This is a genomic window from Methylibium sp. Root1272 (assembly GCF_001425905.1).
In the GTDB taxonomy this organism is placed as follows: Bacteria; Pseudomonadota; Gammaproteobacteria; order Burkholderiales; family Burkholderiaceae_C; genus Methylibium.
On record NZ_LMDY01000014.1, the window covers coordinates 165,742 to 221,523 of the forward strand.

Below are 55,782 nucleotides of genomic sequence, written 5' to 3' on the forward strand. Positions count from 1 at the left end.
CCGCGCCCAGTTGGCAATCCAGGCGGGCAACTGGTCGAACGGCGTGCCGACGACGTTGTTGAACACCTCGAATTTCACCAGCACGGCCAAGGCCGGCGCGGTGAAATACAGCAGGAAGATGAAGAACAGCGACCAGGTCACCGACTCGCGCGCCTCCTTGACCGAGGGCGTGGTGTAGTAGCGCATCAGGATGTGCGGCAGCGCCGCCGTACCGACCATCAGACAGAACACCAGCGCCAGGAAGTTGCGCCGCGACTCGTTGAAGGTCTTCTGCGCCTTCTCGTCGCCGTTCGGGTCGCCAGCGTACTGTTGCGCATGGGGCGGCATGCCGGCCAGCGGCTTGGCACGTGCCTCGTTCGCACTCTTCGCGGCCGCATAAGCCTTCTTGGCGTCGGCTTCCGTCGCCGGCAAGGCGGCCAGCGCCTTCTCGGCAGCCTGCACGTCGGCCAGCGGCGCATTCGCGCCCTTCAGGTCGGCGAGCTTCTGCTCGGCCGCCATCTTGTCGGCCGCCATCGCGGCCGGCACGTCCTTCAGCTTGGCATCGGCGCCTTCTGCGCGTTGCTTGAAGGCCGCGATGACCTCCAGCTCCTTCGGATCGGCCTTGAGCTGGGCTTCCTTGGCGGTGATCTTCTGCAGTTGGGCGCCGTAGATGGCCTGCGGCACCGGCACGCTCGTCTGCTTCACCGACAGCCACACCACCGGGACGAGGTAGGCAATGATCAGGATGATGTACTGCGCCACCTGCGTCCAGGTGACGGCGCGCATGCCGCCCAGGAACGAGCACACCAGGATGCCGCCGAGTCCGACGAACACGCCGATCTCGAACGCCAGCCCGCTCAGGCGCGCCGTGATCAACCCCACGCCGTAGATCTGCGCCACCACGTAGGTGAACGAGCACAGGATGGCGGCAAAGATGCCGATGAATCGGGCCAGATTGCCGCCATAGCGTTCACCCAGAAAATCTGGAATGGTGAACTGGCCGAACTTGCGCAGATAGGGTGCGAGGAACAGCGCCACCAGGCAGTAGCCGCCGGTCCAGCCCATGATGAAGGCGAGACCACCGTAGCCGGTGAGGTACAGCGTACCGGCCATGCCGATGAAGGACGCGGCCGACATCCAGTCGGCGCCGGTGGCCATGCCGTTGTAGATGGCTGGCACGCGACGGCCGGCCACGTAGTATTCGGCCGCATCGGTGGTGCGGCTCATGATGCCGATGCCGGCATACAGGGCCACGGTGGCCAGCAGGAAGATGAAGCCGATGTAGCTGCGCGGCAGCCCCATCTGCTCGAGCACAGCCAGCACGATCACGAAGGCAATGAAGCCGCCGGTGTACCAGGTGTAGACCTTGTTCAGTTGCGACTTGAAGGCCGCATTGGCGGCGCGACTGCTGCCCGCGGCAGTCGCATTCGGTGTGATTCCAGCCATGTCAGTCCTCCTCGGCGACGCCGTGTTCTTGATCGAGGCGATTCATCGTCCTGGCGTAGTACCAGATGATGATCACGTAGATGATCAGTGAGCCCTGGGCCGCCATGTAGAAGCTGAAGGGCCAGCCGAAGAACGAGAAGCTGAGCTCTCGCGCGAAATACGCCATCACGTAGGTCACTACGAACCAGATCGCCAGCAGGATCGCGGTGAGCCTGAGGTTCTTCTGCCAGTAGAGCCGCTGCTGTTCAGTCACCTGCATCGCTGTGCTCCTGTCCTTGTTGTCTCCGACCCCGTCGGGGGGTCACCGGTCTTGCTGATACCGCCGCTGCTCGCGTTCTTCGACGCGATGCCTGCTGCTCCTGGCCGGGATCGATCGGGCTTCAGTGCCCGCCGGCCGGCGAGCCGAGCAGTCCGGTTTCCCGCTCGAGCTGAGCGGCCACCTTGGGCTCGAATCCCTGGAGATGGCGAATGATCTTCACCGCCTCTTCGGGTTGCTGACGATCGACATGAACCCGCGCAAGCTGATACCAGCCGTGCGGACTCATGGGCTGCAGTTCGGTGTTGCGCTTCAACGCGGCGACGGCCTCGTCGTAGCGGTGTTGACGGATCAGCGTCAGCCCCAGGCCGTACCACGCTCGGTCGAGCTTGGGTTCCAGGTGGAGCGCATTGCGAAACGCGTGTTCTGCCTCGTCGAGCGAGCCCTGCTGCTCCAGCAGGAAGCCAAGGTTGAACCAGGCATGGGCATGCTCGGGCTGCACGTCGATCAGCCGGCGGAAATCGGCCATCGCCGCATCGGCCTGTCCGGATTGCGCCAGCACGTGAGCTCGACTGGCAAGCGCGTACGCGTCGTCGGGCCACAGCGCCAGCATCTCGTCGAACGTCTCGAGTGCCCGTCTCTGCCGACCTGCGACCAGCAGCGTCTGCGAGCGCCACTTCATCAGCAGATGTCGCCATCGCCCCGAGCGACTCGGTATCGTCGCGCTCACTGGCACAGCCCCTGACCCGGCACCGCCCGGCAGAGACTGACCTTCTCGATCACCATGAACACCCAGATCCAGCCGAGCGCGACGAAGGTCAGCAAGGGAATGTGGCGATCTATCACCACCTTCGGCGTGATGGTCCGGAATGCAGTCGTGAACGGGCGGGTCAGGCCGTTGAGGAGCTGATAGAAGAAATTCTGCTCACGCTTGGCACCCGCCAGGACGCCGAGCAGCCACCGCCCGGCCAATGCGCAGAGGGCGATCTCGGCAATGAGCTTGATCGAGGCGATGAGCAGCAGCATGGGATGTCGTAACGGTTGGTTTCATTGTGAAAATCCACCTTACGCTAGGCTGACATTTCCTGACGAACTACTGATATCCCCCGTCCGGGCTTACCCGGATCCTTGACGCCCGCAAAGACTAACGGCCCCGATCGGGGCCGTTTCGAGAGTCGGGGACGACCCCGCGGTTGCGAATGTCGAACTCAGCGCTTGGCTAGTCGCTGCCAGGTATCGACCACCGTGTCGGGGTTCAGCGAGATCGACACGATGCCCTCGGCCGCCAGCCAGTCGGCGAAGTCGGGGTGGTCGCTCGGCCCCTGGCCGCAGATGCCGATGTACTTGCCGGTGGCCCGGCAGGCCGCGATGGCGCGGGAGATCATCGCCTTGACCGCCGGATCGCGCTCGTCGAAGTCGGCGGCCAGCAGTTCGAGCCCCGAGTCGCGGTCCAGTCCCAACGTGAGCTGGGTCAGGTCGTTCGAGCCGATCGACATGCCGTCGAAGTGCTCGAGGAATTGCTCGGCCAGGATGGCGTTGCTCGGCACCTCGCACATCATGATGACCTTCAGGTCGTCGCTGCCGCCGGCCGCGGCGCGCTTGAGGCCCTGTTCAGCCAGCATGCCGACCACGCGTTCGGCCTGCTTCAGCGTGCGCACGAAGGGCACCATGATCTCGACGTTGGTCAGGCCCATGTCGTTGCGCACGCGCTTGAGCGCCTCGCATTCCATCGCGAAGGCCTCGCCGAACTCGGCGCTGATGTAGCGCGAGGCGCCACGGAAGCCCAGCATCGGGTTCTCTTCCTCGGGCTCGTAGCGCGAGCCGCCGATCAGCTTCTTGTACTCGTTGGACTTGAAGTCCGACAGCCGCACGATCACCGGCTTGGGCCAGAAGGCCGCGGCAATCGTCGCGATGCCCTCGGTCAGCTTGTCGACGTAGAAGGCGCGCGGCGAGGCATGGCCCCGCGCGACGCTCTCGACGGCCTTCTTCAGGTCGGCATCCACGTTGGGATAGTCGAGGATCGCCTTCGGGTGCACGCCGATGTTGTTGTTGATGATGAACTCGAGCCGCGCCAGACCGACGCCGGAGTTCGGCATCTGCGCGAAGTCGAACGCCAGCTGCGGGTTGCCGACGTTCATCATGATCTTGATCGGGCAGTACGGCAGTTCGCCGCGCTGCACGTCGGTGATCTCGGTCTCCAGCAGGCCGTCGTAAATGTAGCCGGTGTCGCCTTCGGAGCAGGCCACGGTGACCAGCGCGCCTTCCTTCAGCGTCTCGGTCGCGTCGCCGCAGCCCACCACGGCCGGGATGCCAAGCTCGCGCGCGATGATGGCCGCGTGACAGGTGCGCCCGCCGCGGTTGGTGACGATGGCGCTCGCACGCTTCATCACCGGCTCCCAGTTCGGGTCGGTCATGTCGGTGACGAGCACGTCGCCGGCCTGCACCTGGTCCATCTCGGACAGGCTGTGGACGATGCGCACCGGGCCGGTCCCGATCTTCTGGCCGATCGCGCGGCCCTCGGCCAGCACGGTGCCCGAGCCCTTGAGCTTGTAGCGCTGCTCGGCCTTGCCCTCGGCCTGGCTCTTCACCGTTTCCGGCCGGGCCTGCAGGATGTAGAGCTGGCCGTCGCCACCGTCCTTGCCCCACTCGATGTCCATCGCGCGGCCGTAGTGCTCCTCGATGATCAGCGCGTAGCGGGCGAGTTCGGTCACGTCGGCGTCGGTCAGCGAGAAGCGATTTCGCTGCTCGGTCGCGGTGTCCACCGTCCTGACGAGCTTGCCGGTCGCCGCCTTCTCCTGCGGCGTCGCGAACTCCATCTTGATCAGTTTGGAGCCGAGGTTGCGGCGGATGACCGCCAGCTTGCCGGCCTTCAGCGCCGGCTTGTGCACGTAGAACTCGTCCGGATTCACGGCGCCCTGCACCACCGTCTCGCCCAGGCCGTAGCTGGAAGTGATGAAGACCACGTCCTTGAAACCGGACTCGGTGTCGATCGTGAACACCACGCCAGCCGAGCCGAGGTCGGAGCGCACCATGCGCTGCACGCCGGCCGACAGCGCCACGTCTGCGTGCGCGAAGCCCTTGTGCACCCGGTAGCTGATGGCCCGGTCGTTGTAGAGGCTCGCGAACACCTCCTTCATCTTGTGCAGCACGTCCTCGATGCCGACGACGTTCAGGAAGGTCTCCTGCTGGCCGGCGAAGCTGGCATCGGGCAGGTCCTCGGCGGTGGCCGACGAGCGCACCGCGAACGATGCACCGGGATTGCCGGCGGTGAGCTGCGCGAACTCGGTCGCGATCGCGTCCTGCAGGTCGGCCGGAAACGGTTGGCCCTCGACCCAACCGCGGATCTCGGCACCGGCTTCGGCCAGTGCCCGCACATCGTCGGTGTCCAGCGCCGAAAGCCGCGCGTTGATCTTGTCGACCAGACCGCCGTGCTTGAGGAACTGCCGGAAGGCATGTGCGGTGGTCGCAAAGCCGCCGGGCACTCGCACGCCGGAGGCAGCGAGCTGGCTGATCATCTCGCCGAGGCTGGCGTTCTTGCCGCCAACCGCGTCGACGTCGGTCATTCTCAGTCGTTCGAACGGGACGACCAGGGCGGTCGCATCAAAGCTGGACATGGGAAAACTCCGTGATGTGATGAAACCGGGGCGCACGCATGCGGCCGCTGAGGCCTCCAGTCGGCCGCGCTCACGCCTGTTCGTCTTGTTCTCGGCGCGGGGCTCATGGCTGGGGTCAGGTGGGATGGGCCTGGTGCAAACTGGTTTAATTGTACGGCTCCAAGAGGACTCGAACCTCTCTTCCCTCACCCCCTAAAGCCGCGACGCGGCGCGGCCCAGACATGCCAAATCGCACAGTGTTCTTCGTTTCGGACGGCACCGGCATCACCGCCGAGACCTTCGGCAACTCCATCCTGGCGCAGTTCTCCGCCAAGCCCCGCCACGTGCGTCGGCCCTTCATCGACACGCCCGACAAGGCCTACCAGGTGGTGCGCGAGATCAACGACACCGCCGGGCGCGAGGGCAAGCGCCCGATCGTCTTCATCACACTGATCGACACCGAGGTGCGCAGCATCATCCGCAGCGCCCATTGCCTGGTGCTGGACATGCTGGGCACCTTCGTCGAGCCGCTGGAGGCCGAGTTCGGCATCAAGTCCAACCACCGCGTCGGCCGCTTCGACGACATCTCCAAGAGCCAGGAGTACACCGATCGCATCGAGGCGATCAACTTCTCGCTCGCCCACGACGACGGCCAGTCGTCGAAGAATCTCGACATCGCCGACGTGATCCTGGTCGGCGTCAGCCGGTCCGGCAAGACACCGACCTCGCTCTACCTGGCGATGCAGCACGGCATCAAGGCGGCCAACTACCCGCTGATCCCCGAGGACTTCGATCGCGGTGCCCTGCCCTCGGCCCTGCTGCCGCACAAGAAGAAGTGCTTCGGCCTGACCATCGCCCCCGAGCGACTGCGCGAGATCCGCCACGAGCGGCGCCCCAACAGCAAGTACGCCTCGCTCGAGAACTGCCGCCACGAGGTGTCGGCAGCCGAGTCGATGATGGGCCGCGAGGGCATCGCCTGGCTCAGCTCGACCCACAAGTCGATCGAGGAGATCGCCACCACCATCCTGCGCGACATCCGGCCGGACCGGCTGATCTACTGAGCCACACCGCCATGGCCTTCCTCGGGGTGCCATGAGCGATCTGGTCGTCGTGCGCAAGGAGGGGCTGTACTGCGCCGCCGGCGACTTCTACATCGATCCGTGGCGGCCGGTGGCACGCGCCGTGCTGACCCACGCGCACGCCGACCACGCCCGCCCGGGACACGGCCGCTACCTTGCAGCGCTGGCCGGAGCGACGCTGGTGCGCACGCGGCTGGGCGACGTGAGCCTCGACACGCTCGAGTACGGCGAGCGCGTCACGCACCACGGCGTGACGCTGTCGCTGCACCCGGCCGGCCACGTGCTCGGCTCGTCGCAGGTGCGCCTCGAGCACCGCGGCGAGGTGTGGGTGGTGTCGGGCGACTACAAGCTCGCGCCGGACGCCAGCTGCGCACCGTTCGAGCCGCTGCGCTGCGACACCTTCGTCACCGAGTCGACCTTCGGCCTGCCGATCTACCGCTGGGACCCGCCCGAGCAGGTGTTCGCCGGCGTCGACCGCTGGTGGCGGGACAACGCCGACGCGGGCCACGCGAGCGTGCTGTATTGCTATGCCCTCGGCAAGGCGCAGCGCGTGCTGCTCGGCGTCGACGCCTCGATCGGCCCCATCGTCTGCCACGGCGCGGTGCAGACACTCAACGAGGCCTACCGCGCCGCCGGCGTGGCGCTGCCGCCCACGATCACGGTCGATCAGATCGGCGACCCCGCCGACGTGCGGCGCGCGCTCGTGCTGGCCCCACCATCGGCAGCCGGCTCGCCGTGGCTGAAGCGCTTCGGCGACTACCGCGACGCCTTCGCGAGCGGCTGGATGCGCCTGCGCGGCACGCGGCGGCGGCGTGGCGTCGACCGAGGCTTCGTATTGTCCGACCACGCCGACTGGCCGGCCTTGCTGGAGGCGATCGGGGCGACCGGCGCCGGGCGCGTCGTGGTGACCCACGGCGAGACCGGCCCGCTGATCCGCTGGCTGTGCGAGCAGGGCCTCGACGCTGCCGCCTTCCAGACCGAGTACGGCGACGAAGACGAGACCGCCGCGCCGGCCCCGCCGCCCGAGGAAGCCGGCAGTGCGTGAGTTCGCCGGCCTGTATGCGGCCCTCGACGCAACGACCTCGACGCTCGGCAAGCTCGAGGCGCTGACGGCCTACTTCCGTGCCGCGCCGGCCCGCCATGCCGCCTGGGCCGCCTATTTCCTGGCCGGCGGCAAGCCGCGACAGGCGGTGCCGTCCGCACTGCTGCGCCAGCTCGCCGCCGAGCGCGCCGGCCTGCCGTCCTGGCTGTTCGACGCCTGCTACGAGGCGGTGGGCGACCTGGCCGAGACGATCTCGCTCGTGCTTCCGCCCCCGGTGCGCGACAGCTCACTGGGGCTCGACGAGTGGATGCGCGAGCGCATCGGCCCCTTGCGTGGCGCGCCGCCCGAGCAGGTGCGCACGGCCCTGTTCGACGCCTGGGACGAGCTCGACACCGCCGGGCGCTTCCTGCTCGGCAAGCTGATCGGCGGCGGCTTTCGCGTCGGCGTCTCGCGGCTCCTGCTCACGCGCGCGCTGGCCCAGGTCGCCGGCCTCGACGCCAAGCTCGTCGCCCAGCGGCTGATGGGCTGGACCGACAAGGGCGCGCAGCCGACGGCCGAGGCCTACGCCTCGCTGCTGGCGTCGGAGGCGGCGCCCGGCGGCGCCTCGCCCGGCGGCCAGCCCTACCCTTTCTTCCTGGCGCATCCGCTGCAGGCCGAGCCGCAGTCGCTCGGTGCACTCGACGACTGGCAGGCCGAGTGGAAGTACGACGGCATCCGTGCCCAGCTCGTGCGGCGCGGCGGCCAATCCTGGCTCTGGTCGCGCGGCGAAGAGCTGATCACCGACCGCTTCCCCGAGCTGTCGGCTCTGTCCCTGCCCGACGGCACGGTGCTCGACGGCGAGATCGTGGTCTGGCAGGACGGCCGCCCCGCCCCGTTCGCGGCCCTGCAGCGGCGCATCGGCCGCAAGACCCTCGGAGCGCACCTGCTGAAGGAGCTGCCGGCGGTGCTGATCGCCTACGACCTGCTGGAGCAGGAGGGTGCCGACCGGCGCAGCGAGCCCCAGCACCTGCGGCGCACGCGTCTCGAGCAACTGATCGCCGCGACCGCCGACCCCGGGTTGCAGCTCGCGCCGCAGGTGCAGGCCCCCGACTGGGCTGCTCTGGCCGTCCTGCGCGACACCGCCCGCGAGCGCGGCGTCGAGGGCCTGATGTTGAAGGCACGCGAGGCGCGTTACGGCGTCGGTCGCACCAAGGACGTCGGCGTGTGGTGGAAGTGGAAGGTCGACCCCTACGCCGTCGACGCGGTGCTCGTCTACGCCCAGGCCGGCCATGGGCGGCGCGCCTCGCTCTACACCGACTACACCTTCGCGGTGTGGGACGACGCGCCGGACGGCACCGCCGGCGAGCGCCGTCTCGTACCGTTCGCCAAGGCCTACTCCGGCCTCAGCGACGCCGAGATCGCCTGCGTCGACGCGGTGATCCGCAAGACGACGATCGAGAAGTTCGGGCCGGTGCGCAGCGTGCGGCCGACGCTGGTGTTCGAGATCGGCTTCGAGGGCATCGCTCGCTCGACGCGCCACAAGGCCGGCGTGGCGGTGCGCTTCCCACGCATCCTGCGGCCACGCCCCGACAAGCCGGTCGAGGAGGCCGACACACTCGCCACGCTGAAGGGCCTGCTCGCATGAGCCGGCGCGCGCCGCCGGCGGCGGCACTCGACGACTGGTTCACCGCACGCGGCTGGCAGCCGTTCGCGTTCCAGCGCCGGGTGTGGGCGGCCGCTGCGCACGGCCGCAGCGGCCTGCTGCATGCCACCACGGGCGCCGGCAAGACCTATGCGGTCTGGTTCGCCGCCCTCGGCCGCGCGCTGCGGCAGCGGGCCTCGGGCGCCGACGACGGCCGCGACCTGCGGGTGCTGTGGCTCACGCCGATGCGCGCGCTCGCCGCCGACACCCAGCGCGCGCTCGAGGCACCGCTCGCCGAACTGCTGCCGAGCTGGCGTGTGGGCCTGCGCACCGGCGACACGCCGAGCGCCGAACGGGCGCGCCAAGCGAAATCGCCGCCCGCGGCCCTGGTGACGACGCCAGAGAGTCTGTCGCTGATGTTGAGCCAGGCCGACGCGGCACAGCGGCTGCGGCACGTCGACATGGTGATCGTCGACGAATGGCACGAGCTGATGGGCAACAAGCGCGGCGTGCAGACGCAGCTCGCGCTGGCGCGGCTGCGGCACTGGCAGCCACGCCTCGTCGTGTGGGGCCTGTCCGCCACGCTCGGCAACCTGCCGCGCGCGCGGCAGGTGCTGCTCGGCGACGCCGACGCGCAGGGCGTGCTGGTGCAGGGCCGTCTGCCCAAGCGCGTGGTGGTCGACACCCTGGTGCCGTCGAACCCGTCGCGCTTCCCCTGGGGCGGCCACCTCGGCATCGAGATGCTGCAGCCGGTGATCGACGAGATCGACCGGCACGCGACCACGCTGGTCTTCACCAACACCCGCTCGCAGGCCGAGATCTGGTACCAGAAGCTGCTCGATGCGCGTCCCGACTGGGCCGGCGTGCTCGCGCTGCACCACGGCTCGCTCGATCCCGCACTGCGCGGCTGGGTCGAGGAGGGTCTGAAGTCGGGCCGGCTGAAGGCGGTCGTCAGCACCTCCAGCCTGGACCTGGGCGTCGACTTCCTGCCCGTCGAGCGCGTGCTGCAGATCGGCAGCCCGAAGGGCGTCGCACGGCTGCTGCAGCGCGCCGGCCGCAGCGGCCACGCGCCCGGCCGGGTCTCACGGCTCACGCTGGTGCCGACGCACAGCCTCGAGCTGCTCGAGGCGGCCGCGGCGATCCGCGCGGTCGCCGCGCGCCGCATCGAGTCGCGGCGCGCGCCGGACAAGCCGCTCGACGTGCTGGCGCAGCACCTCGTCACCGTCGCTCTCGGCGGCGGGTTTCGCGCGTCGGACCTGCTGGCGGAAGTGCGCCGCACCGATGCCTACCGCACGCTGACCGACGCCGAGTGGCAGTGGGCGCTCGACTTCGTCGCCCGCGGCGGCCAGAGCCTGGTCGTCTACCCCGAGTACCGGCGTGTGCTACCCGACGACGACGGTGTGTACCGCGTGCCCGATGCGTCGATCGGCCGCCGCCACCGGATGGGCATCGGCACCATCGTCTCCGACGCCGCGATGCAGGTGCGCTTCCTGAACGGCACGCGGCTCGGCAGCATCGAGGAGTCGTTCATCGCGCGGCTGCGTCGCGGCGATCACTTTCTGTTCGGTGGCCGCCGGCTCGAGTTCGTGCGCGGTCACGAAATGACCGCTTACGTGCGGCCCGCTACCGGCCGGCGCGGCGCGGTGCCGCGCTGGCAGGGCGGCCAGATGCCGCTGTCGTCCGAGCTGGCGCACGCGGCGCTGGAGCGGCTGCAGCAGGCCGCGCGCGGCCGCTTCCCCGGCCCCGAGATGCGGGCGCTGCGCCCGCTGCTCGAACTGCAGGCACGCTGGTCGGCGCTGCCGGCGGCCGACGTGCTGGTGGCCGAGTCGATGCGCAGCCGCGAGGGCCAGCACCTGTTCCTCTACCCTTTCGCCGGCCGCCTCGTGCACGTCGGACTCGCCGCGCTGCTGGCCTACCGCGTCGGCAGGCAGCAGCCGGCGAGCTTCTCGATCGCCGTCAACGACTACGGCTTCGAGCTGCTGTGCGCCACGCCTGTGGACTGGTCGGCTCTGCTCGCAACGCCCGAGGCCGCGCAGCGCCTGCTGACGACCGACACGCTGCTGGACGACGTGCTGGCCGGCCTGAACGCCACCGAGCTGTCGCGCCGGCGCTTCCGCGAGATCGCCCGCGTCGCCGGCCTGGTGTTCCAGGGCTACCCGGGCCAGGCGCGCAGCGCACGGCAGTTGCAGGCGTCGTCGAGCCTGTTCTTCGACGTGTTCCAGCGTCACGACGCCGGCAACCTGCTGCTGGGCCAGGCCGAGCGCGAAGTGCTGGAACAGGAACTAGAGCTCGGCCGGCTGCGCGAAACGCTCACCGAGCTGGCGCAACGACGCCTCGCCTTCGTGGAGCTGCATCGCGCCACCCCGTTCGCCTTCCCTCTGATGGTCGAGCGGCTGCGCGAGGCGCTCAGCACCGAGGCGCTGACGGACCGCGTCGCGCGGATGCTGCGCGAGCTCGAGCGAGCCGCCACCCCCTGATGGCCATGCAGATCGACATCGCCGGCGAAGCCCTGGAACTGCTGCCCGCCCGCGCCGTCTGGTGGCCGCGCGAGCGGTTGCTGATGGTGGCCGACGTGCACTTCGGCAAGGCCGCCGCCTTCCGCGCCGGCGGCCTGCCGGTGCCGCGTGGCACGACCTCGCAGAACCTCGCGGCGCTGGACGCGCTGCTGGCATCGCGGCCGGCGCGCGGCATCGTCTTCCTCGGCGACTTCCTGCACGCACGAGCCGCGCACGCCGGCGCCACGCTCGCGGCGCTGCGGGCCTGGCGTCTGCGCCACAGGGACCTGGCGCTGACGCTGGTGCGTGGCAACCACGATGCGCACGCCGGCGACCCGCCGGCCGACCTGGGTCTCGCGGTCGTGGACGAGCCCTGGCATCTCGGCCCCTTCGCGTTCGGCCATCACCCGCGCGAGACGGCCGGGCCGCACCTGTTCTGCGGCCATCTGCATCCGGTGCATCACCTGGGCTGGGGTGGCGAGCGCCTGCGGCTGCCCTGCTTCGTGGTCGGCCCGCACCGCACCGTGCTGCCGGCGTTCGGCGCCTTCACCGGCGGCCACCCGGTGACGCCGGCCGATGACGACCGCCTGTTCGTCGCCACCGACGACGCAGTCTTCGCGGTGCCGCGCTGAGAAGACCGCGGATCAGCCGGTCGCGGCCAGCCGGCGCGCCGGCCACGCGCCCGCGCCGACCATCGCGCTCATCAGCCAGAACACGCCGGCCGCACCCAACGTGGCGCCGGCCAGGCCGAAGCCCAGCGGCATCAGCGCGCTCGACAGGTTGATGGTCATCGAGCGCAGCGCGATCGCCTCGCCGTGGCGCGCCTGCGGCGTGATCTGGTGCAGCGTTGACATGATCATCGGCTGTACCGTGCCGAGCGCAAGGCCCAGCACCACCGCGCACGCGCCCATCGCCGGCGCGGCGTGCGCCAGCGGGTAGACGGCGAACACGGCGGCCGTCAGCAGCATGGCCCCGGCCAGCACCGCCCCCTCGCGCAGCCGGTGCGCCAGCAGCGGGATCACGAGGCGCACGCCGGCCACCGCGAGCGCGAACGCACCGAGGATCAGCCCGATGGCCGACGCGCTGAGCCCGCGCTCGTGGCCCAGCACCGGCACGACGAAACTGTGCACGTCCCAGCTGCTCGACAGCAGCCAGTTCACCAGCAGCAGCCGGCGCATCGGCGGCGCCATCAGCAGCTCCCAGGAAGCGCGGTGGCTGCGCGGTGCGGTGGCGGCCGCGGTCGGCGGAGCTTCCAGCGCAACCCGGCGCGACCACACCAGGCTCGTGAGCGGCAGCAAGGCCAGCACCGCGAAGGCGGCGCCGAAGCCGGCCGTGTCGATCACCACACCGGCAATCACCGGGCCGACCACGTTGCTCAGCGCCGGTGCCAGGCCGAGCCAGCTGAACACGCGCTTCAGTCCGGTCGGGTCGCTGACCAGCCGCCCGGCCGTGCGCTGGATGGCGATCAGGCCGAAGTTCGCGCCGCCACCGCACAGCATCGCTGCGGCACACAGCACCGGGTAGTGCCAGCCGACCGGCAACAGCGTCGCCAGCGCGGCCAGCAACGCGCCGCCGAAGGCCAGCGCCACGGCCCAGCGCACCGGACGGTGGTAGCCGTGACGGTCGGCCATGCGCCCGGCCGGCAGGGCGAGTGCGATGGGCGCGACGGCGAACAAGGCCAGCAGCCCGCCGACAGCCGCCGCGCTGTGGCCCTCGTGCAGTGCCAGCAGCGGCGCAGCCATGCGCAGACCGGTCATCGCGGCGTGCAGGCAGAGCTGGCCGCCGATCAGCGGCAGCAGCCGCAGCGCCAGCGCGCGAGATCCACCGGCAACCGGCGCGTCCTCAGCCACGGCTGTCGCGCGGGACGGGCTCTCTCTCCTCGTCCTCCGTGGCCTCGAAGCCGCCCGGCAGCAGCGCCTGGGCCCGCGTCTCGTCCAGCGCCTCGACCGACTTCAGCTTGCGCTGCATCATGTTCGTGCGGGTCTGCGCCGCGTCGATGGTGCTGGCGGCCTCGTCGAGCTTCTTGCGGGTCTTGGCGAGCACCTCGCCGAACTTGCCGAACTCCAGCTTGACGGCGCCCAGCACCTCCCACACCTCGGCCGAGCGCTTCTCGAGTGCCAGTGTGCGAAAGCCCATCTGCAGGCTGGTCAGCGTGGCCAGCAGCGTGGTCGGCCCGGCCAGCATGACGCGGTGCTCGCGCTGCAGCGCCTCCAGCAGGCCCGGTCGGCGCAGGGCCTCGGCGTACAGACCCTCGGTGGGCACGAACAGGATCGCGAACTCGGTGGTGTGCGGCGCGGCGATGTACTTGTCGCGGATCGTGCGGGCCTCCAGCCGCAGCCGCTGCTCGATGGCCTTGGCGGCCGCCTCGGCCGCCGGCGCGTCGGCCCGGTCCTGAGCGTCCAGCAGGCGCTCGTAGTCCTCACGCGGGAACTTCGCGTCGATCGGCAACCAGGTCGGCAGGTCGTCGTCGCGGCGGCCCGGGAACTTGACCGCGAACTCGACGCGCGCGCCGCTGCCGGGCACCGTCTCGACGTTGACACCATACTGCTCGGGCGTGAACACCTGCTCCAGCAGACCGGCGAGCTGCACCTCGCCGAACACGCCGCGCGTCTTGACGTTGGTCAGCACGCGGTTGAGCGAGCCCACGTCGCGCGCCAGCACCTGCATCTCGCCCAGGCCGCGGTGCACCTGTTCCAGCCGGTCGGCCACCTGCTTGAAGCTCTCGCCGAGGCGCTGCTCGAGCGTCGCGTGCAGCTTCTCGTCGACCGTCTGGCGCATCTGCTCGAGCTTCTTCTCGTTGTCGGCCTGCAGCGCCAGCAGGCGCGTCTCGACGGTGCTGCGCACCTCGCCCAGGCGGCGCTCGTTGGCGTCCGACAGCGCCTTGAGCTGCTCGCCCAGCGTCTCGCCGAAGCGGCGCAACGCGCCGTCCTGGGCCTCGCGCGCCGCCAGCGACGACTGCGTCAGCGCGCCCGTGCTGGTGCGCAGCGTGTCAGCCAGCGATTGCTGCGTGGCCGCCAGCTGGGTGCGGAAGGAATCGATCTGCTCGTTCTGCGTTCGCGCCACGTCGCCGCCCTGCGCCAGCAACGTCTGCTGGAACAGTGTCAAGGCCTGCGCCAGTTCCTGGCGGGTGCCGCTCGCGCTCTGCTGCACCTCGCCGCGCAGCTCGCGCTCCAGGCGCTCGGCGTCGGCCTTGGCGGTCTGCTGCAGCCGTTCGCCGAGCTCGCGCAACGGCGCGTCGTCCGGCCGGCGCAGCGCCAGCCACAGCAGCAACACGAGATTGAGCGCCAGCAGCGCGAGGATCAGGAGGGGCGACCAGTCGGGCAGTTGCATCGTGCCGCGATTGTGTCAGCCTGTCCCGGCCTCGCGACCGGTCAGGAACTCAGCGCGCCGGCAGCATGCGGCGCAGCGTGTTGTCGCGCAGACGGTAGTGATGGAACAGCGCGGCGCCTGCATGCAGCGCGATCACGCCGTACGCGATGCGGCCCACGTCGCCGTGCCAGCCGCGCAGCCACTTGCCCAGGTCCTTGTTCTCGGCCGCCAACGGCGGCAGCTCGATGCCGAAGAACGGCACCGGGTCGCCACGCAGGCTCAGCATCAGCCAGCCGACCAGCGGCATGCCGATCATGAAGGCGTACAGCAGCAGGTGCACCGCGTGCGCGGCCAGCCGCTGCGCGGGTGGCGGCGCCGGCACGATGGGCGGCGTGCCGCCGCGCCATCGGCCCCACAGGCGCAGCAGCACCAGGACCATCACCGTCAGACCGATCGAGAAATGCGCGTGTCGCAAGAACTCGCGCATTGGCGTGCCGCGCTCGAACAGCACGCGCAGTTCGATGCACAGGTAGGCCAGCGCGATCAGCGCGAGCATCAGCCAGTGCATCGTGACGGACAGCCGCCCGTAGGTGGAAGGCGCGTGGGTTCGACTCATGGTGCGGCTCAGAAGCTGAAGCGCGCGCCGGCGAAGAGCTGGCGCGGCGCCCCGGCGAACGCGCCGTTGACCCGGCTGACGAGGTAGCGCTTGTCGGTCAGATTGGTGGCGCTCAAGTACAGCGTCACGCCCTGCGGCTTCAGGCGGTAGTTGAACGAGGCGTTGAGCGTGGTGTAGCTCGGGATCACGCCCGACTGCCCGTCCGCCGCCGGCGCCTGCGTGTTGAGCGCGTCGCTGTACTGCTCGCTCACATGCGTGAGGCCGATGCGGGCGTCCCAGGTGGAGCCGTGCTCGTAGCCCAGCCCCGCCGACAGCAGGTGGCGCGGTGCGTACGGCAGGCGCTTGCCGCGCGCATTTCTGAACACGGTGGTCTCGTCCTCACCCGGCGCGAAGTCGGGCGTCAGCAGGTCGCTGTCGAACCTGGCGGTGAACAGGCTCGTGTAACTCAGCGTCAGATACGGGTTGTGGGGCGTGCCCTGGAGGCGGCCGAAGTCGATGCGCGAACCGAGCTCGAGGCCGCGGTTGAGCGTGCGGCCGGCGTTCGCGAAGGTCTGGCCCAGCCCGACCGCGTAGCCCGGCAGGATCTGGTTCTTGAAGTCGATCTGGAACAGCGTGGCCTCGAGCTGCACGCCCTGCACCGGACGGTGGCGCATTCCGAGCTCGACATTGGTGCTGAGCTCCGGATCGACCTTCTGAAGATCGGCGTCCCCGGGCGGCAGGTTGGCGTCGGGCCGCGGCGGCGCGATGCCCCGGTGGATGCCGGCGAACAGCGTGGTGTTGGGCAGGCCGAAATAGGTCAGCCCGAAGCCGGGCAGCACCTCGTTGTTGCGTTGCGAGGTCTCGACGCCGGGCGTGACCGGCGCGAACTCGTCCTGCGTGATGCGGTTCTTCTGACGGTAGCTCTCGTAGCGCACACCCGGCGTGAAGGACCAGTTGCCTGAATAGAAGGTGTTCTGCACGTAGACGGCGACGGCGTCGGTCTCGATGTCGAACTCGTCGCGCAGCCCGGTGCCGGGCGAGTTCTCTCGCGCAGTGGGCGTCGCGCCGTTGTAGCGCTTGCGGTTCACCTTCTCCTGATGCAGGCGCACCCCGGCCACCAGTTCGCTGCGCAGGCCGAAGGCGCCATGCTGCATCTCGAGGCGCGGCTCGATGCCGTAGAACTCGTAGCTGCGCGGGCGCATCTGGTTGCCGCACAGGCTGGCGAACTGCTCGAAGCCGTTCGGCACGCTGTAGTCGATGTCCTCCGGACAACCGGCGACGAGGCCGCCGCCGTCGGCCCCGACCTCGTCGAAGCGCAGGCCCTCTCGCTCCTTCTCGGCTTCCACGCCATCGGCCTCGGCCTCGACGACCGCATCGAGTTGCCGGTAGGAGGCGCGATCGGTCTTCTGGTAATAGACCTGGGTCGCGAGCCGGGTGGTGTCGGAGAAGTCGATGCGGTGCACGGCCTGGAAGGCGGTGCGCTCGAGCTCGAAGACGTCGTTGCGAAAGGCGTTCTGGAACGGGTCGGCGTCGTAGCGGGCCTGATCGAGGCCGCCCTCGCCGAACTTCGAGTCCTCCTCGTAGTAGCCGAACTTGAGGCGCAGCGACTGCTTGTCGCCCAGGTCGAACTCGGTCTTCAGCGACACGTCGCGGATGCGATGGAAGCTGCCGTCGCGGCTGCCGTTGCCGCGGCGCAGCGCCGCCTCGGCGAGCCAGCCGCCCCAGTCGCCACCGCTGCCGACCGCGCCGGCGGCACGGCTGAAGTTGCGGTCGCCGACCGACAGGTCCACTTCGCCGCCGAAGCTGCGCCGCACCGGCTTGGTCACGAAGTTGATCACGCCGCCCACCGTCTGCGGGCCGTGGACGATCTGGCCCGAACCCTTGATCACCTCAACCCGCTCAATGCGCTCTAGCGGCGTGTGGTAGTGGGCTGTCGGGTCGCTGTAGGGCGCCAGATGGATCGGCATGCCGTCCTCCAGCAGCAGCGTGCGGCTGGTGCGGCGCGGGTCGAGGCCGCGGATGCCGATGTTCAGGTTCAGTCCGAAGGCGTCCTCGCCGACCACGTGCACACCGGGTACGGCCTGCAGTGCCTCCCGGATCGAATAGGGCCGCTCGGCCTCGAGCTGCCTGGCGCCGACCACCGCGCTCGATCCCGGTACGGCTTCCAGCCGATCCGGCAGCGTGCCCGTCACGGTCACGCTCGGCAGGGCCGAGATCGCGCGCCGGTCGGGCGCGATTTCCTGCGCCGAACCGAACGAGGACAGACAGGCCAGCGCCACGCCGGGCGAGAGCCGGCTCGAGGTCTTCTTGGAGGGGGTCATCGTCGAATCCGTGAAAGTCAGAATGAAGAAGGACGCGCTCGAAGGCGCGTCCGTCATTCAAACTGACAACAAGCTGTCGACGACCAGGAAAAGCTCCCGCTCTGTTTGCGGGAAAACGCCGAGGCGGCCTCGCGTGAGGCGCTCCGATCAGCGCGGCGCCAGAACCTCCGGGTTCACCGGCGTCGGCGGTCGGCCGGCCTGCGGCCCGCAGCCCAGCGCCGCGATCAGGTTGTCCACCGCCAGGCTCGCCATCGCGCGGCGCGTGGCGACGGAGGCGCTGGCGATGTGCGGCGTCAGCACGACGTTGGGCAGTTCCAGCAATGCCGGGTTCAGCTTCGGTTCGCCCTCGAACACGTCGAGCCCGGCCGCGGCGATGCGGCGCGCCTTCAGCGCTTCGGCGAGCGCAGCGTCGTCGACCACGCCGCCACGCGCGATGTTGGTGAGCGTGGCGGTCGGCTTCATCTGCGTCAGTTCGGCCGCGCCGATCGCATGGTGCGAAGCCGCCGAGTACGGCAGCACCAGCACCAGGTGATCGGATTCGCGCAGCAGCGTGGCCTTGTCGACGTAGCGCGCGTTCAGGGTGGCCTCGATCTCCGGCGCGAGCCGCGAACGGTTGTGATAGATCACGGTCATGCCGAAGCCGAGCGCTCCACGTCGTGCGATCGCCTGTCCGATGCGGCCCATGCCGAGGATGCCGAGCGTGGCGCCGTGCACGTCCGAGCCGACGAGCTGGTCGTAGTGCCACTTCGTCCATTCGCCGCGCCGCAGGTAGTGTTCCGATTCCGCGATGCGCCGCGCGGCCGCCATCATCAGCGCGAAGCCGAAGTCGGCCGTGGTCTCGGTCAGCACATCGGGTGTGTTGGTGATGATCACGCCGCGCGCCGTGCACGCGGCCACGTCGACATTGTTGTAGCCGACCGCCATGTTGCAGACCGCGCGCAGCTGCGGGCAGGCCGCCAGCACCTCGGCGTCGATGCGCTCGCTGCCGGTGGTGAAAGCGCCGGCCTTGCCTTGCAGGCGCGCGATCAGCTGCGCCTTGTCGAACACCGTGTCGCTCGGGTTGTCCTCGACGTCGAAGTGCGCGCGCAGGCGATCGACGATGTCGGGGAAGGCGGCGCGCGCCACCAGGACCTTGTCCATGCGTTCTTGCTCCTAGAGAAACCAGATGAGGGTCATCACCGCGAACAGCGGCAGCAGGATGCCGCAGCTCCAGGCCATGTAGCCGAAGAAGCTGGGCATCCGGAGCCCACGGTCCTCGGCGATCGCCTTGACCATGAGGTTGGGCGCGTTGCCGATGTAGCTGTTCGCGCCCATGAAGACCGAGCCGGCCGAGATGGCCGCCAGCACCGGTGCCAGCGTCGTCATCAGCACCTGCGGGTCGCCGCCGGCCAGATTGAAGAACACCAGGTAGGTCGGCGCGTTGTCGAGGAAACTCGACAGCAACCCCGAAGCCCAGAAGTACATCGCCGGGATCGGCTGTCCGTCGGGCGCGGTGACGAGCCCGACGATCGGAGCGAACACGCCCGTCGGGCCGGCCTTCAGCATGGCCAGCACCGGTGCGATGGTCAGGAAGATGCCGGCAAAAAGCTTGCCCACCTCCAGCATCGGCGCCCAGTTGAACTGGTTGCTGTCGTGCACGCCGAGCGGCGTGAGCTTCAGCGACAGCAGGGCCACGCCGACCAGCGCCACGTCGCGCACCAGTTGCGGCAGGCCGACCGGCGTGCCGAACACGACGAACTCGACGCCCGGCTGCCAGGTTCCGCTCATCAGCACCAGCGCGACGATGACGCCCAGCAACAGCAGGTTGACCTTGCCCTCGATCGCGAAGCTCGGCGTGTCGGGCGTCGGGTCGACCGGGCACACGCCTTCCTTCACGTAGTAATGGCGGTCGATCAGGTAGAACAGAGCCAGCAGCGCGCCGACCAGGAACAGCGTCTCGGGAAAGATGTGCTTCACGGTCCAGAAGAAGTCCACCCCCTTCAGGAAGCCGAGGAACAACGGCGGGTCGCCCAGCGGCGTCAGCGAACCGCCGGCGTTCGAGACGATGAAGATGAAGAAGATGACCACATGCGCCGAGTGCCGGCGGTTGTCGTTGGCGCGGATCAGCGGCCGGATCAGCAGCATCGATGCACCGGTGGTGCCCATGAAGCTCGCGAGCACCGCGCCGATGCCCATCAGGACGACGTTGAAGCCCGGGCTGCCATGGAAGTTGCCGCGGATGTGGATGCCGCCCGCCACGGTGAACAGTGCGGTCAGCAGGATGATGAACGGGATGTACTCGGCCAGGGCGGCATGGACCAGCGCGGCGGCAGCGACGCCGACACCGACCAGGGCGGCGAAGGGCAGCATGAAGGCCGCCGCCCAGCCAAGCGCGACCTTGCCGTAGTGGCGGTGCCAGAAGCCCGGCGCCAGCAGCGGCACCAGGGCGATCGACAGCAGGATGCCGGCGAAAGGAAGGGCCCAGGCCACACCGAGCGCGCTGCCGTCGATCTCGGCCGCCCCCGCCGCGACGGGCAGGCAGCCGACCAGCGCCAGCAGGGCGCGACGGCATCGCGCGACGCGACGCAGGTGGAGAGTGGTGTTCGCCATTGATATATCAGTTGTCAGGAAGGTGCGAGCATACGCCGCGCGACGTGGGCGGCCGCCAGATCCCAGGCCGCGTGTCCGACGGTCTTGAGCACCGCGGCAGGCCTGGGATCGGGCCGCGCGTCGAGGTGGTCGACGAGCTCGGTGACGCCCGACCATTCGATCGCTGCCTGGATCAGGTCGCCGGCTTCGTGGCGGGCGCCATCGAGTGCATCGACGACGACGCGACGCGAGCGCAGCAGCGCCCGTGGCAGCTCGGCCATCTGCGGTGTGAAGGCCCCGACGCCGATGACCAGCAGGCCGGCCGGCAGCTCATCCGGCAGCACCGGGCGCAGGCTCGTGGTCAGCGTCACGACGGCCTGCGCTGTACGGAGGGCGTCGGCGAGATGGGCGTGTGCCGTGAGCTCGACGCCGCCCAACTCGGCCGCCAGCCGATCGGCGAAGGCGTCGGCCTGCGCCGTCGTCCGGCCCACGACATGCAGCGCCCTCACCTCGCCCAGTTCAGCCAGCACGCGTGCGTGCGCCAGCGCCTGCGCGCCGGTACCCAGCAGGGCCACCGACCGGACCGGCTTGGTCGAGAGCACGCGCAGGCCGAGCGCCGTGACGGCAGCGGTGCGGCGCGCGGTGAGCGTCGGGCCGTCCAGCAGCATCAGCGGCCGGCCGTCGCGCGTGTCGGCCACGACGACCTGTCCCTGGATCGTCGGCAGGCCACGGGCCGCATGGCCGGGATGAACGGTGACCAGCTTCGTGATCGCCAGTCGGTCGTCCGCGGCCGGCATGACCAGATAGCTGCCGCCCTCGGGCAGCGGTATCACGCATCGTTCAGGTGCTGTCAGGCGTCCCGCCCGCCGGGCGCGCATTGCTTCCGCGACGGCGTCGAGCAGCGCGGCCGCCGGCAGCAGCGCACCGGTGGCCTCGGCATCGAAGACCTGCAGGGCCGCGGACGGCTGTCCGGTCACGCCGCGTCCCTTCGCCTGCGCGTCACTGCAGCGCTTCCAGCGCCTGTCGCAGCATCGCCGGCAGTTCGACCGGACGGCGTGTCGCACGGTCCACGTAGACATGCACGAAGTGGCCGTGCGCGGCGCTCGTCGCTTCGCCTCGGGCGAACAGGCCGACCTCGTAGCGCACGCTGGAGCGGCCCAGGGTCGCGACACGCAGCCCGGCCTCGACCGTCTGCGGGAAGGCCAGCGGCGCGAAATAGCGGCATTGCGTCTCGACCACCAGGCCGATCACCGGGCCGGCGTGGATGTCCAGCACCCCCGCGTCGATCAGGTAGCCATTGACCGCCGTGTCGAAGTAGCTGTAATAGACGACGTTGTTGACATGGCCGTAGACGTCGTTGTCCATCCAGCGGGTGGCGATCTCGCGGAAACGGCGGAAGTCGTCGCGCGGTCGCGGCGCGGGGCGGTCTGGATGCGGCGGTGTCTCGGGCATGCGAACGATTATCGGAGGCCTGACGCCGCCGCCCGTGCCTGCCAGACCGACCAGCCGACGAGCGCCTCGCGATAGCTGGCCAGTTGCACCGCCACGGTGTCCTCGATGTTCACGCCGTAGCCGCCGCCCATGGTCATGACGACGGGGATGCCACGCTCGGCGCAGGCAGCGAAGACGCGCCGATCGCGCTCGGCCATCCCGGCCGCGCTGAGCCGCAGTCGGCCGAGCCGATCGCCTTCGTGCGGGTCGGCCCCGGCCAGGTAGAACACCAGGCCGGGCGGCGCATCGCGGTGCCGCGCCCACAAGGTGGCAAGGGCCCCGTCCAGTGCCGCCAGGTAGGCCGCGTCACGGCAGCCGTCGGGCAGCTCGACGTCGAGGTCGCTCGCCTCCTTGTGGAACGGGAAATTCTTCTCGCCATGCAGCGAGAGCGTGAAGACGGTCGGGTCGTCGCGGAAGATCGCCGCGGTGCCGTTGCCCTGATGCACGTCGAGATCGATCACGGCCACGCGCAGCAGCGTGCGCCGGGCGCGGTGCCATTCGGCCTGCATCAGCCTCGCAGCCACCGCGATGTCGTTGAAGACGCAGTAGCCCGATCCCTTGTCGGCCGTCGCGTGGTGCGTGCCGCCGGCCAGATTGGCCGCCACGCCCTCCTCCAGTGCGCGGCGGGCGGCAGCGATCGTCGCGCCGACCGAGCGGCGTGAGCGCTCGACCATCGGCTCGGACCAGGGAAAGCCGATCTCGCGCTGCTGCGCGGCGCTCAGCGTCCCGTCCAGCACCGCGTTCACCCAAGCCGGATCGTGCGCCAGCGCGAGCTCGCCGTCGCTGGCCGCCGGCGCCTCGACGAGCCGCACCGCCGGCAAATCGGCGGCCAGCCGATCCCGCAGCATGCGGTACTTCGCCATCGGGAAGCGATGGCCCGCGGGCAGCGGCAGGACGTAGTGGTCGCTGTAGTAGGCGTGCATGGGAGCGCGGATTGTGTCGCGCGTTCGACAACGCGCGTCGGGGCCCGCTCGGACCGCGCGTCTAGGGGTCGGCAACTAAATTGCTGCATCGCAACAAAAAGACTTGAAAGCTGGCGCGGCGTCCGTATACTTCCTTCCATGCTGCAGTGCACCAAACGTTGCAGCCCTACCGCCCCGCAACCTCTGGAGACCTCCACATGCTGACCGCCGAACAAATCATCGCTGCGCACAAGGCCAACCTCGAGACCCTCTTCGGTCTCACCAACAAGGCCTTCGAAGGCATCGAGAAGCTCGTCGAACTGAACCTGCAAGTCGCGAAGTCCGGCCTCGGCGAAGCCGCCGAGCACGCCAAGGCCACCCTGTCGGCCAAGGACGCGCAAGAACTGCTGGCGCTGCAAGCCAACCTGCTGCAGCCCGCTGCCGAGAAGGCCGCCGCCTATAGCCGTCACCTGTATGACATCGCTTCGGGCACCAACGCCGAAGTGAGCAAGATCGCCGAAGGCAAGATCAGCGAAGCGCAGAAGAGCTTCCTGGCCGTCGTCGACACCGCGATCAAGAACGCCCCGGCCGGCACCGAGAACGCCGCTGCGCTGGTGAAGTCGGCCGTCGCCGCTGCCAACAACGCGCTCGAGAGCGTGACCAAGGCTGCCAAGCAAGCCCAGGACGTGGCCGAAGCCAACTTCCAGGCCCTGAACAGCAACGCCGTCAAGGCGACGGCGGCTGCCACCAAAGCCCGTCGCTGAAACGACTGAGCCAGGCGGCTGGTTCGCCAGCGCCCAGTCGGCGCCACTCCTTTCTTGCGTGGCGCATTGAACTTGTGAGACTGCCCTCCATCTGACGATGGGTGAGGTGCCGGGCGAATGCCGGCGTCTCCCTGCAAGGTTGTCTCCTCGGTACCCTCGTGAACATCGGTTCCAGGTACCTTTCGGCCCGGACTCGTTCCGGGCCGTTTTTATTGGCGCTCCGCTTTCCTGCTTCCTTTCAGTGCGTCTTCACCGCGATGCGGGCGCGCAGATCGGCCAGCACGGTCAGCGCGGCTTCACGCCCGGCCAGCACAGACAGCCGGCGCGCCCCGAAGTCCGCCCCGGACACGCCCTGCAGCTTCGGCCGCATCACGATGTCGGCCTCGCGCAACTGGTACTGGCCGAGGTTGCGGCCCATGATGGCGAAGGTCTGCAGCAGCATCTTCAGGGCGTCGCCGGTCGGCTGGCCCTCGGTGGCCGCGGAGATATCCACCGCGATGACCAACTCGGCCCCCATCTGCCGAGCGAACTGCACCGGCACCGGCGCGACCAGTCCGCCGTCGACATATTCGCGTGTGCCGATACGGACCGGCTGGAACACCGCCGGCACCGCGCTGGACGCCCGCACCGCCACCCCGGGATCGCCGCGCTGGAACAGGATGGCCTCACCGCTCGCCAGATCGGTGGCGACGATGCCGAGCGGGATCTTCATGGCCTCGATCTGCCGACCGTCGGTGTGCTCGCGCACGTAGCGGGCCAGGCCCTCGCCGCGCAACAGGCCACGCCCCGGATACATCCAGTCGGTCAGGGCCGATTCGTCCATGCTTTCGGCGAGCGAGCCGAGTTCGACGCCGCTCTTGCCGGACGCCCACATGGCCGCCACCAGGCTGCCGGCCGAGGTGCCGACCACCAGGTCGGGCCGGATGCCCTGCTCTTCCAGCACCTGGATCACGCCGATGTGGGCGAAGCCGCGGGCCGCACCACCGCCCAAGGCCAGGCCGATGCGGGGCGGCCGGGGCACTGGCTTCGGGACGCCGGCCGGAGGCACGGGTACCACGACCACCGGTGGAGCGAGTGGCGCGGTCGTCGAGCAGCCGACCAAGGCCAGCACGCCACCCGCCGCGCCGAGCAGGCAGCGGCGGCGACCCCATGCCTTCATCAAGTTGTCAGACATTAAAATCGCTCGATCGGAGATTCTTTATTCCGCTGCTGGATAAGCAATTCATTTATCTGTTGTTCGCATTTGCTCATGCGGTCCCTACAGTTCGACACTGCAGCATTTTGTGGCAGCGCAACAAGCATTCATGGGCTTCATCGCGGTGCGGGTCGGTTTCGGGGTTGGCGCCATTGTCGGCATGACCGGCGCCGGGGCCGCCGTGCCGGCGATCCCCGGCGCGAAGCTCCTTCACCGAACGATGGTTTGACAGACGACGAGCGATGTACCAATACACCCCCTTCGACCGCGCTTTCGTGCACCAGCGCGCCGCGCAGTTCCGTGACCAGCTCGAGCGCAACCGTGCCGGCACGCTGGGTGACGACGAATTCCGTCCGCTGCGCCTGCAGAACGGCTGGTATATCCAGCGCCATGCGCCGATGCTGCGTGTGGCGGTCCCCTACGGCGAACTGAGCAGCCGCCAGCTGCGCCAGCTGGCGCGGATCGCGCGCGACCACGACCGCGGCTACGCGCACTTCACGACGCGCCAGAACGTCCAGTACAACTGGATTCCGCTCGAACGGAGCGCCGACGTGATGGACCTGCTGGCCGACGTCGACATGCACGGCATCCAGACCAGCGGCAACTGCATCCGCAACACCACCAGCGACGCGCTGGCCGGCGTGGCACCGGACGAGATGGTCGACCCGCGGCCCTACTGCGAGATCCTGCGGCAGTGGACCACGCTGCACCCCGAGTTCGCCTTTCTGCCGCGCAAGTTCAAGATCGCCGTCACCGGCGCCACCGAAGACCGCGCCGCGACCGCCTGGCACGACATCGGCCTGCACCTGCACAGGAATGACGCCGGCGAGGTGGGCTTCCGCGTGCTGGTCGGCGGCGGCATGGGGCGCACGCCGATCCCCGGCGTGGTGATCCGCGAGTTCCTGCCCTGGCACCAGATCCTCGTCTTCATCGAGGCGATCGTGCGCGTCTACAACCGCTATGGCCGGCGCGACAACATGTACAAGGCGCGCATCAAGATCCTGGTCAAGGCCGAGGGCGAGCGCTTCATCGAACAGGTGGGCAAGGAATTCGACGCCATCCTGAGCCGCGACGTCGACGGCGACGCGCAATTGATCCCACAGGCCGAACTGGACCGCGTGTCCGCGTGCTTCGTGCTGCCCGAGGGCGTCGCCGCCCACGCGAGCACCGGCGATGGCGCCCCGGCGGATGCGCCGGTGGCCTACCGCAGGTGGCTGGAGCGCAACGTGCACGGCCACCGCCTCGCCGGCTATCGCGCGGTCACGCTGTCCGTCAAGCGCGCCGGCCAGGCGCCCGGCGACGCCACCGACAAGCAGCTCGACCTGGCCGCCGACCTGGCCGACCGCTACTCGCACGGCGAGACGCGGGTCACGCACGACCAGAACCTGCTGCTGCCCTGGGTTCGCGAGGAGGATCTGTACGCGCTGTGGCAGGCCGCACGCGATGCCGCCTACGCCACACCCAACATCGGCCTGCTGAGCGACATGATCGCCTGCCCCGGTGGCGACTTCTGCGGCCTGGCCAACGCCCGCTCGATCCCGGTGGCCGAGCAGATCACCGAGCGCTTTGCCGACATCGACGAGCTCTACGACATCGGCGACATCGACCTGCACATCAGCGGCTGCATCAATTCCTGTGGCCACCACCACAGCGGCCACATCGGCATCCTCGGCGTCGACAAGGACGGCGCCGAGTGGTACCAGGTCACGCTGGGCGGTTCCGACGGCTCGGCGCTGAGCGGCGGCCTGGCCTCCGCGGTGCCCGGCAAGGTGATCGGCCCGTCGTTCGCGGCCGACGAGGTGGCCGATGCGATCGAGGCCGTGATCGAGACCTACCGCGGACAGCGCGCCGCGAACGAACGCTTCATCGACACCGTGCGGCGCGTCGGCCTCGACCCCTTCAAGATCGCCGCCAACGCGGTGCGCCGCAGCACGGCGAAGGTGGCCGCATGAAATTCATCGACATCCATCGCGATGCCTGGCGCACCGTCGGCGGCGAGGACGGCCCGATGGTGACCATCACGCCGGCCCCGCAGCGGCTGCTGACGCTGACGCAATGGCACGGCGCGCGCAGCCAGTGGCCGGCGGATCTGCCGGTCGGTGTGATCGTGCCGAACGACACCGACATCGAGGAACTGGAGGGCGATCTGCCCAGGCTCGCGCTGGTGGCGCTGCAGTTCCCCAAGTGGGTGGACGGCCGCGCCTACACCCAGGCCCGCCTGCTGCGCTCGCGCTATCGATTCACGGGTGAGGTGCGCGCCACCGGCGACGTGCTGGTGGACATGATGCCGCTGCTGGCCCGCACCGGCTTCGACGCCGTGGCGCTGCGCGGCGACCAGTCCGTCGAGGTGGCCGAGCGCGCACTCGGCTTCTTCCGCGGCCACTATCAGGGCGACGCGCGCGACAACCATCCGCTGTTCGCGCTCCCGCCGGCCGCCGTGGAGGCGCTCGTCAGGGAGCCAGCGCACGAGTTCCTGGGCCAGGGGGCGGCGATATGAGCGCGATCGCGCTGTATGCACGCACGACGGAAGGTTTCGAAGCCCGCGTCGCGCAAGCCGTCGAACGGCTGCGCGACGCCGCAGCCGAGCACGCCGGTCGCATCGTGCAGGCCACCAGCCTTGGCGCGGAAGACATGGTGATCACCGACTTGATCGCGCGCCACGCGCTGCCGATCGCGATCGGCACGCTCGAGACCGGCAAGCTGCACGCCGAGACCTCGGCGCTGATCGACCGCATCGAGCAGCACTACGGCGTGGCGGTGGAGGTCTATCGTCCGAAGGCGGAGGCCGTGATCGAATTCGTTCGCCTCAACGGCGAGGAGGCGATGTACCGGAGCCTCGCGCTGCGCAAGGGTTGCTGCAGCATCCGCAAGCTCGAGCCTTTGTCGCGCATGCTGGCCGACCGCAGCGCCTGGATCACCGGCCTGCGCCGCAAACAGTCTGACGCCCGCGGCGAGGTGCCGTTCCGCGACCAGGACGACGCCGGCCGCCTGAAGCTCAACGCGCTGGCCGACTGGAGCTGGGCCGACGTGTGGCACTACATCGATGCGCACCAGGTGCCCTACAACCCGCTGCACGACCAGTTCATGCCCAGCATCGGCTGCGCACCCTGCACCCGCGCGATCGCGGTGGGCGAACCCTTCCGCGCCGGCCGCTGGTGGTGGGAGGACGACGCGGCGAAGGAATGCGGCCTGCACGTCCACCAGGAAGCGGCCGTCGTCTCCGCCATCGGAGCTCCCCAATGAATGCGTCTCTCGACATGAACCAGTTGCTGCCCGAAATCGACCATCGTCATCTCGACGCGCTCGAGGAAGAAGCCATCTTCATCCTGCGCGAGGTGGCGGGCGCCTTCGAGCGCCCGGCCCTGCTGTTCTCCAGCGGCAAGGATTCGTGCGTCGTGCTGCGCCTGGCCGAGAAGGCTTTCAAGATGCGCAAGCAGGGCAATGACTTCGAAGGCCGCCTGCCCTTCCCGCTGCTGCATGTCGACACCGGGCACAACTTTCCCGAGGTCATCGAGTTCCGCGATCGCCGCATCGCGGAGATGGGCGAGCGCCTGATCGTCGGCCACCTCGAGGACTCCATCCAGCGCGGAACGATCCGCCTGTCGCACCCGCTGGAGTCGCGCAACGGCCACCAGACGGTCACGCTGCTCGAGGCGATCGAGGAACACCGCTTCGACTGCCTGATCGGCGGCGCCCGCCGCGACGAGGAGAAGGCACGCGCCAAGGAGCGCATCTTCAGCCACCGCGACAGCTTCGGCCAGTGGCAGCCGAAGGAGCAGCGCCCGGAACTCTGGAGCCTGTTCAACACGCGCATCAAGCCCGGCGAGCACTTCCGCGCCTTCCCGATCAGCAACTGGACCGAGCTCGACGTGTGGCTCTACATCGCCCGCGAGAACATCCCGCTGCCGAACCTGTATTTCGCCCACCAGCGCCAGGTGATCCGCCGCAAGGGCCTGCTGGTTCCGCTGACGGACGTGACGCCGCCGGAGGCCGGGGAGACCGTGGAGGATGCGCTCGTGCGCTTCCGCACCGTCGGCGACATGACCTGCACCTGCCCGGTCGAGAGCCCGGCCGCGAACGCCGCCGAGATCGTGGCCGAAACGCTGACGGTCACGATCAGCGAGCGCGGCGCGACCCGCATGGACGACCGCACCTCGGACGCCTCGATGGAGCGCCGCAAGAAGGAAGGCTATTTCTGATCATGGGCAGCACCGCAGTTCTCTCCCCCGAAGCCGACGCGCTGGTCCACAAGGCGCTGCGCTTCCTCACCGCCGGCTCGGTCGACGACGGCAAGAGCACGCTGATCGGCCGCCTGCTGTACGACAGCCGCGCGATCCTGGCCGACCAGCTCGATGCGCTGGAGAAGCGCGCCGCCGGCAGCGCCATCGATCTCTCGCTGCTGACCGACGGTCTGGAAGCCGAGCGCGAACAGGGCATCACGATCGACGTCGCCTACCGCTACTTCGCGACGCGCCAGCGCAAGTTCATCATCGCCGACGCACCGGGCCACGAGCAGTACACGCGCAACATGGTCACCGCCGCGGCCGGCAGCGATGCGGCGGTGGTGCTGGTCGACATCACCAAGCTCGACTGGCGCACGAAACCGCTGCAGCTGCTGCCGCAGACGCGCCGGCACTCGGTGCTGGCGCAGCTGCTGCGCGTGCCCAACATCGTGTTCGCGATCAACAAGCTCGACGCGATCGACGCCGATGCCGAGGCGGCGTTCGCCGCGGTGAGCGAGGCACTGAACCACTTCGCCGGCCAGGCCGGCATCGTGCCGGCGGGCATCGTGCCGGTCTCGGCGCTGCGCGGCGACAACGCCACGGTGCGCTCGGCCGTCTGGCACTGGTACACCGGCCCGACGCTGCTGGAACTGCTGCACACGCTGCCGGCCACCGACGAGCGCCACGACGGCGCGCTGTTGATCCCGGTGCAGTACGTCGCCAAGCAGGGCGAGCAAGGCACGGGCCACCAGCCGCGCACGGTGTGGGGCCGGATCGCCCACGGCAGCGTGCGAGCCGGCGACACGGTGCAGGTGTTCCCGAGCGGGCAGACCGCCATCGTGGCTGAGGTCCGGCGTGCCGGCGCGGTGGTGGGCTGCTGCGAGGCCGGCCAGTCGGCGGGCCTGGTGCTCGACCGTCAGCTCGACATCTCCCGTGGCGACTGGATCGCCAGCACCGCACCGCTGCAGACGACGCAGCGTTTCGCTGCCACGCTGGCCTGGCTCGACACCGAGCCGGCGCAGGTGGGCCGCAAGTACTGGCTGCGTCATGGCCACCGCTGGGTGCAGGCGCGCATCACGGCGATCGACAGCCGGCGCGACATCCACACGCTGGAGAACGGCGACGCGCACGAGCTTGCGGTCAACGAGATCGGTCAGGTGCAGATCGAGACGCAGGCACCGTTGCCGGTGGAGGCGTATGCGTCCAACCGCATCGGCGGCGCGCTGATCATCGTCGACCCGGCCAGCAACCGCACCAGCGGCGCCCTGCTGGTCGCTGCGGCGGCCTGACGTGGCCCATGTGATGGACAGCCGTCTGTCGCCAGTCGTCTTCATCGGGGCCGGCCCGGGTGCCGCGGACCTGATCACCGTGCGCGGCGCGCGCCGGCTGGCCGAGGCCGAGGTGGTGCTGTTCGACGCGCTCACCGATCCGGCCTTGCGCGAGCTGGCGCCACAGGCGCGCTGGGTCGATGTCGGCAAGCGGGGCTACTGCCACGCGACCGGCCAGACGCGCATCAATGCCCTGCTGGTCAAGTTCGCCAGCCAGGGCCTGCGCGTCGTGAGGCTCAAGGGGGGCGATCCCAGTGTGTTCGGCCGCCTGGAAGAGGAACTGCTGGCGCTGGCGGCCGAGGGGCTGGCGGCAGACGTGGTGCCTGGTGTCACCGCCGCCATTGCCGCTGCTGCAGCGACGCAACGCCCCTTGACGCGCCGCGGCAGTGGCCGCAGCGTCAGCCTCAGCACCGCGATGACGCGTGCCGGCGAACTGCAGGCCACCCGCAGCGCGGACACCGAGGTGTTCTACATGGCGGGACGCCAGCTCGCTGCGCTGGCCCGTCGCCTGCGCGATGCCGGCTGGCCGGCCGAGACGCCGGTCTGCGTGGTGTCGCGCGCCGGCTGTGCCGACCAATTGAGCAGTGACCACCGCGTCGCCACCCTGGCAGAAGCCAGCGTGCTGCACAGCGGCCGGCCCGCCGTGGTGACCGTCGGCGTGGGAGCGTCCGCGCTACCTCGCGGGGAGGCTCGGCAGGCGGCCCAGCCGCGAGACCCCGCCTCCGTCCCGGCGACCCGTTCCGTGAAAACCCCCAGCCCTTAAAATCAGTTGCTTTGCGTCGAACGACGCCGCCCTCCACCCACCCCGAACCGCCATGACCCACGTCGTCACCGAAGCCTGCATCCGCTGCAAATACACCGACTGCGTCGACGTCTGCCCGGTGGATTGCTTCCGCGAAGGCCCGAACTTCCTGGTGATCGACCCCGACGAGTGCATCGACTGCGCCGTCTGCATCCCCGAGTGCCCGGTCAATGCGATCCTGCCCGAGGAAGACGTGCCGGGCGACCAGCAGAAGTTCATCGCCATCAACGTCGAGCTGTCGAAGAACTGGCCGAGCATCACCAAGCGCAAGGCCGCCTTGCCCGATGCCGACGACTGGAAGGACCGCACCGACAAGCTCGGCGAACTGATCCGCTGACCGAATCCACCTTGCCCTTTCTCATGGACCCGCAAATCAACCCCGCCATCACCGCCACCGCGAACAGCCACGACGGCCCGATCGAGACCGATGCGGTCATCGTCGGCGCCGGGCCGGTCGGCCTGTTCCAGGTGTTCGAACTCGGCCTGCTCGAGATCAAGGCCCACATCATCGACTCACTCGCCTACCCGGGCGGCCAGTGCATCGAGCTCTATCCGGACAAGCCGATCTACGACATCCCCGCCGTGCCGGTGTGCACCGGCAAGGAACTCACCGACAACCTGCTCAAGCAGATCGAGCCGTTCGGTGCGACCTTTCACCTGGGCCAGGAAGTCACGCTGGTGAACAAGCGCGAGGACGGCCGCTTCGACCTCGAGACCAGCAAGGGCACGCGCTTCATCACCAAGACCATCTTCATCGCCGGCGGCGTGGGCTCATTCCAGCCGCGGCTGCTGAGGGTCGACGGCCTCGACAAGTTCGACGGCAACCAACTGCACTACCGCGTGCGCACCCCGAGCGCGTTCGCCGGCAAGAACCTGGTGATCGTCGGCGGCGGCGATTCGGCGCTCGACTGGACGCTGAACTTCGTCCAGGACGGACCGAACAAGGCCGAGAGCGTGATCCTCGTGCATCGCCGCGACGGCTTCAAGGCCGCGCCCGCCTCGGTCGCGAAGATGAAGGAGCTGTGCGACGCCTACGAGATGCAGTTCATCGTCGGCCAGGTCACCGGCTTCGAGGAGGCCGACGGCCAGCTCCGAAGCGTGAAGGTCACCGGCGGCGACGGCGTGACCCGTGTGGTGCCGCTCGACATGCTGCTGGTGTTCTTCGGCCTCAGCCCCAAGCTCGGCCCGATCGCCGAGTGGGGCCTGAACATCGAGCGCAAGCAGGTCGTCGTCGATACCGAGAAGTTCGAGACCAGCGTGCCGGGCATCTTTGCGGTCGGCGACATCAATGTCTACCCCGGCAAGAAGAAGCTCATCCTCTCGGGCTTCCACGAGGCGGCGCTGGCGGCCTTCGGCGCCGCGCCCTACATCTTCCCCGAGAAACGCATCCATCTGCAGTACACCACCACGAGCCCGAAGCTCCACAAGGTGCTCGGCGTGGAAACACCGGTCTTCGACTGAGCGCCTCGATCACGCCGCACCAGGAGCCCGCCGCGTGCGGGCTCTTTCTTTTTCGACGGGTGCGGGTCCGCGCGTCATAATCCGCACCGTGTCGCGCAGCACCGCGCGATGCCAGCTAGGGGTGTTGACCCGCTCTCGCAAGAGGCCCGGGCTCGACTGAGAAAGTCCCTTTGAACCTGATTGAGGTAATCCTCGCGCAGGGAAGCGATCTTCGGTGTGCCTCACCCCGCCCTGCCGGGGCGTCCACCTTGCGGAACCGCCGCCCTGCCGTCGCATTGGAAGCACGATGGCATCGTCTCGACCGTTCTCTCTCACCCGCGTGGCGCTCGCCACCCTGGCCTGCACCTCGACCGCCCAGGCGGCCGACGACGATGCAGCGGCCAGCCTGCCCACCGTCAGCATCTCGGCGCCCCGCGAGGGCAACCGCGCCGAGCTCGCCGGCTTCGGCGACATCCCGCTGACGCGCAGCCCACTGCAGGCTCGCGTGATCGGCGAGGAGCAGCTCAAGGACACCGGCGCGCAGAACCTGCGTGCGCTGACCAGCCTCGACGCCAGCGTCAGCGACGCCTACAACAGCGTGGGCTACTGGGACTCGCTGACGGTGCGCGGCTACGTGCTCGACCAGCGCTACAACTACCGTCGCGACGGCCTGCCGATCAATGCTGAAACCGCCATCGCGCTCGACAACAAGTCGCGCATCGAACTGCTGAAGGGCACCAGCGGCATCCAGGCCGGCACCAGCGCACCGGGCGGCCTGGCGAACCTCGTCGTCAAGCGGCCCGACGCCGAGGTGCGCAGCGCCACGCTGGCCTGGCGCGGAGCGAACAGCGTGCTCGGCGCAGTGGACCTGGCCACCCGCTTCGGTAGCGACCGGGCCTTCGGTGTGCGCGTCAACGTTGCGGCCGAGCACCTCGACCCCGAACTGCGCGCCGCGAACGGCAAGCGCCACCTGTTCGCGCTGGCTGGTGACTGGCGCCCGGCGCCCGACACCCTGATCGAGGCCGAGGTCGAGACCAGCCGCCGCTCGCAGCCCAGCCAGCCCGGCTTCAGCCTGCTCGGCAACCGCGTGCCCAGCGCGAATGGCATCGATCCGCGCATCAATCTGAACAACCAGCCGTGGTCGCAGCCGGTGGTGCTGGAAGGACAGACCGCCAGCCTGCGCCTGACGCAGCGACTGAACGCCGAGTGGAGCGCCAAGGCGCACTACGGCACCCAGCGGCTGCGCACCGATGACCGCCTGGCCTTCCCCTACGGCTGCGATACCGAGGGCAACTACGATCGCTACTGCAGCGACGGCAGCTATGACCTCTACGACTTCCGCAGCGAGAACGAACGCCGGATCACGAACGCGCTCGATCTTTCACTGCAGGGCCGCTTTGCGACCGCCGGCCTCGAGCACCAACTGACGACCGGCGTGCTGTTCACGCGCTTCAAGGCACGCTTCGAGCAGCAGATCTACACCTACGCCGGGGTGGGCAGCATCGACGGCAACTCGGTCACGCCGCCGGGCCCGGCGGATCTGAGCGACAACACCGACCGCGACGAACGCAACGCCGAGCTCTATATCCGCGACGTGATCCAGCTCACCCCGGCCCTCAGTACCTGGCTCGGCCTGCGCCACACGCGCCTGCACCGCGAGACCCTCACGACCTCGGGCACGGAGTCGACCGACTACCGCCAGAACGTCACGACCCCCTGGGTGGCCTTGAACTACGAATGGCAACCCGGGCTCACGACCTATGTCAGCTGGGGCCAGGGCATCGAATCCCAGGTCGTACCGAATCGACCGGGCAGCTACAGCAACGCCGGGCAAGCGCTACCCGCACTGAAGAGCCGGCAACTCGAAATCGGCATCAAGGGCCGCACCGATCAGATGAACTGGAACCTGACGGCCTTCGACATCGATCGGCCGGTCTATGCGCGCGACAACAGTGTGATACCGGGCCCGCTTCGATCCGATGGCAGCGCTCGGCATCGAGGCGTGGAAGCGGGCGTCGATGCCCGAACGGGGGCGTGGACCTGGGCCGTCAGCGCCATGCTGTTGCACGCCGAGCGGACCGACAGCGCCGACCCCACGGTCGATGGCCAGAGCCCGCCCAACGTGCCCGAGCGTGTGCTCAAGCTGCAGACCCAGTACGCGGTGCCCGGTCTGGCCGGCCTGAACCTGCAGGGCGGCATCGTCGCCGAGAGCGACCGCACGCTGCTGCCGAACGACGGCGCGACGCGCATCGCCGGGTGGGCACGCGTCGACCTGGGAGCGCGCTATGCCCAGAAGATCGACACACGCACGCTGGTGTGGCGCGTCGGCGTCGACAACGTGCTGGACCGGCGCGCCTGGCAGGAGTCGCCCTACCAGTTCGAGCATGTCTATCTCTACCCGATGGCCCCGCGCACCTGGCGCGTCTCGCTCAGCGCGGACTTGTGAGCGCGATACCGAAACCGCTATAATCTGAGGCTCGATTCCTCGATAGCTCAGTCGGTAGAGCGCCGGACTGTTAATCCGTAGGTCCCTGGTTCGAGCCCAGGTCGGGGAGCCAATAAAGCCGAAGCCTCGCACGCAAGTGCGGGGCTTTTTGCTTTGGCCGACCGGAGCACCGGCGTCGCCCGTGCGGTTAACAGCGTTGCGGCTTTGCCTCGATCTCCCTGAGGTTCACCGCAATCTCGAAGACGTGGATCGGATTGCCGTAGGGATCGCGTCCCTTGGGTTCGATCGCGAGGACGTTCTCGATCTCGAACCCCCGCTCGTCGCGCAGCGTGAAGCCGCCCTGCCGGCCCGACTCCAAGGTCAGCGTCCAGGTTTTTGCCTTCATGTTGTCTCTCCGCCTCTCGGACCATCCCGCTTCATCATAGGAGCGGGTCGCGACCGAGGGTGTGCTCTCCCCGCACTTCGGGGAGCGGGGTTCCCCGGCGTGCGGCCGTGTTCGTCACCGGCTACCGAACCGCCATGACGCCAAGATGGAATCAACGAACCGGGCTGTAATCTCGCTCCTACGGCAGGGTAACGGCTCGTCCGACAGACAGCGGCGGACTGAGCGTCAAGACTCTTCCGTGGCGTGTGCGATGCAGCGCTTCGCGCCGAACTGTCTGGCCTTCTACCGCAGTTGATTCCGAGATTCCGTGATGGACCGATTGGCTCTTCCTCTGGGCACGCGCTTCGGCGAGATGGAGATCGTCCGCGTCCTGGCCGTTGGTGGCTTCGGCATCGTCTACCTCGCCCGCGACCATGCGCTCGACCGCGATGTGGCGATCAAGGAGTTCCTGCCTTCGCACCTGGTCTGCCGAGGAGAGGGCTGCGAGGTCACGGTGCGGTCGTTGACCCACGCGACGACGTTCGCACTGGCGCTGGAGTCTTTCGTCGACGAGGCCAAGTTGCTGGCAAGGTTCTCGCATCCCGCCATGGTCAAGGTCCACAGCAGCTGGAAGGCCAACGGCACCGCCTACATGGCCATGCCCTATCTGCGCGGACCCACGCTGTGGGAATTGAGGCGCTCGATGACGCAACCGCCCACCGAGGTGTGGCTCCGCTCGATCGTCGACCCGTTGCTCGAGGCACTGCAACTGCTGCATGCCGAACGCATCTACCACCGCGATGTCGCGCCGGACAACGTTGTCCTGACTGGCGCTGGCCTGCCGGTGTTGCTCGATTTCGGCGCGGCGCGCCGCCTGATCGGCGATCGGACGCAACTGCTCACCGCCGTGGTCAAGCCCCATTACGCGCCGATCGAGCAATACGCTGAAGCCACGCGCCTGCGCCAAGGCCCCTGGACCGATCTGTACGCCCTCTCGTCCCTGGTGGTCTATCTGCTGGAGGGCAAGCCACCACCGGCGTCGACCGCGCGATCCATACACGACGACATGCACCGTCTCGCGGAGCGCCACTACGCCGGCATCTCGCACAGCTTCCTGTCGGCCATCGACTGGGGGCTCGCAGTCCGACCGGAGGACCGACCGCAGGACGTGGACGCCTTCCGTCAGGCGCTTCAGGGCCCGCCGCCGCCGCGTGCCTCTCGCGGCACGCAGGCGTTGGTGGTTGCACCCCATTCCGGGCGGCCTTTGCGCGCCCCAGCCGCGGCATCCACCACCCTGCCGGGTGCGCCGCATCGGAGTGCACTGCCGAGACCACGCGTCTGGTTCAGGCCGTCGTTGGCCAGCCTGAGCGTGCTCCTTCCGCTCGCGATGTTGTGGCCGTTGAGTTCGAACGAGTCGAGCGAGCCGCTGGGCGAAGCACCCATCCGGCAGGCCATCGCGGCACCGAGGCCGACACTGATCGCCGAGCGTGCGCCGATGGAGCCGCCGCCACTCGAAGCCGCCGCGGCACCCCCTGATTCGACCGCAGCGGAGTCGAAAGAGGCTCCCGACAAGGCCGCAGCACCGACTCGCCCCGCGACATCCAGTGGGGTCTTGCCGGCTGCGAAGACTTCGCAGAGCCGCAAGCGCGGCAACGGGTCGCGCGTCGTCGCGGCCGGCCCGGCCGAACTGTGCGCCGACCGCAACTTCTTCGTGAAGCCATTCTGCGTTCACCGCCGATGCGAGGAACCACGCTTCACGAATCGGCTGGAGTGCAAGCAGTTGCAAGAGGCGAACGCCTCTCGGCGCTTCTGATCCACGGGCGACCCAGCGCCGTCACCCGAACACGGGGTTGCCGACGGCACGACCGAGCGAGACCATTGAGACCTCGAAACCCGCTCAGTGCCAGACATGGACGCGCCTGTTCCCCCCAAGCCTTCCTCGCTGCCCGCCTACCGCACGCTCGATGCGCGCGAGGCGCTCTGGGCAGACCTGGTGCAGGACCTGACGGAACTTCACGCACGACTCGAGTACCTGCGGCTTCTGCTGAAGCTCGGGGTCGGTGGCGTTCAGCACTGAGCTGCAAGGGGCCGACCCGGGTCCCGCGCCGGACGGCGCCGGACGGCGCCGGGCGATCCTCGGTCAACCGACAAGGAGCGAGGCAAGTCCGAGCACTGCTGCGGCCATCGCCATGATGCAGACGACCCGGCGATGGCGTATCGCGCTCACCATCATGACCACCGGATAGCGCCGGTCATAGCCACGCCGCCCGTAGGGATCGGGCGCATCACCGTAGCCCTTGCTCGCTCGTTCCCGGATGGGCAGCCTGACGCTGGTATCGAGTTCGTGGATCGAGGCCGCGGTGTCGACGGGCGAGGCTCCGCCGACCCACGCCCCGGTGAACCAGTTTCCTGTCTCCGCCCCGGCCAGCGCGGCAGGGACCGTATCGGCAAAGTCCAACTCGGATTGCGACGTCTTCACGCTCCGATTTTGTCGGTCTGGCCGTCGGCGAGAGGCACTCTCGCCCCCGCAGGTGAAGGATGACGGCACCGCGAGGGCGGCCCTGGTTCAGGGGGATAGGGCCGCCGCGCGGCGGCCCTGGCGTTCAGAAGCGGTAACCGACGCCGATGCCGATCAGCATGGGGTCGAGCTTGGCCTTGCTCACCCGCACACCGGCGCCCGTGCGGATGTCCGACTCGATCCAGGCCTTCTTGACGTCGAAGTTCAGCGACCACGGACCGTCGAGCTTGAAGTCGACGCCGGCCTGCAGCGCAGGGCCGACGCTGCTGCTTTCGAGGTAGAGCGGCAGCACGCCGGGCACCGCGAGCTTCACCCGCGAGATGTGGGTGTAGTTGATCCCCGCGCCGACGTAGGGGCGGATGCTCCCTTCCGGCAGGAAGTGCCATTGAAGCAGCAGTGACGGCGGCAGCGCGTAGAACGAGCCGGCGTCGAAAGCACCGATGGCGCTGTCGCGCACCTTCACGTCCAGCTTGGTGTAGGCCAGCACCAGTTCGGCAGCCAGGTTCTTGTTGAAGAAGTAGCTGATGTCGAGCTCAGGCACCCAGCGGCTGTCGACCTCGACCGCGTTGGAAGGTACCGCCAGCGACGGGATCGCATCGGACTTGTTGTCCGGATCGATGAGCAGCGCACGAACGCGGATCATCCAAGGGCCTTCTTCGGCATGCAGCGCGGCGCCCGACAGCAGGCAGGTTGCAGCCAGGGCGATGCGCCCCATCTTCTGGATCAGCTTCACAGTCTTGGTCTCCTCGTTATCCACCGTTGCAGAGGCCACGGATCGGCGGATCTCCCATGGCATGACGCGGTCAGGCGCACGAGACGTGCCAGAGACAGCCGATGCGGCAGAGCGCACGTCTCCCGATCGAGAGGCAATGGAATCAAGGGCTTGGGGCCCGAACCGCAGGTGCCACGGCGGATGACTCAGTGCATCGCCCTACAAGCGCGCCGTACTTCACAGCGCGCCAAGCGCTCACGCTGCTTGCATCCCCTGCCCCACTGCGCCGCATCAACCCTGCCGCACGGTGGAACTCCGCGCTGCCCGCAGAATCGCACCGCTTCCCGATGCAGCCCCGGAGACTCGGCAACGTGCCCCAACCGTTCGGTCCCCTGTTCGTTGCGGCACTTGTCTCGGCCGCCTTCCTCCACGGCGGCGCGGCGCATGCAGCGGCGGTGCGCACCGACCACGTCGCGGCCGAACTGGTGGCCGAGCGCAGCGCCGTGGCGGCGGGCCAGACGCTCAGGATCGGACTGAAGCTCCAGCACATCCCGCACTGGCACACCTACTGGCGCAACCCGGGCGATTCGGGCCTGCCCACGACGCTGAGCTGGACGCTGCCGCCCGGTGGGCGGATGGGCGAGATCGAATGGCCTGCGCCCGAGCGCCTGCCGGTCGGCCCGCTGGTCAACTACGGCTACGAAGGCGACGTGCTGCTCCCGCTGCAGTACACGGCACCGGCCGATGCCCGGCCGGGCGACACGCTGAGGCTGCAGGCCCAGGCGCGCTGGCTGGTGTGCAACGACGTCTGCATCCCGGAACAGGCGACGCTCGAACTGCAGTTGCCGGTGGCCGATGCCGCAGCCGCCGACAACGGCGCGCACGCTGCGCTGTTCGCGCAGGCGGCGGCTGCGCAGGCGGGTCCGCTGTCGGCATGGACCGCGGAGGTTCAGCAGGCCGGACAGGACCTGCTGCTGACGCTCGAACCGGCAGCCGGCGAACTGCCCGCCGATGCGCCGGAGGTTCATGTCTTCCCGTATGTGGAGCAATTGGTGGAACCCGCAAGCCATGCGCTCTATCGCAGCCCGCGAGGCTATGCGCTGAAGCTGAAGCTGCTGGACGGCGCAACGGTGCCGCCCCGCCTCGACGGCATCGCCGTTGCACAGGCCGGCCCCGGCGCCTCGGGCACCGTCATCTGGGGCGGAACGCAGCGCTCGGTCGAATTCAGCGCGCCGCTGCGTCCCGTCGAGACGATCACCCTCCCCGATGGCGCGCGCGCCGTCGCCGGTGATCGGGTCCCCACCGCGCTGCGCGGCGGCGCCCCGGTGGGCCTGCTGGCGGCATTGGGCCTGGCCTTCCTGGGCGGCATGCTGCTGAACCTGATGCCTTGCGTATTCCCGGTGCTGTCGATCAAGCTGCTCGGCCTCGCGCGGCAGGACGGCAACGCCCGCCGCCTGCGAGCGCACGCGCTGGCCTACGGCGCGGGCGTGGTGTGCAGCTTCGTCGCGCTCGCGGCCGTGCTGCTCGCGCTGCGTGCGGCCGGCAGCGCCGTGGGTTGGGGCTTCCAGTTGCAGGAGCCCGGAGTCGTGTTCGCGCTCGCGCTGCTGTTCTTCGTCCTCGGGCTCAACCTGGCAGGTCAGTTCGAATTCGGCCTTCTGATGCCGCAAGGGCTGGCGCAATGGCGCGCCCAGCGACCGGCGGTCGACGCCTTCGGGTCCGGCGTGCTCGCGGTCGTCGCGGCCAGCCCGTGCACGGCGCCATTCATGGGCGCGGCCCTCGGCTACGCCGTCGCGCAACCGCCGGCCTGGGCGCTGGGGGTGTTCGCGGCGCTCGGAGTCGGCATGGCGCTGCCCTATGTGCTGCTGGTGCTGCGGCCGGGCTGGCGCGCCCGGCTGCCGCGCCCCGGCCCCTGGATGCTGAGGCTCAGGCAAGGCCTGGCATTCCCGATGTTCGCCACCGTCGTGTGGCTGCTGTGGGTGCTGGGCCAGCAAACCGGCATCGACGGCAGCACGCGAGCGCTGGTGGGTCTGGTCGGCCTGGCGTTCGGGCTGTGGCTGGCGGGCGTGTGGCGCGGCGCGGCGGCGCGCGCGGGGGTGACCGTGCTGCTGGTCGCCATGCTGGCCTGGGGCTGGCCGGTATCCGAACGAGCGGCCTCGCCGCAGGCCGGCAACGGCACGGCGTCGACCGCCGGCTCGCCGCACACAGCCTGGCAAGCCTACGACGAGGCCGCCATCGAAACGCACCTGGCGCAGGGCCGAGCCGTCTTCGTCGACTTCACCGCCGCCTGGTGCGTGAGCTGTCAGGTCAACAAGCGGCTCGTGCTGCACACCGATGAAACCCTGCAGGCCTTCGCCCGCTCGAAGGTGGCACTGATGCGCGCTGACTGGACCCACCGCGACGAGCGCATCACCGCCGCGCTCGGCCGGCTCGGCCGCAACGGCGTGCCCGTCTATGTGCTGATGCGCCCCGGTCGCGAGCCGCTGCTGCTGCCGGAAATCCTCACCGGAGGTCTCGTGCGCGAGGCCTTGTCGACCCTGTAGTTCTGAAGGAGATGACGATGCGAGCCTTGTCGAACGACCGCCGACGTTTCACTTTCTCGGCCGCGGCGCTCATCGCGCTGCCGACCACCATGGTGGCGCTGCCCGGTGCCGCGCTGGCCGTGGCCGTCGGCGAGGTGGCCCCGGCCTTCGAGCTGAAGGACACCCACGGCAAGACCGTGAAGCTCGCCGACTTCAAGGGCCGGCACGTGGTGCTCGAGTGGACCAATCCCGGCTGCCCCTTCGTGCAGAAGCACTACAGCTCGCAGAACATGCAGAGCCTCCAGAAGGAATTCGTCGGTCGCAACGTGGCCTGGCTGAGCATCAGTTCCACCGCCCGCGGCGCCACCGACTACCTCGAACCCGCGGCGCTGCAGGCCAAGTACCAGAGCTGGGGCGCGGCTCCCACGGCGCTGCTGATGGACGATGCGGGCAGCGTCGGCAAGGCCTACGGCGCGAAGACCACGCCGCACATGTACGTCATCGATCCGGGCGGCAAGCTGATCTATGCCGGCGGCATCGACGACAAGCGCTCCGCCGACCCGGCCGACGTGAGGGGCGCCAGGAATTTCGTCAAGGCGGCCCTGACCGAATCGCTGGCCGGCAAGGCCGTGAGCACCGGCACGGCAACGCCCTACGGCTGCAGCGTCAAGTACGCGAGCTGATCGCGTACCGGCGGCTGCGGAACGTAGGCGTTCGCCTACCGCAGCCGCGCCGGCGGGGCGCTGACCGACCTCGCCGCGAGCCACGCTCCGACATCGCCTCCCCCGCGGGCCGCCTACCGTGAGGTCACTCGACACTCCCGGAGAACACCATGACCCTCGGAACCATCCTGCTGATCGTCCTGATCCTCATCCTGATCGGCGCGATCCCGAACTGGTCTCACAGCAAGAACTGGGGCTATGGTCCCAGCGGCGGCGTGGGCCTGGTGTTGGTGATCGTGATCGTGCTGTTGCTGATGGGCCGCATATGACCCGCACATGACGCGAACCGCCGCTGCCTCCCCTGGCTTGGCGGCGGCGCGGCGCCCCCTTGGGCGCGTCAGAATCCCGGTGAGCCGACTTGCCTTGCCGCCCCCGTGGACACGAACCCCAGCCAACTGATCCAGACCGTCCTGCTGTGCGGCCTGGCACTCGGCGTCGCCTTCGGCGCTCTCGCCCAGGCCACGCGCTTCTGCACCATGGGCGCGATCGCCGACGTGGTGAATTTCGGCGACGCGACCCGGCTGCGCACCTGGGTCTGGGCCGCGCTCGTGGCGCTGGTCGGCACGCAGGCGCTGATCGGGCTGGGCGGCGTGGACCTGAGCGCGTCCATCTACACCGGCCGGCGCCTGAGCTGGCTGGCGCAGGGCCTCGGCGGACTGGCCTTCGGCTTCGGCATGGTGCTGGCGTCGGGCTGCGCATCGCGGGCCCTCGTGCGCGCCGGCGGGGGCAGCCTGAAGGCACTGGTGGTTCTGCTGGTCGTGGGCTTCGCGGCGCAGATGACGCTGCGCGGCGCTTTCGCGCTGCCGCGTGTCGAATGGCTGGACCCGGTCGGGCCGCTGTTGGCCGGACCGCAGGATCTGCCCTCCTGGCTGTCGCGCCATGTCGGCCTGCCGCTGCCTTGGCTGCGAGCAGCGCTGTGCCTGCTGCTGGCCGTGCCGCTGCTGCTCTGGCTGCGGCGGAGCCGCGACTTCCTGCAACCGGGACCGCTGCTCGGCGGTCTGGCCATCGGCGCACTGATCGTCATGGCATGGTTCGTCACGGGCTCGCTCGGCCACCTGAGCGAGCACCCGGAAACCCTGGAGCCGGCCTGGCTCGCCACGAACTCACGCCGCCCGGAAGCGCTGAGCTTCGTCGCACCCACCGCCTACACACTGGACCTGCTGACGCTGTGGTCCGACCGCGGCACGGTGCTGAGCTTCGGCATCACCACCGTGCTGGGCACCCTGCTCGGCGCCGCCGCCAGCGCGCTGCTGCGCCGGGAGTTCCGCTGGGAGGGCTTTCGCGACGTGCGCGACACCGCCCAGCATCTGGTCGGTGCGGTGCTGATGGGCGCAGGCGGCGTGACGGCGCTGGGTTGCTCGATCGGCCAGGGGCTCAGCGGGCTGTCACTGCTGTCGGCCGGCTCGTTCATCGCGGTGGCCGGCATCGTGGCCGGCGCCGTGGCGGCGCTGCGCTACCAGGCCTGGGTGATCGACCGCGACGGCTGAGTTTGCGCAGTAGTCGCTAGGCCCGCAGCGGCTCCTGCCACCACGCGGCATGCCAGTGGCGCAGCAGCGCCAGATCGATGCGCGCAGCGCGCGCGCCCTGCAGGTGCGGAGAAGGCGCCGCCGGGTGATCCAGATCGTCGCAGACCGCGAGCGCGCCCTCGAAGGCATGGCTCGCGAAGTTGAGGCTGCGCGTCACCAGCGTCGCGATGCCGGCAGCCCGGGCGGCGGCCAGGCCGTTCGGTGAATCCTCGATCGCGAGCGTCTCGTCGGCGTCGAGTTGCAGCGCATCCAGGCAGCGCAGGTAGACCTGTGGGTCGGGCTTCTTCACCGGCGCATCCTCGCCGCACACGATGGCGGCGAAGCGGGTGGGCCAGCTCGCGCCGAGCTGCGCGCCCAGCAAGGCCTCCAGGTTCACGCGCGACGTGGTGGTGGCAATGGCCAGCTGCACCCCGCTCGCCGTGGCCTCGTTCATCAGCCGCAGCACGCCGGGGCGCAACGCGATCGCGCCGCGCTCCACGAGCTGGCCGTAACGGCGGTTCTTCTCGGCGTGCAGGGCCGCGGCCAGACGTTCGCGCTCGGCTGCGCTGGCCGGAGCGTCGGCCTGCGTGGCCATGTCGTGCAGCAGGCGCTCGCGCCCCCCGGTCACGCGCAGCAGCTCGGCGTAGCGCTCGATGCTCCAGCGCCACGGCAGGCCGAGCGCCTGGAAAGCCTCATTGAACGCGACGAGATGACCGTCGCGTTCGGTCTCGGCCACGGTGCCATCCACATCCCACAGCAAGGCGGCCAGCATCAGCATCTCCCGTTCGTGAATCGTTGCTTCACATCATGCCGGCAACGGCCCCAGGACCGCGTCGACCTCGTCGGCGATCGCCGACAGATTGGGGAACAGCCGGTCCGGGTTGGAGTCCTCGATCGGCACTCCGGCGTTGTAGCCGTACGGCACCGCCCAGGCCCGCACGCCGGCGTTGCGCGCGCTCTCGATGTCGATCGACGAGTCGCCCACATGGGCCGCATGGTCGGCACTGACGCCATGATGCCGCAACACGTGGGTCAGCACGCCGTTGTGCGGCTTCTTGACCGGCAGCGTGTCGCCGCCGATCAGCATGCTGAAGTAGCCGTCGAGCCGCGTCACCGCCAGCACGCGCTCGGCATGGCGCTGCTCCTTGTTGGTCACGCACACCAGCCGCACGCCCTGGTCGCGCAGGCGCTCGAGCGTCTCGACGCAGCCCGGATACGGCTTGCCGAAGCAGCCCGCCGTCTCGGCATAGTGGTGCTCGAAGCGCTCGAGCACCGCTTCGGGCTGCACCCGCTCCGACAGCGCCGGCTTCTCCAGCATCACGCGCGCCAGCAGCTTGAGCATCAGCTCGCGCGTGCCGCGGCCGATCAGGTTGGTGATCTCGGCCTGCGGCCGGCGCTCGATGCCGACATCGTCGAAGGCACGGTGCACGGCTTCGGCGATCTCGGCGGCGGTGTCGACCAGGGTGCCGTCGAGGTCGAAGCTCACGAGTCGGATCGTCATGTTCTTCCTTTGCTGAGAGGCCAGCACAGCGGGGTCACTGCAACTGGGCGCGGCGGATCTCCATCAGCCGCAGGATCATCGGTGTCAGGATCAACTGCATCGCCAGGTCCATCTTGCCGCCCGGCACGACGATGGTGTTCGCGCGGCTCATGAAGGAGTTGTCGATCATCGACAGCAGGTAGGGAAAGTCGATGCCGCGCGGGTTCTTGAAGCGGATCACCGTGAGGCTTTCGCCGGCCGTGGGGATGTCGCGCGCGATGAACGGATTGGAGGTGTCGACCACCGGCACGCGTTGGAAGTTGATGTCGGTCTCGCCGAACTGCGGCACGATGTAGTGCACGTAGTCGTGCATGCGGCGCAGGATCACGTCGGACACCGCCTCCTTGGAGTAGCCGCGGTCCTTGGTGTCGCGGTGGATCTTCTGGATCCACTCCAGGTTGATGATCGGCACCACGCCGATCTTCAGGTCGGCGTGCCGCACCATGTCGATGGTCTCGGTCTTCACGCAGCCGTGCAGGCCTTCGTAGAACAACAGGTCGGTGTCGGCCGGCGTCTCCACCCAGGGCGTGAAGGTGCCGGGCTCCTGCTTGTAGGGCTCGGCCTCGTCGTGGCTGTGCAGGTAGTAGCGCGACTTGCAGCGCCCGCCCTGCCCGTAGGCGCGGAACTGCTGTTCCAGCAGCGCCCATTCGTTGGTGTCGGGCCCGAAGTGGCTGACGGCACGGCCCTCGAGGTCGCCCTGAGCGATGCGCTCCTTCATCTCCTGCCGCGAGAAGCGATGGAAGGCGTCGCCCTCGATGACGGCCGGGCGGATGCCCTCGCGCCGGAAGATGTTCTCGAACACGCGCTTGACGGTGGTCGTGCCGGCACCGCTGGAGCCGGTGACCGCGATGACGGGATGCTTTCGACTCATGGCCAGGGCCTGTTAACGCTACCGGAGGGCTCGCGCCCGCGCCGCGCAGGCCGCAGGGATAGGCGCGAGGGAGGCCGCGTGCTGTTGCACGCAACGACTGAGCAACGTCGCCCTGCGGCCTGCGCGACACGGGCCCGAAGGGTGATCCCAGGAAACGGGCGCCCTCCGCGTTGCCCATGCTCGCCGGGGGCCGACCCCGGCTGTGCTGGGTGCCTTGATGGCGTCCGTTTCCTGGGTCACGCGAGCCCTCCGGTAGCGTTGACAGGCCCTAGGCCTGCGGCTGGATGAACAGCGAGCGCGTCTTGAACAACTGCCACGACACGTTGGCGCTCGGGTCCTCGTGGTACGACACGATGCGCTCGACCTCGTCGCGCGAGCCCAGGATCACCGGCACCTTGTGATGCAGGGCATCGGGCACCAGTTCGAGCAACGGTCCGGTACCGCTGGACGCCGAGGCACCGGCCTGCTCCATCAGCCACGCCATCGGCGCGGCCTCGAACAGCAGCCGCAGGCGACCGGGCTTGAAGGGTTCCTTGTTGTCGCGCGGGTACAGGAAGACGCCGCCGCGCGTGAAGATGCGGTGCGCCTCGGCCACCAGGCTGGCCACCCAGCGCATGTTGAAGTCGCGCCCGCGCGGCCCGCTCTGGCCCGCCAGGCACTCGGCGATGTAGCGCTGCACCGGCTTTTCCCAGAAACGCTGGTTCGACGCGTTGATCGCGAACTCGGTGGTCGACACCGGCACCTCGACGTCGGCCCGCGTCAGCACCCAGCGACCGGCTTCGCAGTGGTCGTCGGGATCCAGGGTGAACATGTGCACGCCCTTGCCCAGGCTCAGCACCAGCACCGTCGACGGGCCGTAGATCGCGTAGCCGGCCGCGACCTGGCGGCGACCGGGCTGCATGAAGGCGGCCGCGCTGGCCGGCGTGCCGCGGAACAGGTGGGGCAGCACCGAGAAGATGCTGCCGATCGCGACATTGGCCTCGACGTTCGACGCGCCGTCGAGCGGGGCGAACACGACCAGGTAGGCGCCGCCGCTGCCGTGCTCGGGCGAGACCGTCACGTCGGCGTGTTCCTCGCTGACCCAGCCGGCCACGTGCGCGCAGGTCGACAGCGCCTGCGACACGCAGGCATCGGCCACCCCGTCGAGCCGCTGCGGCGTCGTGCTCTGCGAGTCGGGCGACCCGGCGCCGCCGTGCAGCCCCGCGAGCGCTGCGCGGGACGCGGCCCGGCTGATCCGTGCGCAGGCCGACGCCACGTGCCGGATCACGGCGGCCAGCGCTGGCGGGTGCGCCGAGAGCCATTGCTCGAGTTCGATGGGGTTCATGGGAGGTCTCCTGTGCAGTTTCGTGTTCTGGAGGGTCAGCCGCGCTGGAACAGCCGGCTGCCGTGGATGTCGTCGGCGCACAGCGTCGTCAGGTCTTCGCGGCTCAGCGCCCGGTGGCGGTCCGCGAACAGACGGCTGGCCTGCCGCAGGCGGGCGCGGTCCAGCGCATTGCGCACGCTGCGCGCGTTGGCGAAGTGCGGCTGCGCGAGCCGCAGGTTCAGGTAGTCGCCGAAGGCGGCGCGGGCGTCGGCGCCCGCTGCGGTGTCGAAGCGGTAGTTCTGCTGCTGCAGCATCAGGTCGGCGATGCTCAGCAGTTCGGCCTGGTCGTAGTCCGGAAAGTCGAGGTGGTGCGCGACGCGCGAGCTCATGCCGGGATTGGACTTGAAGAAGGTGTCCATGCGGTCCTTGTAGCCGGCCAGGATCACCACCAGGTCGTCGCGCTGGTTCTCCATCACCTGCAGCAGGATCTCGATCGCTTCCTGGCCGTAGTCGCGCTCGTTCTCGGGGCGGTAGAGGTAGTAGGCCTCGTCGATGAACAGCACGCCGCCCATCGCCTTCTTCAGCACTTCCTTGGTGGCCTTTGCGCACATAGCCCAGGCGGTGCAGGATCTCGGCCATGCGCATCGCCACCGTCGTCTTGCCGGTACCGGGGTTGCCGGTGAAGCTCATGTGCAGCGACGGCGACTGGGCCGCCAAGCCCAGGTTGAGCCTGAGCTTGTCGATCACCAGCAGCGCGGCGATGTCGCGGATGCGCTGCTTCACCGGCGCCAGGCCGACGAGGTCGCGGTCCAGTTCGTCGAGCACCGCCTCGACCTGGCTGTCGGCCAGCACCTCGGCCACCGTCGTCGCGCCGGACGCCGACGCCGCGGCGGCCGGGGCGAGCGGCGTGGCCTCGGTGGCACCGGGAATGGCGTACAGCGGCTGGCTCATGGCGGACTCGCGGCGTGTGGGCGGAGGCGTCGGCGCGCTTCAGCGCTCGCCGTAGCGTTCGCCTTCGGGCTGCTCGGCGGCGTAGCCGCGCACCTGGTAGCGCATCGTGCGGCCATTGCCTTCCTGACGATCGAGCATGAAACCCGGCTCCTTCGAAGGCCGGTTGACGATGAAGCTCATCGCGATCGACTCGAAACCGCGCGTCGAGTCGAAGGCCATCAGGCGGATGTAATGGTTGGGGAAGGTCTGGCGGCAGTGGTTGAGTTCCATCAGCACGCCGGCCGCGTCGCGCAGGTCGAACATCGGGTTGCCGTACATCTCCCAGTAGGTGTTGCGCGGGTGCGGGTCGTCGGTGTATTCGACGCTCCACGCATAGCCCTTGCCGAGGCCGTACTCGATCTGCAGCGTGATCTCGGCATCGCTCAGGTCGGGCAGGAAGCTGAACTGGCCCTGCGTCAGGCGGCCGGTGGGGTTGGTCATCATGGTCGATTGCTCCCTGTCAGGCCACGCCCGGCGTGACGGCGTAGTCGCTGGTGTCGGTCGAGGTGTAGTTGAAGCTGATCTCGCCCCAAGTGTCGAGCGCCTGCTTCAGCGGTGAGCAGAACTGCGCGGCCTTGCGCAGGATCTCCGGGCCCTCGTTCTTGATGTCGCGGCCTTCGTTGCGCGCCTTCACCATGCACTCCAGCGCCACGCGGTTGGCCACCGCCCCGGCCTGGATGCCCTGCGGGTGGCCGATCGTGCCGCCGCCGAACTGCAGCACCACGTCGTCCCCGAACAGGTCGATCAGCTGGTGCATCTGGCCGGCGTGGATGCCACCGCTGGCCACCGGCATCACCTTCTTCAGGTCGGCCCAGTCCTGGTCGAAGAACAGGCCGCGCGGCAGGTCCTGCTTGGTGTAGCTGTCGCGGCAGACGTTGTAGTAGCCCTGCACCGTCATCGGGTCGCCCTCGAGCTTGCCCACCGCGGTGCCGGTGTGCATGTGGTCGACGCCGGCCAGCCGCAGCCACTTGGCGATCACGCGGAAGCTCACGCCGTGGTTCTTCTGCCGCGTGTAGGTGCCGTGGCCGGCGCGGTGCATGTGCAGGATCATGTCGTTGCGGCGCGCCCAGTTGGCCATGCTCTGGATCGCCGTCCAGCCGATCACCAGGTCGACCATCACGATCACCGAGCCCAGCTCCTTCGCGAAGTCGGCACGCTCGTACATGTCCTCCATGGTCGCGGCGGTCACGTTCAGGTAGCTGCCCTTGACCTCGCCGGTCGCCGCGCTTGCCTTGTTCACGGCGTCCATCACGTAGAGATAGCGGTCGCGCCAGTGCATGAAGGGCTGCGAGTTGATGTTCTCGTCGTCCTTCATGAAGTCGAGGCCGCCCTTGAGGCCCTCGTAGACCACGCGACCGTAGTTGCGTCCCGACAGGCCGAGCTTGGGCTTGGTGGTGGCGCCCAGCAGCGGGCGGCCGAACTTGTCGAGCCGCTCGCGCTCGACCACCAGCCCGGTCGGCGGGCCCTTGAAGGTCTTCACGTAGGCCACCGGCACGCGGATGTCCTCCAGCCGCGCGGCCTTCAGCGGCTTGAACGAGAACACGTTGCCGATCAGGCTCGCCGTCATGTTGGCGATCGAACCTTCCTCGAACAGGATGATGTCGTAGGCGACCCAGGCGAAGAACTGCCCCGGGATGCCCGGCACCGGCTCGACCTTGTAGGCCTTGGCGCGGTAGCTGTCGCAGGCGGTCAGGCGGTCGGTCCACACCACGGTCCAGGTCGCGGTGCTCGACTCGCCGGCCACGGCCGCAGCAGCCTCGACCGGGTCCACACCCTCCTGCGGCGTGATGCGGAACAGGCAGATCGTGTCGGTGTCCTTGGGCACGTAGTCGGGCATCCAGTAGCCCATCTGCCGGTATTTCAGGACGCCCGCGCTGTAGCGCTGCTTCGCATCGGTGATCACTGCGTCTTCCATCGGCTTGTTCAAGACGGCCTCCTTGCTGGTCCGCTTCGATTGACGCGGCCTGAGGCCCAAGATAAGTTCGTATTGGACTAAGAGGAATTCATATCTTCTTGGCCTCGGGTTCACATTTGTCTTAATGAAGAACGTCACCTTCCGTCAGCTTCGGGTTTTCACTGAGGTGGCTCGGCATCTCAGCTTCGCGAGGGCGGCGGAGGCCCTGCATCTCACGCCACCGGCCGTGACGATGCAGGTCAAGGAACTCGAATCGCAGGTCGGCATGCCGCTGTTCGAGCGCAGCGGCCGGGGCGTGTCGCTCAGCACCGCGGGCGAGTACTACCTGGTCTACGCCAAGCGCCTGCTGGCCACGCTGAAGGATGCCGACGACGCGATGGCGCGCTTCCAGCGGCTGGAAACCGGCCTGCTGACGATCGGCATGGTGAGCACCGCCAAGTACTTCGTGCCGCGGCTGCTGGCGCGCTTTCGCGAGGAGCACCCGGGCATCGACGTGCGCCTGCAGGTCTCGCAGAACCGCGAGCAGCTGCTCGAACTGCTGCATGTCAACGAGTGCGACCTGGCCGTGATGGGCCGGCCGCCGAAGGAACTGGCCACGCGCGCCGAGCCGTTCGCTGCGCACCCGCTGGTGTTCATCGCGCCGCCCGACCATCCGCTGCTGCGCATCGGCCACCCGCCGCTGGAAGCGCTGGCGCCCTACCCCTTCATCGTGCGCGAGCCGGGCTCGGGCACGCGCAATGCGATGGAGTCCTTCTTCCGCGATCAGCGCTTCGAGCCACGCATCAGCATGGAGATGTCGAGCAACGAGACGATCAAGCAGGCGGTGATGGCCGGCATGGGCCTGTCCTTCCTGTCGCTGCACACGGTCGGGCTCGAGCTCCGCTCCGGCCTGCTGCACCTGGTCGACGTCGAGGGGACGCCGGTGATGCGCAGCTGGAACGTGGTGCATCTGCTGTCCAAGCTGCTGTCGCCGTCGGCCGAGGCCTTCCGCTACTTCATCCTCGAGGAGGCCGAAGCCTATCTGGTGGCGCACGACACGCCCTTGCTGTCGGCGGGCACAGATCGATAGTTGCACCGCAAATATGCAAAGGGCCGGCGTGCTGGCACCATGCGCTCCGGCTCAAGAGCCGGGAACAAGGAGACCGACATGAAGAGACTGCTCGCGAGATCGACGCTGGCCGCGGCCGCGCTGGCTGGAAGCCTGGCCGCCGGCGGCGCACTGGCCCAGGAGGCCGCCGCCCTGCAGGTGCGCAGCTGGGCCGCCACCTGCGCCAACTGCCACGGCACCGACGGCCGCTCGTCGTCCACCGACGCCGGGCTCGCCAAGCTGGCCGGGCTCGACAAGGCCTACCTCGTCGAACAGCTCACCGCCTTCCGCGAAGGCAAACGGCCCGCGACGATCATGCACCAGCTCACCAAGGGCTACACCCCGGCGCAGCTCGACGCCATCGCTGGCTACTTCGCCTCACAGAAATAGAAGGGAGACCGCCATGCAAAGACGTGCATTGATCCAGGGTGCCGGCGCGACCGGCCTGCTGGCGCTGCTGGGGGGCTGCGCGACATCGCGCGTGCCGGAATCGGCCAAGGTCGTGGTGGTGGGCGGTGGCTACGGCGGCGCCACCGCGGCCAAGTACGTGCGGCTGCTGTCGGACCACAAGATCGACGTGGTGCTGATCGAGCCGAACGACAGCTTCATCTCCTGCCCGCTGAGCAACCTGGTGCTCGAAGGCGCGCGTGACCTGTCGTCGCTGGCCACGTCGTATGACGGGCTGCGCAAGCAGCACGGCATCACCGTCGTGAAGGACTACGTCTCCGCGGTCGACCCGGCCAAGAAGACCGTGACGCTGGCGCGCGGCGGCAGCATCCGCTACGACAAGCTCGTGCTGTCACCGGGGGTCGAGCTGCAACTCGACACCGTTCCTGGCTTGAGCGAGGCCCACGCCGAGGGTCGCGTGCTGCAGGCCTGGAAGGCCGGGCCCGAGACGGTGGCGCTGCGCAAGCAGCTCGAGGCGCTGCCCGACGGCGGCGTCTACGCGCTGACGGTGCCCGAGGCACCCTATCGCTGCCCGCCCGGGCCCTACGAGCGGGTGGCGCTGGTGGCGTCCTACTTCAAGAAGGCCAAGCCGAAATCCAAGGTCGTGCTGTTCGATGCGAACCCCGACGTGACCTCGAAGGGCGCGCTGTTCAAGAAGGCCTGGAGCGAGCTCTATCCCGGCCTGATCGAATACCGCCCGCAGCACAAGGTGGTCGGCATCGAGGGCAACACGCTGAAGTTCGAGGTGCAGGAGAGCTTCAAGGCCGACGTGCTGAACGTGCTGCCGCAGCAGCGCGCCGGGCAGATCGCCGTGCAGACCGGCCTGGCCAACTCCAACAAGCGCTGGGTCGGCGTCGACTACCTCACCTTCCAGTCGACCGCCGCGAAGGACATCCACGTGATCGGCGACGCGATCCAGCTCGCCACCGGCATGCCCAAGTCCGGCCACATGGCCAACTCGCATGCCAAGGTGGCGGCCGCGGCCATCGTGTCCGAACTCTCCGGCCTGGCGCCGAACCCGAAGCCTCTGCTGACCAACACCTGCTACAGCTTCGTGGCGCCGGAGCTGGTGGTGCACGTCGCCAGCGTGCACGAGTACGTGGAGGCCGAGAAGACCTTCAAGACGGTGGCCGGCTCCGGCGGCCTGTCGGGCGAGCGCAATGCGCTCGAGGCGCAGTACGCGCTCGGCTGGGCCAAGAACATCTGGGCCGACGCGCTCGGCTGACCGGCATCGGCCGGCGCGGCCGTCAGGCGACGGTGACTTCGTCGCTGCGCCTGACGCCGTGGTTGTCGGCCCAGGCCAGCGCGACCTTGTCGCCCGACTTCACGCCGCGCACGCCGAACTGCAGGAAGGGGTTCTTCGACACCGCCGTGCCCCACGCCGCGGTCAGCACCGGCTGGCCGTTGACGCGCGCCACCACCTCCTGGATGTGCCAGGCCGGGATCGTGCGACCGCTGCCGTCCTTGCGCTGGCCGCTCTCCATTTCGTGCTTCATCAGCGAGCGCACGGTCGCAATGGCCCCCGCGGGCTGAACGCGGATCAGCGTCGGCTGCGCAGGCTGTTCCGGCTCCGGCTCGGCCGCCCCGCCGCAGCCGCCGAGGGTGATCTTGACCTCCTTGCTCGCCATCAGCACGCGGCCGTCCTTCATGACCGCGAGCGCGATCACGTTCGAGGTCTCCTGCATCTTCAGGCGGATGGCGATGTTCGGCTCCAGCCGCTCGCCGGGCTCGAACAGAGCCGAGAGCAGCGTTGGATTGCGCTCGACGCCGAGCAGCAGGCGCTGCACGCCCGGCAGGGCGCAGCCCAGCGTCACCGGCACGACCGTGCCGTCCTCGAACAGGTCGGGGGCCTGCAGCAGCACGTCCTTGCTGGCCACCGGCGCCGGCAGGCCGAGCGCCTTCAACAACTGGGGCACGGTCTTCGCGTCGAACGCGGCCCGCGGGAACGACGGCAGATCGGCAGCACGCACCGACGGCACGGCGGCCACCAGGGCAGAGAGGAGGAGCTCGCGGCGACGCAGCATGTTCGGGGATCGGAGTTCGTCGAGGTCGGTCCGACATGCTACGGGACGCAGTACACCGCTGCTGGACTGGGGGCAGTCGCGGGATACTCCCGACCCATGCCGACCCGTCACCCCCACCCGCTGCGCACCGCGCTCCACAACGAAGTCCACGCGCGGCCCTATGAACGGATGCAACCGCCGCTGGCGGTATCGCACCTGGCCTTCGTCTCCAGCCCCGAGGTGCAGGTGGCAGACCGCGCCCATCTCGAGACGCTGCTGCGCGACCTGCACCTGCCGCTGCCGGCGCCCGAGGCCAGCCACCTCAGCATCGACCTGCCCGGCGCGCGGCTGCGCTGGGAGCGCCACACCGAGTTCGTCAGCTACACGATCTGGCGCCCGCTGCGCGCCGACGAGGCGCTCGACGCCGCACCGGCCTATCGATCGCTGCCGGACGGCTGGCTGGCGAGCGTGCCGGGTGAACTGCTGGTCGCCACCAATCTGCTGGTCCTGAATTCCCGCGAGCAGAACCTGCGCGGCCTGGTCGACGCCTGGCTGGATGCCGACTCGCTGGTCGGGGCCGACGTCGCCGATGGCGACCTGCACATCTACAGCGATTTCCGGCTGCACCCCGACGGCTACGGCCGCTGGCTGGTCGGCGTCGGCAACCCGTCGATCACGCCGCGGCGCCTGGGGCGCAACGTGCAGCGCCTGCTCGAGATCGACACCTACCGCATGATGGCGCTGCTCGGCCTGCCGGTCGCGCGCGACACCACGCGCCGCCTCGACGAGCTCGAACGCCAGCTCGCCGGCCTGGCCGACACCAGCGCCGGCAGCGAGACGGCCGACGAAGCGCGGCTGCTGGACTCGCTCACACGGCTGGCGCGCGAGGTCGAATCCACTTATGCGCGGCACCACAGCCGTTTCTCGGCGTCGTCGGCCTACTTCGACCTGGTCGAGCAGCGCATCGACGAGCTGCGCGAGACCCGCCTCGAGGGGCTGCAGACGGTGCGCGAGTTCGTCGACCGCCGCTTGAAGCCCGCAGTCACCACCACCGCCTGGGCCTCGCGGCGCCTGGGCGCGCTGTCGGAGCGCGTCTCGCGCGCCAGCGAACTGCTGCGCACACGGGTCGAGACGCTGCAGCAGGAACACGCCCGCGAACTGCTGTCCACGATGAACGCGCGCCAGCACCTGCAGTTGCGCCTGCAGGCGGCGGTCGAAGGGCTGTCGGTGGCGGCCATCACCTACTACGGCGTCGGGCTGGTCGGCTACCTGGCCAAGGGCGCGCACGCGGTCCACCTGCCGGTGCCGGTGGAACTGGTCATTGCGCTGGCCGTGCCGGTGATCGCACTCACCGCCTGGCTGGGCATGCGCCGGCTGAGGCGGCGCATCGAGGGCTGAGGCTCGCGCCGCACAGGCCGTCGAGCGTCAGTGCTTGCCGGTCGTCCGGTGGATGCGGATCGGCACCGCCGCATCGGCGCGCGCCGGGGCCGCGGGCTTGGCATCGCAGCCATCGCAGCCGCACGCGTTGGGCCCGGCCGCCGCACGACGCAGCACCCCGGCCAGCGGGCCGCCCTGCCCGATCCCCGGCACGCGCAACAGCCACCCGGCCAGCGGACGACGCAAGGCCGCCGGCATCAGCGACCACAGCGCGTAGACCGAACACAGCGCCACCAGCAGGCCGACGACAAGCTGCTGCATCGTTCGTTCGCTCTTCAGGCCGCCAGCGCGAGCGCCACGCGGTAGGTCACGAAGGCCGCCACGTACGCCAGCGCGAACAGGTAGCCGGCCATCAGCACGGGGTAGCGCCAGGAATTGGTCTCGCGCCGCACCACGGCCAGGGTCGACAGGCACTGCGGCGCGAACACGAACCACGCCAGCAGCGCATAGGCCGTCGCCACCGACCACTGGCTGGCGATCACCGGCATCAGCGTGTCGGCCACCGCGTCCTCGCTGCCCGACAGCGCGTAGACCGTGCCCAGCGCGCCGACCACCACCTCGCGCGCGGCGAGGCCCGGCACCAACGCGATCGAGATCTGCCAGTTGAAGCCGATCGGCGCGAACACCTTCTCCAGCGCCTGCCCGAGCCAGCCCGCCGCGCTGTACTGGATCGCCGGCCCGGTGGCGCCGTCGGGCGGCGCCGGGTAGCTCGACAGGAACCACAGCAGCACGGTCAGCGCGAAGATGATGCCGCCGACCCGGCGCACGAAGATGCGCGCCCGCTCCCACAGGCCGTAGCCCAGGTTGCGCAGGCTGGGCAGGCGGTACGGCGGCAGCTCCAGCATCAGCGGCTGGTAGCTGCTCTTCATCCAGAAGCGCTTGAGCAGCCAGGCCACGGCCATCGACGACAGCACCCCCGCGGCGTAGAGCGCGAACAGCGTGAGCCCCTGGCCG

The 55,782-nt window shown here is 69.2% G+C and carries 52 protein-coding genes, 1 tRNA gene, 2 pseudogenes and 1 riboswitch (2 of these 56 cut by a window edge); of the genes and pseudogenes, 26 read left to right on the top strand and 29 right to left on the bottom strand.

From position 1 onward, the window contains the following. The 5 genes from ASC67_RS13275 to ppsA all read right to left on the bottom strand — a co-directional run. Positions 1–1,425 carry the 5' portion of a sodium:solute symporter family protein gene (locus tag ASC67_RS13275; protein WP_056321461.1) on the bottom strand. 717 nt of this gene lie to the left of the window's left edge, so only the first 1,425 of its 2,142 coding nucleotides appear in the window; the start codon lies at positions 1,423–1,425; its stop codon lies off the left edge, out of view. Between the two features lies 1 nt (position 1,426). Next, positions 1,427–1,684 (bottom strand): DUF4212 domain-containing protein, encoded by a 258-nt coding sequence (locus tag ASC67_RS13280; RefSeq protein ID WP_056321465.1) that lies wholly within the window; start codon positions 1,682–1,684, stop codon positions 1,427–1,429. A 121-nt stretch (positions 1,685–1,805) separates the two neighbouring features. Further along, positions 1,806–2,363, bottom strand: coding sequence for a tetratricopeptide repeat protein (locus ASC67_RS13285; protein WP_056321470.1), 558 nt, complete (start codon positions 2,361–2,363; stop codon positions 1,806–1,808). 44 nt (positions 2,364–2,407) lie between these two features. Then, complete coding sequence (locus tag ASC67_RS13290) at positions 2,408–2,707, bottom strand: hypothetical protein (protein WP_056321475.1); 300 nt, start codon at positions 2,705–2,707, stop codon at positions 2,408–2,410. Between the two features lie 182 nt (positions 2,708–2,889). Next, positions 2,890–5,295, bottom strand: coding sequence for a phosphoenolpyruvate synthase (gene ppsA, locus ASC67_RS13295; protein WP_056321478.1), 2,406 nt, complete (start codon positions 5,293–5,295; stop codon positions 2,890–2,892). 221 nt (positions 5,296–5,516) lie between these two features. Here ppsA and ASC67_RS13300 point away from each other — a divergent pair, with 221 nt between their 5' ends. The 5 genes from ASC67_RS13300 to pdeM are packed head-to-tail and all read left to right on the top strand — an operon-like array spanning position 5,517 to position 12,143. Further along, positions 5,517–6,335: a pyruvate, water dikinase regulatory protein gene (locus ASC67_RS13300; RefSeq protein ID WP_056321483.1), complete on the top strand. Its 819-nt coding sequence runs from the start codon at positions 5,517–5,519 to the stop codon at positions 6,333–6,335. Positions 6,336–6,366: 31 nt separating this feature from the next. Then, the gene (locus ASC67_RS13305) at positions 6,367–7,398 is read left to right on the top strand and encodes a ligase-associated DNA damage response exonuclease (RefSeq protein ID WP_056321488.1); all 1,032 of its coding nucleotides are present in this window, start codon (positions 6,367–6,369) and stop codon (positions 7,396–7,398) included. Further along, positions 7,391–9,019, top strand: a complete 1,629-nt coding sequence (locus tag ASC67_RS13310; RefSeq protein ID WP_056321491.1) for an ATP-dependent DNA ligase — start codon at positions 7,391–7,393, stop codon at positions 9,017–9,019. The genes ASC67_RS13305 and ASC67_RS13310 overlap by 8 nt, the downstream gene beginning before the upstream one ends. Next, positions 9,016–11,493, top strand: coding sequence for a ligase-associated DNA damage response DEXH box helicase (locus tag ASC67_RS13315; protein WP_056321495.1), 2,478 nt, complete (start codon positions 9,016–9,018; stop codon positions 11,491–11,493). Before ASC67_RS13310 ends, ASC67_RS13315 begins: the two co-directional genes overlap by 4 nt. A gap of 5 nt (positions 11,494–11,498) precedes the next feature. Then, the gene (gene pdeM / locus ASC67_RS13320) at positions 11,499–12,143 is read left to right on the top strand and encodes a ligase-associated DNA damage response endonuclease PdeM (RefSeq protein ID WP_056322147.1); all 645 of its coding nucleotides are present in this window, start codon (positions 11,499–11,501) and stop codon (positions 12,141–12,143) included. A 12-nt stretch (positions 12,144–12,155) separates the two neighbouring features. Here pdeM and ASC67_RS13325 read toward each other — a convergent pair whose 3' ends face one another. The 9 genes from ASC67_RS13325 to ASC67_RS13365 all read right to left on the bottom strand — a co-directional run bounded on the left by ASC67_RS13325 (position 12,156) and on the right by ASC67_RS13365 (position 22,718). Further along, positions 12,156–13,361, bottom strand: coding sequence for an MFS transporter (locus ASC67_RS13325; protein ID WP_082536013.1), 1,206 nt, complete (start codon positions 13,359–13,361; stop codon positions 12,156–12,158). Next, positions 13,354–14,841 carry a DNA recombination protein RmuC gene (gene rmuC / locus ASC67_RS13330; RefSeq protein WP_056321499.1) on the bottom strand — a complete coding sequence of 496 codons (1,488 nt, stop codon included), beginning with the start codon at positions 14,839–14,841 and terminating at the stop codon, positions 13,354–13,356. Before rmuC ends, ASC67_RS13325 begins: the two co-directional genes overlap by 8 nt. A gap of 49 nt (positions 14,842–14,890) precedes the next feature. Next, positions 14,891–15,436: a cytochrome b gene (locus tag ASC67_RS13335; protein WP_056321502.1), complete on the bottom strand. Its 546-nt coding sequence runs from the start codon at positions 15,434–15,436 to the stop codon at positions 14,891–14,893. An 8-nt stretch (positions 15,437–15,444) separates the two neighbouring features. Next, a complete protein-coding gene (locus ASC67_RS13340; protein ID WP_235566321.1) occupies positions 15,445–17,736 on the bottom strand; it encodes a TonB-dependent receptor domain-containing protein in 2,292 nt (763 codons plus the stop codon). A gap of 147 nt (positions 17,737–17,883) precedes the next feature. After that, positions 17,884–18,876, bottom strand: coding sequence for a D-glycerate dehydrogenase (locus tag ASC67_RS13345; RefSeq protein WP_056321513.1), 993 nt, complete (start codon positions 18,874–18,876; stop codon positions 17,884–17,886). 12 nt (positions 18,877–18,888) lie between these two features. Continuing rightward, positions 18,889–20,325, bottom strand: a complete 1,437-nt coding sequence (locus ASC67_RS13350) for a sodium:proton antiporter (protein ID WP_056321514.1) — start codon at positions 20,323–20,325, stop codon at positions 18,889–18,891. Between the two features lie 14 nt (positions 20,326–20,339). Continuing rightward, positions 20,340–21,281 (bottom strand): delta(1)-pyrroline-2-carboxylate reductase family protein, encoded by a 942-nt coding sequence (locus ASC67_RS13355; protein ID WP_235566322.1) that lies wholly within the window; start codon positions 21,279–21,281, stop codon positions 20,340–20,342. A 22-nt stretch (positions 21,282–21,303) separates the two neighbouring features. Then, positions 21,304–21,756, bottom strand: a complete 453-nt coding sequence (locus tag ASC67_RS13360) for a thioesterase family protein (RefSeq protein WP_056321517.1) — start codon at positions 21,754–21,756, stop codon at positions 21,304–21,306. A gap of 8 nt (positions 21,757–21,764) precedes the next feature. Next, positions 21,765–22,718 (bottom strand): histone deacetylase, encoded by a 954-nt coding sequence (locus ASC67_RS13365; RefSeq protein ID WP_056321521.1) that lies wholly within the window; start codon positions 22,716–22,718, stop codon positions 21,765–21,767. A gap of 197 nt (positions 22,719–22,915) precedes the next feature. Between ASC67_RS13365 and phaP the strand changes: the two genes are divergently transcribed. Continuing rightward, a complete protein-coding gene (phaP, locus tag ASC67_RS13370; protein WP_056321522.1) occupies positions 22,916–23,461 on the top strand; it encodes a TIGR01841 family phasin in 546 nt (181 codons plus the stop codon). A 238-nt stretch (positions 23,462–23,699) separates the two neighbouring features. Here phaP and ASC67_RS13375 read toward each other — a convergent pair whose 3' ends face one another. Further along, the gene (locus ASC67_RS13375; protein WP_082536014.1) at positions 23,700–24,635 is read right to left on the bottom strand and encodes a patatin-like phospholipase family protein; all 936 of its coding nucleotides are present in this window, start codon (positions 24,633–24,635) and stop codon (positions 23,700–23,702) included. A gap of 263 nt (positions 24,636–24,898) precedes the next feature. On the opposite strand from ASC67_RS13375, the gene ASC67_RS13380 reads away from it, so the two are divergent. The 10 genes from ASC67_RS13380 to ASC67_RS13425 all read left to right on the top strand — a co-directional run bounded on the left by ASC67_RS13380 (position 24,899) and on the right by ASC67_RS13425 (position 35,007). Beyond that, on the top strand, positions 24,899–26,608 hold the full coding sequence (locus tag ASC67_RS13380; RefSeq protein ID WP_056321527.1) for a nitrite/sulfite reductase: 1,710 nt from the start codon (positions 24,899–24,901) through the stop codon (positions 26,606–26,608). Continuing rightward, complete coding sequence (locus ASC67_RS13385) at positions 26,605–27,153, top strand: DUF934 domain-containing protein (RefSeq protein ID WP_056321533.1); 549 nt, start codon at positions 26,605–26,607, stop codon at positions 27,151–27,153. Before ASC67_RS13380 ends, ASC67_RS13385 begins: the two co-directional genes overlap by 4 nt. Further along, the gene (locus ASC67_RS13390) at positions 27,150–27,899 is read left to right on the top strand and encodes a phosphoadenylyl-sulfate reductase (protein ID WP_056321536.1); all 750 of its coding nucleotides are present in this window, start codon (positions 27,150–27,152) and stop codon (positions 27,897–27,899) included. The genes ASC67_RS13385 and ASC67_RS13390 overlap by 4 nt, the downstream gene beginning before the upstream one ends. After that, positions 27,896–28,855, top strand: coding sequence for a sulfate adenylyltransferase subunit CysD (gene cysD / locus ASC67_RS13395; RefSeq protein WP_056321540.1), 960 nt, complete (start codon positions 27,896–27,898; stop codon positions 28,853–28,855). The genes ASC67_RS13390 and cysD overlap by 4 nt, the downstream gene beginning before the upstream one ends. Before the next feature lie 2 nt (positions 28,856–28,857). Continuing rightward, positions 28,858–30,168, top strand: coding sequence for a sulfate adenylyltransferase subunit 1 (locus ASC67_RS13400; protein WP_056321545.1), 1,311 nt, complete (start codon positions 28,858–28,860; stop codon positions 30,166–30,168). 13 nt (positions 30,169–30,181) lie between these two features. Next, positions 30,182–30,970, top strand: coding sequence for a uroporphyrinogen-III C-methyltransferase (cobA, locus tag ASC67_RS13405; RefSeq protein ID WP_056321550.1), 789 nt, complete (start codon positions 30,182–30,184; stop codon positions 30,968–30,970). Positions 30,971–31,022: 52 nt separating this feature from the next. Then, positions 31,023–31,346, top strand: coding sequence for a ferredoxin FdxA (gene fdxA / locus ASC67_RS13410; protein ID WP_056321555.1), 324 nt, complete (start codon positions 31,023–31,025; stop codon positions 31,344–31,346). 23 nt (positions 31,347–31,369) lie between these two features. Further along, the gene (locus tag ASC67_RS13415; protein ID WP_056321558.1) at positions 31,370–32,470 is read left to right on the top strand and encodes an NAD(P)/FAD-dependent oxidoreductase; all 1,101 of its coding nucleotides are present in this window, start codon (positions 31,370–31,372) and stop codon (positions 32,468–32,470) included. A gap of 107 nt (positions 32,471–32,577) precedes the next feature. Then, positions 32,578–32,690, top strand: a riboswitch (TPP riboswitch). A gap of 66 nt (positions 32,691–32,756) precedes the next feature. Further along, a complete protein-coding gene (locus ASC67_RS13420) occupies positions 32,757–34,895 on the top strand; it encodes a TonB-dependent siderophore receptor (RefSeq protein ID WP_056321563.1) in 2,139 nt (712 codons plus the stop codon). Positions 34,896–34,931: 36 nt separating this feature from the next. Beyond that, a tRNA-Asn gene (locus ASC67_RS13425) sits at positions 34,932–35,007 on the top strand. Between the two features lie 75 nt (positions 35,008–35,082). Here the strand turns inward: ASC67_RS13425 and ASC67_RS13430 are convergent. Beyond that, positions 35,083–35,280 carry a hypothetical protein gene (locus tag ASC67_RS13430; RefSeq protein WP_056321567.1) on the bottom strand — a complete coding sequence of 66 codons (198 nt, stop codon included), beginning with the start codon at positions 35,278–35,280 and terminating at the stop codon, positions 35,083–35,085. Between the two features lie 310 nt (positions 35,281–35,590). Between ASC67_RS13430 and ASC67_RS13435 the strand changes: the two genes are divergently transcribed. Together ASC67_RS13435 and ASC67_RS20875 are read left to right on the top strand one after the other, a co-directional pair. After that, entirely contained in the window at positions 35,591–37,072 is a 1,482-nt protein-coding gene (locus tag ASC67_RS13435) for a serine/threonine-protein kinase (RefSeq protein WP_082536015.1), read from the top strand. 96 nt (positions 37,073–37,168) lie between these two features. After that, positions 37,169–37,336, top strand: coding sequence for a hypothetical protein (locus tag ASC67_RS20875; RefSeq protein ID WP_164481720.1), 168 nt, complete (start codon positions 37,169–37,171; stop codon positions 37,334–37,336). A 63-nt stretch (positions 37,337–37,399) separates the two neighbouring features. Here the strand turns inward: ASC67_RS20875 and ASC67_RS13440 are convergent, their stop codons facing one another. Both ASC67_RS13440 and ASC67_RS13445 read right to left on the bottom strand, forming a co-directional pair. Continuing rightward, positions 37,400–37,738 carry a hypothetical protein gene (locus ASC67_RS13440; RefSeq protein WP_056321577.1) on the bottom strand — a complete coding sequence of 113 codons (339 nt, stop codon included), beginning with the start codon at positions 37,736–37,738 and terminating at the stop codon, positions 37,400–37,402. Between the two features lie 124 nt (positions 37,739–37,862). Then, positions 37,863–38,492, bottom strand: coding sequence for an OmpW family protein (locus ASC67_RS13445; RefSeq protein WP_056322168.1), 630 nt, complete (start codon positions 38,490–38,492; stop codon positions 37,863–37,865). A 368-nt stretch (positions 38,493–38,860) separates the two neighbouring features. Between ASC67_RS13445 and ASC67_RS13450 the strand changes: the two genes are divergently transcribed. The 4 genes from ASC67_RS13450 to ASC67_RS13460 all read left to right on the top strand — a co-directional run bounded on the left by ASC67_RS13450 (position 38,861) and on the right by ASC67_RS13460 (position 43,217). Next, positions 38,861–41,029, top strand: coding sequence for a protein-disulfide reductase DsbD (locus tag ASC67_RS13450; RefSeq protein WP_235566324.1), 2,169 nt, complete (start codon positions 38,861–38,863; stop codon positions 41,027–41,029). Positions 41,030–41,046: 17 nt separating this feature from the next. Continuing rightward, positions 41,047–41,691, top strand: coding sequence for a thioredoxin family protein (locus ASC67_RS13455; RefSeq protein ID WP_056322173.1), 645 nt, complete (start codon positions 41,047–41,049; stop codon positions 41,689–41,691). 149 nt (positions 41,692–41,840) lie between these two features. Further along, positions 41,841–41,999: a DUF3309 family protein gene (locus tag ASC67_RS20315; protein WP_082536016.1), complete on the top strand. Its 159-nt coding sequence runs from the start codon at positions 41,841–41,843 to the stop codon at positions 41,997–41,999. Between the two features lie 105 nt (positions 42,000–42,104). After that, positions 42,105–43,217, top strand: a complete 1,113-nt coding sequence (locus tag ASC67_RS13460; protein WP_056321584.1) for a YeeE/YedE family protein — start codon at positions 42,105–42,107, stop codon at positions 43,215–43,217. A gap of 16 nt (positions 43,218–43,233) precedes the next feature. Here ASC67_RS13460 and ASC67_RS13465 read toward each other — a convergent pair whose 3' ends face one another. From ASC67_RS13465 to ASC67_RS13495, 7 genes and pseudogenes are all read right to left on the bottom strand, one after another. Then, positions 43,234–44,013, bottom strand: a complete 780-nt coding sequence (locus ASC67_RS13465; RefSeq protein WP_235566325.1) for an HAD-IA family hydrolase — start codon at positions 44,011–44,013, stop codon at positions 43,234–43,236. Positions 44,014–44,040: 27 nt separating this feature from the next. Further along, positions 44,041–44,736, bottom strand: a complete 696-nt coding sequence (locus ASC67_RS13470; protein WP_056321586.1) for an HAD-IA family hydrolase — start codon at positions 44,734–44,736, stop codon at positions 44,041–44,043. Positions 44,737–44,770: 34 nt separating this feature from the next. Further along, the gene (locus ASC67_RS13475) at positions 44,771–45,646 is read right to left on the bottom strand and encodes a phosphoribulokinase (RefSeq protein ID WP_056321591.1); all 876 of its coding nucleotides are present in this window, start codon (positions 45,644–45,646) and stop codon (positions 44,771–44,773) included. A 268-nt stretch (positions 45,647–45,914) separates the two neighbouring features. Next, on the bottom strand, positions 45,915–46,970 hold the full coding sequence (locus ASC67_RS13480; RefSeq protein ID WP_056321596.1) for a class 1 fructose-bisphosphatase: 1,056 nt from the start codon (positions 46,968–46,970) through the stop codon (positions 45,915–45,917). 35 nt (positions 46,971–47,005) lie between these two features. After that, positions 47,006–47,900: pseudogene (locus ASC67_RS13485) on the bottom strand (AAA family ATPase). 39 nt (positions 47,901–47,939) lie between these two features. Further along, entirely contained in the window at positions 47,940–48,383 is a 444-nt protein-coding gene (locus tag ASC67_RS13490) for a ribulose bisphosphate carboxylase small subunit (protein WP_056321600.1), read from the bottom strand. A 16-nt stretch (positions 48,384–48,399) separates the two neighbouring features. Continuing rightward, positions 48,400–49,854: a form I ribulose bisphosphate carboxylase large subunit gene (locus ASC67_RS13495; protein WP_056322181.1), complete on the bottom strand. Its 1,455-nt coding sequence runs from the start codon at positions 49,852–49,854 to the stop codon at positions 48,400–48,402. Positions 49,855–49,978: 124 nt separating this feature from the next. Between ASC67_RS13495 and ASC67_RS13500 the strand changes: the two genes are divergently transcribed. The 3 genes from ASC67_RS13500 to ASC67_RS13510 all read left to right on the top strand — a co-directional run bounded on the left by ASC67_RS13500 (position 49,979) and on the right by ASC67_RS13510 (position 52,613). After that, positions 49,979–50,923 carry a LysR family transcriptional regulator gene (locus ASC67_RS13500; RefSeq protein ID WP_056321604.1) on the top strand — a complete coding sequence of 315 codons (945 nt, stop codon included), beginning with the start codon at positions 49,979–49,981 and terminating at the stop codon, positions 50,921–50,923. Between the two features lie 78 nt (positions 50,924–51,001). Further along, on the top strand, positions 51,002–51,331 hold the full coding sequence (locus ASC67_RS13505) for a c-type cytochrome (protein ID WP_056321607.1): 330 nt from the start codon (positions 51,002–51,004) through the stop codon (positions 51,329–51,331). Positions 51,332–51,344: 13 nt separating this feature from the next. After that, the gene (locus tag ASC67_RS13510; protein WP_056321610.1) at positions 51,345–52,613 is read left to right on the top strand and encodes an FAD/NAD(P)-binding oxidoreductase; all 1,269 of its coding nucleotides are present in this window, start codon (positions 51,345–51,347) and stop codon (positions 52,611–52,613) included. Between the two features lie 22 nt (positions 52,614–52,635). Here the strand turns inward: ASC67_RS13510 and soxZ are convergent, their stop codons facing one another. Then, complete coding sequence (soxZ, locus tag ASC67_RS21055; RefSeq protein ID WP_255353684.1) at positions 52,636–52,932, bottom strand: thiosulfate oxidation carrier complex protein SoxZ; 297 nt, start codon at positions 52,930–52,932, stop codon at positions 52,636–52,638. A 57-nt stretch (positions 52,933–52,989) separates the two neighbouring features. Next, positions 52,990–53,412: pseudogene (locus ASC67_RS13520) on the bottom strand (thiosulfate oxidation carrier protein SoxY); the annotation flags it as partial. A gap of 96 nt (positions 53,413–53,508) precedes the next feature. Between ASC67_RS13520 and ASC67_RS13525 the strand changes: the two are divergent. Beyond that, complete coding sequence (locus tag ASC67_RS13525) at positions 53,509–54,789, top strand: DUF3422 family protein (protein WP_056321613.1); 1,281 nt, start codon at positions 53,509–53,511, stop codon at positions 54,787–54,789. Positions 54,790–54,816: 27 nt separating this feature from the next. Here the strand turns inward: ASC67_RS13525 and ASC67_RS13530 are convergent, their stop codons facing one another. Both ASC67_RS13530 and feoB read right to left on the bottom strand, forming a co-directional pair. Then, positions 54,817–55,089: a hypothetical protein gene (locus ASC67_RS13530; protein WP_056321617.1), complete on the bottom strand. Its 273-nt coding sequence runs from the start codon at positions 55,087–55,089 to the stop codon at positions 54,817–54,819. 14 nt (positions 55,090–55,103) lie between these two features. Next, on the bottom strand, positions 55,104–55,782 hold the end of the coding sequence (gene feoB, locus ASC67_RS13535) for a ferrous iron transport protein B (RefSeq protein WP_082536017.1). The gene runs 1,214 nt beyond the window's last position; the window shows 679 of its 1,893 coding nt (coding positions 1,215–1,893); the start codon falls outside the window, past its right edge — the gene reads right to left on this strand; it ends in the stop codon at positions 55,104–55,106.

What these genes read in the sequence shown, in the direction of transcription:
- ASC67_RS13280 (WP_056321465.1), bottom strand. Translation starts at nt 1,684, where the DNA reads ATGCAGGTGACTGAACAGCAGCGGCTCTACTGGCAGAAGAACCTCAGG.
- ASC67_RS13285 (WP_056321470.1), bottom strand. Translation starts at nt 2,363, where the DNA reads ATGAAGTGGCGCTCGCAGACGCTGCTGGTCGCAGGTCGGCAGAGACGG.
- ASC67_RS13290 (WP_056321475.1), bottom strand. Translation starts at nt 2,707, where the DNA reads ATGCTGCTGCTCATCGCCTCGATCAAGCTCATTGCCGAGATCGCCCTC.
- ppsA (WP_056321478.1), bottom strand. Translation starts at nt 5,295, where the DNA reads ATGTCCAGCTTTGATGCGACCGCCCTGGTCGTCCCGTTCGAACGACTG.
- ASC67_RS13300 (WP_056321483.1), top strand. Translation starts at nt 5,517, where the DNA reads ATGCCAAATCGCACAGTGTTCTTCGTTTCGGACGGCACCGGCATCACC.
- ASC67_RS13305 (WP_056321488.1), top strand. Translation starts at nt 6,367, where the DNA reads ATGAGCGATCTGGTCGTCGTGCGCAAGGAGGGGCTGTACTGCGCCGCC.
- ASC67_RS13315 (WP_056321495.1), top strand. Translation starts at nt 9,016, where the DNA reads ATGAGCCGGCGCGCGCCGCCGGCGGCGGCACTCGACGACTGGTTCACC.
- pdeM (WP_056322147.1), top strand. Translation starts at nt 11,499, where the DNA reads ATGCAGATCGACATCGCCGGCGAAGCCCTGGAACTGCTGCCCGCCCGC.
- rmuC (WP_056321499.1), bottom strand. Translation starts at nt 14,841, where the DNA reads ATGCAACTGCCCGACTGGTCGCCCCTCCTGATCCTCGCGCTGCTGGCG.
- ASC67_RS13335 (WP_056321502.1), bottom strand. Translation starts at nt 15,436, where the DNA reads ATGAGTCGAACCCACGCGCCTTCCACCTACGGGCGGCTGTCCGTCACG.
- ASC67_RS13340 (WP_235566321.1), bottom strand. Translation starts at nt 17,736, where the DNA reads ATGACCCCCTCCAAGAAGACCTCGAGCCGGCTCTCGCCCGGCGTGGCG.
- ASC67_RS13345 (WP_056321513.1), bottom strand. Translation starts at nt 18,876, where the DNA reads ATGGACAAGGTCCTGGTGGCGCGCGCCGCCTTCCCCGACATCGTCGAT.
- ASC67_RS13350 (WP_056321514.1), bottom strand. Translation starts at nt 20,325, where the DNA reads ATGGCGAACACCACTCTCCACCTGCGTCGCGTCGCGCGATGCCGTCGC.
- ASC67_RS13360 (WP_056321517.1), bottom strand. Translation starts at nt 21,756, where the DNA reads ATGCCCGAGACACCGCCGCATCCAGACCGCCCCGCGCCGCGACCGCGC.
- ASC67_RS13365 (WP_056321521.1), bottom strand. Translation starts at nt 22,718, where the DNA reads ATGCACGCCTACTACAGCGACCACTACGTCCTGCCGCTGCCCGCGGGC.
- phaP (WP_056321522.1), top strand. Translation starts at nt 22,916, where the DNA reads ATGCTGACCGCCGAACAAATCATCGCTGCGCACAAGGCCAACCTCGAG.
- ASC67_RS13375 (WP_082536014.1), bottom strand. Translation starts at nt 24,635, where the DNA reads ATGTCTGACAACTTGATGAAGGCATGGGGTCGCCGCCGCTGCCTGCTC.
- ASC67_RS13380 (WP_056321527.1), top strand. Translation starts at nt 24,899, where the DNA reads ATGTACCAATACACCCCCTTCGACCGCGCTTTCGTGCACCAGCGCGCC.
- ASC67_RS13385 (WP_056321533.1), top strand. Translation starts at nt 26,605, where the DNA reads ATGAAATTCATCGACATCCATCGCGATGCCTGGCGCACCGTCGGCGGC.
- ASC67_RS13390 (WP_056321536.1), top strand. Translation starts at nt 27,150, where the DNA reads ATGAGCGCGATCGCGCTGTATGCACGCACGACGGAAGGTTTCGAAGCC.
- cysD (WP_056321540.1), top strand. Translation starts at nt 27,896, where the DNA reads ATGAATGCGTCTCTCGACATGAACCAGTTGCTGCCCGAAATCGACCAT.
- ASC67_RS13400 (WP_056321545.1), top strand. Translation starts at nt 28,858, where the DNA reads ATGGGCAGCACCGCAGTTCTCTCCCCCGAAGCCGACGCGCTGGTCCAC.
- cobA (WP_056321550.1), top strand. Translation starts at nt 30,182, where the DNA reads ATGGACAGCCGTCTGTCGCCAGTCGTCTTCATCGGGGCCGGCCCGGGT.
- fdxA (WP_056321555.1), top strand. Translation starts at nt 31,023, where the DNA reads ATGACCCACGTCGTCACCGAAGCCTGCATCCGCTGCAAATACACCGAC.
- ASC67_RS13415 (WP_056321558.1), top strand. Translation starts at nt 31,370, where the DNA reads ATGGACCCGCAAATCAACCCCGCCATCACCGCCACCGCGAACAGCCAC.
- ASC67_RS13420 (WP_056321563.1), top strand. Translation starts at nt 32,757, where the DNA reads ATGGCATCGTCTCGACCGTTCTCTCTCACCCGCGTGGCGCTCGCCACC.
- ASC67_RS13430 (WP_056321567.1), bottom strand. Translation starts at nt 35,280, where the DNA reads ATGAAGGCAAAAACCTGGACGCTGACCTTGGAGTCGGGCCGGCAGGGC.
- ASC67_RS13435 (WP_082536015.1), top strand. Translation starts at nt 35,591, where the DNA reads ATGGACCGATTGGCTCTTCCTCTGGGCACGCGCTTCGGCGAGATGGAG.
- ASC67_RS20875 (WP_164481720.1), top strand. Translation starts at nt 37,169, where the DNA reads ATGGACGCGCCTGTTCCCCCCAAGCCTTCCTCGCTGCCCGCCTACCGC.
- ASC67_RS13445 (WP_056322168.1), bottom strand. Translation starts at nt 38,492, where the DNA reads ATGGGGCGCATCGCCCTGGCTGCAACCTGCCTGCTGTCGGGCGCCGCG.
- ASC67_RS13455 (WP_056322173.1), top strand. Translation starts at nt 41,047, where the DNA reads ATGCGAGCCTTGTCGAACGACCGCCGACGTTTCACTTTCTCGGCCGCG.
- ASC67_RS20315 (WP_082536016.1), top strand. Translation starts at nt 41,841, where the DNA reads ATGACCCTCGGAACCATCCTGCTGATCGTCCTGATCCTCATCCTGATC.
- ASC67_RS13465 (WP_235566325.1), bottom strand. Translation starts at nt 44,013, where the DNA reads ATGCTGATGCTGGCCGCCTTGCTGTGGGATGTGGATGGCACCGTGGCC.
- ASC67_RS13470 (WP_056321586.1), bottom strand. Translation starts at nt 44,736, where the DNA reads ATGACGATCCGACTCGTGAGCTTCGACCTCGACGGCACCCTGGTCGAC.
- ASC67_RS13475 (WP_056321591.1), bottom strand. Translation starts at nt 45,646, where the DNA reads ATGAGTCGAAAGCATCCCGTCATCGCGGTCACCGGCTCCAGCGGTGCC.
- ASC67_RS13480 (WP_056321596.1), bottom strand. Translation starts at nt 46,970, where the DNA reads ATGAACCCCATCGAACTCGAGCAATGGCTCTCGGCGCACCCGCCAGCG.
- ASC67_RS13490 (WP_056321600.1), bottom strand. Translation starts at nt 48,383, where the DNA reads ATGATGACCAACCCCACCGGCCGCCTGACGCAGGGCCAGTTCAGCTTC.
- ASC67_RS13495 (WP_056322181.1), bottom strand. Translation starts at nt 49,854, where the DNA reads ATGGAAGACGCAGTGATCACCGATGCGAAGCAGCGCTACAGCGCGGGC.
- ASC67_RS13500 (WP_056321604.1), top strand. Translation starts at nt 49,979, where the DNA reads ATGAAGAACGTCACCTTCCGTCAGCTTCGGGTTTTCACTGAGGTGGCT.
- ASC67_RS13505 (WP_056321607.1), top strand. Translation starts at nt 51,002, where the DNA reads ATGAAGAGACTGCTCGCGAGATCGACGCTGGCCGCGGCCGCGCTGGCT.
- ASC67_RS13510 (WP_056321610.1), top strand. Translation starts at nt 51,345, where the DNA reads ATGCAAAGACGTGCATTGATCCAGGGTGCCGGCGCGACCGGCCTGCTG.
- ASC67_RS13525 (WP_056321613.1), top strand. Translation starts at nt 53,509, where the DNA reads ATGCCGACCCGTCACCCCCACCCGCTGCGCACCGCGCTCCACAACGAA.
- ASC67_RS13530 (WP_056321617.1), bottom strand. Translation starts at nt 55,089, where the DNA reads ATGCAGCAGCTTGTCGTCGGCCTGCTGGTGGCGCTGTGTTCGGTCTAC.